The 57,671-nt window shown below is 45.1% G+C and carries 57 protein-coding genes and 7 pseudogenes (2 of these 64 cut by a window edge); 15 read left to right on the top strand and 49 right to left on the bottom strand.

Features of this window, described 5'->3' with window-relative positions:
- The 6 genes from JEU20_RS15335 to JEU20_RS11695 form a co-directional block, all read right to left on the bottom strand.
- Nucleotides 1-32: the start of a helix-turn-helix domain-containing protein gene (locus JEU20_RS15335; RefSeq protein WP_245395243.1), read on the bottom strand. Its footprint begins 445 nt before the window's first position; the window shows 32 of its 477 coding nt (coding positions 1-32); its start codon is at nt 30-32; its stop codon lies off the left edge, out of view.
- Between the two features lie 191 nt (nt 33-223).
- Entirely contained in the window at nt 224-835 is a 612-nt protein-coding gene (locus JEU20_RS11715; RefSeq protein WP_198246310.1) for an ABC-type transport auxiliary lipoprotein family protein, read from the bottom strand.
- Entirely contained in the window at nt 832-1,716 is an 885-nt protein-coding gene (locus tag JEU20_RS11710; protein WP_198246308.1) for an MlaD family protein, read from the bottom strand. The genes JEU20_RS11715 and JEU20_RS11710 overlap by 4 nt, the downstream gene beginning before the upstream one ends.
- On the bottom strand, nt 1,706-2,470 hold the full coding sequence (locus tag JEU20_RS11705) for an ABC transporter ATP-binding protein (RefSeq protein ID WP_198246306.1): 765 nt from the start codon (nt 2,468-2,470) through the stop codon (nt 1,706-1,708). The genes JEU20_RS11710 and JEU20_RS11705 overlap by 11 nt, the downstream gene beginning before the upstream one ends.
- Nucleotides 2,471-3,625, bottom strand: coding sequence for an ABC transporter permease (locus tag JEU20_RS11700; RefSeq protein ID WP_198246304.1), 1,155 nt, complete (start codon nt 3,623-3,625; stop codon nt 2,471-2,473).
- Nucleotides 3,626-4,081 (bottom strand): low affinity iron permease family protein, encoded by a 456-nt coding sequence (locus tag JEU20_RS11695; RefSeq protein WP_198246302.1) that lies wholly within the window; start codon nt 4,079-4,081, stop codon nt 3,626-3,628. It abuts the gene before it with no gap.
- 384 nt (nt 4,082-4,465) lie between these two features.
- On the opposite strand from JEU20_RS11695, the gene JEU20_RS11690 reads away from it, so the two are divergent.
- The 3 genes from JEU20_RS11690 (at nt 4,466) to JEU20_RS11680 (ending at nt 8,510) form a co-directional block, all read left to right on the top strand.
- Nucleotides 4,466-6,715 carry a spermidine synthase gene (locus tag JEU20_RS11690; RefSeq protein ID WP_198246300.1) on the top strand — a complete coding sequence of 750 codons (2,250 nt, stop codon included), beginning with the start codon at nt 4,466-4,468 and terminating at the stop codon, nt 6,713-6,715.
- Between the two features lie 187 nt (nt 6,716-6,902).
- Nucleotides 6,903-7,619, top strand: coding sequence for an MBL fold metallo-hydrolase (locus JEU20_RS11685; protein ID WP_198246298.1), 717 nt, complete (start codon nt 6,903-6,905; stop codon nt 7,617-7,619).
- A gap of 12 nt (nt 7,620-7,631) precedes the next feature.
- A complete protein-coding gene (locus JEU20_RS11680) occupies nt 7,632-8,510 on the top strand; it encodes a sulfite exporter TauE/SafE family protein (protein WP_198246296.1) in 879 nt (292 codons plus the stop codon).
- Nucleotides 8,511-8,550: 40 nt separating this feature from the next.
- On the opposite strand, the gene JEU20_RS11675 is transcribed toward JEU20_RS11680, so the two are convergent.
- The 3 genes from JEU20_RS11675 to cysZ all read right to left on the bottom strand — a co-directional run bounded on the left by JEU20_RS11675 (nt 8,551) and on the right by cysZ (nt 13,678).
- Nucleotides 8,551-10,581: a sodium-translocating pyrophosphatase gene (locus JEU20_RS11675; RefSeq protein ID WP_245395242.1), complete on the bottom strand. Its 2,031-nt coding sequence runs from the start codon at nt 10,579-10,581 to the stop codon at nt 8,551-8,553.
- A gap of 29 nt (nt 10,582-10,610) precedes the next feature.
- On the bottom strand, nt 10,611-12,749 hold the full coding sequence (locus tag JEU20_RS11670) for a cation:proton antiporter (protein WP_198246294.1): 2,139 nt from the start codon (nt 12,747-12,749) through the stop codon (nt 10,611-10,613).
- Nucleotides 12,750-12,931: 182 nt separating this feature from the next.
- Nucleotides 12,932-13,678 (bottom strand): sulfate transporter CysZ, encoded by a 747-nt coding sequence (gene cysZ, locus JEU20_RS11665; protein ID WP_198246292.1) that lies wholly within the window; start codon nt 13,676-13,678, stop codon nt 12,932-12,934.
- A 106-nt stretch (nt 13,679-13,784) separates the two neighbouring features.
- On the opposite strand from cysZ, the gene ubiG reads away from it, so the two are divergent.
- Genes ubiG through sufT form a run of 4 tightly spaced genes read left to right on the top strand, consistent with a single transcriptional unit; the run spans nt 13,785 to nt 16,446 of the window.
- On the top strand, nt 13,785-14,486 hold the full coding sequence (gene ubiG, locus JEU20_RS11660) for a bifunctional 2-polyprenyl-6-hydroxyphenol methylase/3-demethylubiquinol 3-O-methyltransferase UbiG (protein ID WP_198246290.1): 702 nt from the start codon (nt 13,785-13,787) through the stop codon (nt 14,484-14,486).
- Nucleotides 14,487-14,494: 8 nt separating this feature from the next.
- Nucleotides 14,495-15,169: an HAD family hydrolase gene (locus JEU20_RS11655; RefSeq protein ID WP_198246288.1), complete on the top strand. Its 675-nt coding sequence runs from the start codon at nt 14,495-14,497 to the stop codon at nt 15,167-15,169.
- The gene (locus JEU20_RS11650; RefSeq protein ID WP_198246286.1) at nt 15,160-15,891 is read left to right on the top strand and encodes an SDR family NAD(P)-dependent oxidoreductase; all 732 of its coding nucleotides are present in this window, start codon (nt 15,160-15,162) and stop codon (nt 15,889-15,891) included. The genes JEU20_RS11655 and JEU20_RS11650 overlap by 10 nt, the downstream gene beginning before the upstream one ends.
- Nucleotides 15,892-15,894: 3 nt before the next feature.
- Entirely contained in the window at nt 15,895-16,446 is a 552-nt protein-coding gene (gene sufT, locus JEU20_RS11645) for a putative Fe-S cluster assembly protein SufT (protein WP_198246284.1), read from the top strand.
- Nucleotides 16,447-16,568: 122 nt separating this feature from the next.
- Here sufT and JEU20_RS11640 read toward each other — a convergent pair whose 3' ends face one another.
- On the bottom strand, nt 16,569-18,776 hold the full coding sequence (locus JEU20_RS11640) for a copper-transporting P-type ATPase (protein WP_245395241.1): 2,208 nt from the start codon (nt 18,774-18,776) through the stop codon (nt 16,569-16,571).
- Nucleotides 18,777-19,036: 260 nt separating this feature from the next.
- Here JEU20_RS11640 and JEU20_RS11635 point away from each other — a divergent pair.
- A pseudogene (locus tag JEU20_RS11635) lies at nt 19,037-19,758 on the top strand (IS5 family transposase).
- Here the strand turns inward: JEU20_RS11635 and nqrF are convergent.
- The 15 genes and pseudogenes from nqrF to JEU20_RS15635 all read right to left on the bottom strand — a co-directional run bounded on the left by nqrF (nt 19,751) and on the right by JEU20_RS15635 (nt 29,279).
- Nucleotides 19,751-20,976 (bottom strand): annotated as a pseudogene (nqrF, locus tag JEU20_RS11630) (NADH:ubiquinone reductase (Na(+)-transporting) subunit F). The pseudogenes JEU20_RS11635 and nqrF sit on opposite strands and share 8 nt — an antisense overlap.
- 234 nt (nt 20,977-21,210) lie before the next feature.
- On the bottom strand, nt 21,211-21,411 hold the full coding sequence (locus JEU20_RS15330; protein WP_245395240.1) for a hypothetical protein: 201 nt from the start codon (nt 21,409-21,411) through the stop codon (nt 21,211-21,213).
- Complete coding sequence (locus tag JEU20_RS15325; protein ID WP_245395239.1) at nt 21,401-21,655, bottom strand: HD-GYP domain-containing protein; 255 nt, start codon at nt 21,653-21,655, stop codon at nt 21,401-21,403. Before JEU20_RS15325 ends, JEU20_RS15330 begins: the two co-directional genes overlap by 11 nt.
- Before the next feature lie 318 nt (nt 21,656-21,973).
- Nucleotides 21,974-22,411: a DUF2231 domain-containing protein gene (locus JEU20_RS11620; RefSeq protein WP_342590522.1), complete on the bottom strand. Its 438-nt coding sequence runs from the start codon at nt 22,409-22,411 to the stop codon at nt 21,974-21,976.
- Between the two features lie 44 nt (nt 22,412-22,455).
- The gene (locus JEU20_RS15320) at nt 22,456-23,061 is read right to left on the bottom strand and encodes a transposase (protein ID WP_245395238.1); all 606 of its coding nucleotides are present in this window, start codon (nt 23,059-23,061) and stop codon (nt 22,456-22,458) included.
- The gene (locus JEU20_RS15315) at nt 22,985-23,485 is read right to left on the bottom strand and encodes a hypothetical protein (protein WP_245395237.1); all 501 of its coding nucleotides are present in this window, start codon (nt 23,483-23,485) and stop codon (nt 22,985-22,987) included. The genes JEU20_RS15320 and JEU20_RS15315 overlap by 77 nt, the downstream gene beginning before the upstream one ends.
- 5 nt (nt 23,486-23,490) lie before the next feature.
- On the bottom strand, nt 23,491-23,757 hold the full coding sequence (locus JEU20_RS15310; RefSeq protein WP_245395171.1) for a hypothetical protein: 267 nt from the start codon (nt 23,755-23,757) through the stop codon (nt 23,491-23,493).
- 94 nt (nt 23,758-23,851) lie between these two features.
- Nucleotides 23,852-24,226, bottom strand: a complete 375-nt coding sequence (locus JEU20_RS11610; protein ID WP_198246278.1) for a hypothetical protein — start codon at nt 24,224-24,226, stop codon at nt 23,852-23,854.
- A 61-nt stretch (nt 24,227-24,287) separates the two neighbouring features.
- Nucleotides 24,288-24,542 (bottom strand): hypothetical protein, encoded by a 255-nt coding sequence (locus tag JEU20_RS11605; protein ID WP_198246276.1) that lies wholly within the window; start codon nt 24,540-24,542, stop codon nt 24,288-24,290.
- A 61-nt stretch (nt 24,543-24,603) separates the two neighbouring features.
- Entirely contained in the window at nt 24,604-24,876 is a 273-nt protein-coding gene (locus JEU20_RS11600; RefSeq protein WP_198246274.1) for a c-type cytochrome, read from the bottom strand.
- Nucleotides 24,877-25,075: 199 nt separating this feature from the next.
- Nucleotides 25,076-26,179, bottom strand: a pseudogene (locus JEU20_RS11595) (efflux RND transporter permease subunit); the annotation flags it as partial.
- A 51-nt stretch (nt 26,180-26,230) separates the two neighbouring features.
- Nucleotides 26,231-27,785, bottom strand: a protein-coding gene (locus JEU20_RS11590) for an IS3 family transposase (RefSeq protein ID WP_198246272.1) whose coding sequence is annotated in 2 segments (ribosomal slippage) — nt 26,231-26,615 and nt 26,614-27,785 — 1,557 coding nt in all. Because the reading frame shifts where the segments join, the coding sequence is not laid out codon by codon here.
- Between the two features lie 46 nt (nt 27,786-27,831).
- Nucleotides 27,832-28,754: pseudogene (locus tag JEU20_RS11585) on the bottom strand (efflux RND transporter periplasmic adaptor subunit); the annotation flags it as partial.
- Between the two features lie 103 nt (nt 28,755-28,857).
- Complete coding sequence (locus JEU20_RS15640; RefSeq protein ID WP_198246270.1) at nt 28,858-29,022, bottom strand: hypothetical protein; 165 nt, start codon at nt 29,020-29,022, stop codon at nt 28,858-28,860.
- Between the two features lie 5 nt (nt 29,023-29,027).
- Complete coding sequence (locus JEU20_RS15635) at nt 29,028-29,279, bottom strand: hypothetical protein (protein ID WP_198246268.1); 252 nt, start codon at nt 29,277-29,279, stop codon at nt 29,028-29,030.
- 74 nt (nt 29,280-29,353) lie between these two features.
- On the opposite strand from JEU20_RS15635, the pseudogene JEU20_RS11570 reads away from it, so the two are divergent.
- Nucleotides 29,354-30,908, top strand: a pseudogene (locus JEU20_RS11570) (IS3 family transposase).
- Nucleotides 30,909-31,051: 143 nt separating this feature from the next.
- Here the strand turns inward: JEU20_RS11570 and JEU20_RS11565 are convergent.
- The 13 genes and pseudogenes from JEU20_RS11565 to JEU20_RS11505 all read right to left on the bottom strand — a co-directional run bounded on the left by JEU20_RS11565 (nt 31,052) and on the right by JEU20_RS11505 (nt 41,180).
- Nucleotides 31,052-31,902, bottom strand: a pseudogene (locus JEU20_RS11565) (DNA-methyltransferase).
- Between the two features lie 316 nt (nt 31,903-32,218).
- Nucleotides 32,219-32,716 carry a phosphatidylglycerophosphatase A family protein gene (locus JEU20_RS11560; protein ID WP_198246266.1) on the bottom strand — a complete coding sequence of 166 codons (498 nt, stop codon included), beginning with the start codon at nt 32,714-32,716 and terminating at the stop codon, nt 32,219-32,221.
- On the bottom strand, nt 32,700-33,632 hold the full coding sequence (gene thiL / locus JEU20_RS11555) for a thiamine-phosphate kinase (protein WP_198246264.1): 933 nt from the start codon (nt 33,630-33,632) through the stop codon (nt 32,700-32,702). Before thiL ends, JEU20_RS11560 begins: the two co-directional genes overlap by 17 nt.
- A 2-nt stretch (nt 33,633-33,634) precedes the next feature.
- Nucleotides 33,635-34,075 (bottom strand): transcription antitermination factor NusB, encoded by a 441-nt coding sequence (gene nusB / locus JEU20_RS11550; protein WP_198246262.1) that lies wholly within the window; start codon nt 34,073-34,075, stop codon nt 33,635-33,637.
- The gene (gene ribH, locus JEU20_RS11545) at nt 34,075-34,542 is read right to left on the bottom strand and encodes a 6,7-dimethyl-8-ribityllumazine synthase (protein WP_198246260.1); all 468 of its coding nucleotides are present in this window, start codon (nt 34,540-34,542) and stop codon (nt 34,075-34,077) included. The genes nusB and ribH overlap by 1 nt, the downstream gene beginning before the upstream one ends.
- A gap of 22 nt (nt 34,543-34,564) precedes the next feature.
- Nucleotides 34,565-35,668 carry a bifunctional 3,4-dihydroxy-2-butanone-4-phosphate synthase/GTP cyclohydrolase II gene (gene ribBA, locus JEU20_RS11540; RefSeq protein WP_198246258.1) on the bottom strand — a complete coding sequence of 368 codons (1,104 nt, stop codon included), beginning with the start codon at nt 35,666-35,668 and terminating at the stop codon, nt 34,565-34,567.
- Nucleotides 35,668-36,324 (bottom strand): riboflavin synthase, encoded by a 657-nt coding sequence (locus JEU20_RS11535; RefSeq protein ID WP_198246256.1) that lies wholly within the window; start codon nt 36,322-36,324, stop codon nt 35,668-35,670. The genes ribBA and JEU20_RS11535 overlap by 1 nt, the downstream gene beginning before the upstream one ends.
- A gap of 5 nt (nt 36,325-36,329) precedes the next feature.
- Nucleotides 36,330-37,418 (bottom strand): bifunctional diaminohydroxyphosphoribosylaminopyrimidine deaminase/5-amino-6-(5-phosphoribosylamino)uracil reductase RibD, encoded by a 1,089-nt coding sequence (gene ribD, locus JEU20_RS11530; protein WP_198246254.1) that lies wholly within the window; start codon nt 37,416-37,418, stop codon nt 36,330-36,332.
- Nucleotides 37,415-37,867, bottom strand: a complete 453-nt coding sequence (nrdR, locus tag JEU20_RS11525; RefSeq protein ID WP_198246252.1) for a transcriptional regulator NrdR — start codon at nt 37,865-37,867, stop codon at nt 37,415-37,417. Before nrdR ends, ribD begins: the two co-directional genes overlap by 4 nt.
- A gap of 92 nt (nt 37,868-37,959) precedes the next feature.
- Complete coding sequence (locus JEU20_RS11520) at nt 37,960-39,135, bottom strand: NnrS family protein (protein ID WP_198246250.1); 1,176 nt, start codon at nt 39,133-39,135, stop codon at nt 37,960-37,962.
- Entirely contained in the window at nt 39,128-39,928 is an 801-nt protein-coding gene (locus JEU20_RS11515) for a ferritin-like domain-containing protein (RefSeq protein ID WP_198246249.1), read from the bottom strand. Before JEU20_RS11515 ends, JEU20_RS11520 begins: the two co-directional genes overlap by 8 nt.
- Nucleotides 39,929-39,933: 5 nt before the next feature.
- The gene (locus JEU20_RS11510) at nt 39,934-40,689 is read right to left on the bottom strand and encodes a PEP-CTERM/exosortase system-associated acyltransferase (protein ID WP_198246247.1); all 756 of its coding nucleotides are present in this window, start codon (nt 40,687-40,689) and stop codon (nt 39,934-39,936) included.
- Between the two features lie 17 nt (nt 40,690-40,706).
- Nucleotides 40,707-41,180: a cyclic nucleotide-binding domain-containing protein gene (locus tag JEU20_RS11505; RefSeq protein WP_198246245.1), complete on the bottom strand. Its 474-nt coding sequence runs from the start codon at nt 41,178-41,180 to the stop codon at nt 40,707-40,709.
- A 907-nt stretch (nt 41,181-42,087) separates the two neighbouring features.
- Here JEU20_RS11505 and JEU20_RS11500 point away from each other — a divergent pair.
- Nucleotides 42,088-42,835: pseudogene (locus JEU20_RS11500) on the top strand (IS5 family transposase); the annotation flags it as partial.
- 10 nt (nt 42,836-42,845) lie between these two features.
- Here JEU20_RS11500 and JEU20_RS11495 read toward each other — a convergent pair.
- Genes JEU20_RS11495 through trxB form a run of 4 tightly spaced genes read right to left on the bottom strand, consistent with a single transcriptional unit; the run spans nt 42,846 to nt 46,743 of the window.
- Entirely contained in the window at nt 42,846-44,378 is a 1,533-nt protein-coding gene (locus JEU20_RS11495) for a thymidine phosphorylase family protein (protein WP_198246243.1), read from the bottom strand.
- A 2-nt stretch (nt 44,379-44,380) separates the two neighbouring features.
- A complete protein-coding gene (locus JEU20_RS11490) occupies nt 44,381-45,082 on the bottom strand; it encodes an arginyltransferase (protein ID WP_198246241.1) in 702 nt (233 codons plus the stop codon).
- Nucleotides 45,079-45,774, bottom strand: a complete 696-nt coding sequence (aat, locus tag JEU20_RS11485; protein WP_198246239.1) for a leucyl/phenylalanyl-tRNA--protein transferase — start codon at nt 45,772-45,774, stop codon at nt 45,079-45,081. The genes JEU20_RS11490 and aat overlap by 4 nt, the downstream gene beginning before the upstream one ends.
- A 9-nt stretch (nt 45,775-45,783) precedes the next feature.
- Nucleotides 45,784-46,743, bottom strand: a complete 960-nt coding sequence (gene trxB, locus JEU20_RS11480) for a thioredoxin-disulfide reductase (protein WP_198246237.1) — start codon at nt 46,741-46,743, stop codon at nt 45,784-45,786.
- 199 nt (nt 46,744-46,942) lie between these two features.
- On the opposite strand from trxB, the gene JEU20_RS11475 reads away from it, so the two are divergent.
- From JEU20_RS11475 to JEU20_RS11460, 4 genes are all read left to right on the top strand, one after another.
- Nucleotides 46,943-49,219, top strand: coding sequence for a DNA translocase FtsK (locus tag JEU20_RS11475; protein WP_198246235.1), 2,277 nt, complete (start codon nt 46,943-46,945; stop codon nt 49,217-49,219).
- 1 nt (nt 49,220) lies between these two features.
- Nucleotides 49,221-49,406 carry a hypothetical protein gene (locus JEU20_RS11470; protein WP_198246233.1) on the top strand — a complete coding sequence of 62 codons (186 nt, stop codon included), beginning with the start codon at nt 49,221-49,223 and terminating at the stop codon, nt 49,404-49,406.
- 217 nt (nt 49,407-49,623) lie between these two features.
- Entirely contained in the window at nt 49,624-49,875 is a 252-nt protein-coding gene (locus tag JEU20_RS11465) for a ribbon-helix-helix domain-containing protein (protein WP_198246231.1), read from the top strand.
- On the top strand, nt 49,862-50,149 hold the full coding sequence (locus JEU20_RS11460; protein WP_198246229.1) for a type II toxin-antitoxin system RelE/ParE family toxin: 288 nt from the start codon (nt 49,862-49,864) through the stop codon (nt 50,147-50,149). The genes JEU20_RS11465 and JEU20_RS11460 overlap by 14 nt, the downstream gene beginning before the upstream one ends.
- A 150-nt stretch (nt 50,150-50,299) precedes the next feature.
- Here the strand turns inward: JEU20_RS11460 and JEU20_RS11455 are convergent, their stop codons facing one another.
- From JEU20_RS11455 to JEU20_RS11440, 4 genes are all read right to left on the bottom strand, one after another.
- Nucleotides 50,300-50,599 (bottom strand): type II toxin-antitoxin system RelE/ParE family toxin, encoded by a 300-nt coding sequence (locus JEU20_RS11455; protein WP_198246227.1) that lies wholly within the window; start codon nt 50,597-50,599, stop codon nt 50,300-50,302.
- Nucleotides 50,593-50,772 carry a hypothetical protein gene (locus JEU20_RS11450; RefSeq protein ID WP_198246225.1) on the bottom strand — a complete coding sequence of 60 codons (180 nt, stop codon included), beginning with the start codon at nt 50,770-50,772 and terminating at the stop codon, nt 50,593-50,595. Before JEU20_RS11450 ends, JEU20_RS11455 begins: the two co-directional genes overlap by 7 nt.
- A 114-nt stretch (nt 50,773-50,886) precedes the next feature.
- On the bottom strand, nt 50,887-51,480 hold the full coding sequence (locus tag JEU20_RS11445; RefSeq protein WP_245395236.1) for a hypothetical protein: 594 nt from the start codon (nt 51,478-51,480) through the stop codon (nt 50,887-50,889).
- A gap of 14 nt (nt 51,481-51,494) precedes the next feature.
- The gene (locus tag JEU20_RS11440) at nt 51,495-51,971 is read right to left on the bottom strand and encodes an FKBP-type peptidyl-prolyl cis-trans isomerase (protein ID WP_198246223.1); all 477 of its coding nucleotides are present in this window, start codon (nt 51,969-51,971) and stop codon (nt 51,495-51,497) included.
- 71 nt (nt 51,972-52,042) lie between these two features.
- On the opposite strand from JEU20_RS11440, the gene greB reads away from it, so the two are divergent.
- A complete protein-coding gene (gene greB / locus JEU20_RS11435; RefSeq protein WP_198246221.1) occupies nt 52,043-52,561 on the top strand; it encodes a transcription elongation factor GreB in 519 nt (172 codons plus the stop codon).
- Between the two features lie 4 nt (nt 52,562-52,565).
- On the opposite strand, the gene dnaE is transcribed toward greB, so the two are convergent.
- From dnaE to rfaE1, 3 genes are all read right to left on the bottom strand, one after another.
- Nucleotides 52,566-56,057, bottom strand: coding sequence for a DNA polymerase III subunit alpha (gene dnaE, locus JEU20_RS11430; protein WP_198246219.1), 3,492 nt, complete (start codon nt 56,055-56,057; stop codon nt 52,566-52,568).
- A 296-nt stretch (nt 56,058-56,353) separates the two neighbouring features.
- The gene (gene gmhA / locus JEU20_RS11425; protein ID WP_198246217.1) at nt 56,354-56,917 is read right to left on the bottom strand and encodes a D-sedoheptulose 7-phosphate isomerase; all 564 of its coding nucleotides are present in this window, start codon (nt 56,915-56,917) and stop codon (nt 56,354-56,356) included.
- 8 nt (nt 56,918-56,925) lie between these two features.
- Nucleotides 56,926-57,671 carry the 3' portion of a D-glycero-beta-D-manno-heptose-7-phosphate kinase gene (gene rfaE1, locus JEU20_RS11420; RefSeq protein WP_198246215.1) on the bottom strand. The gene runs 685 nt beyond the window's last position, so only the last 746 of its 1,431 coding nucleotides appear in the window; the start codon falls outside the window, past its right edge — the gene reads right to left on this strand; its stop codon occupies nt 56,926-56,928.

Raw genomic sequence — 57,671 nt, 5'->3', positions numbered from 1 at the left:
AATTCAGTCTCTGGAAGGGTGTAATTCGACATGGCCTTATTTTATATATTTCACTCCATTACGTCATCTTTTTATGCTAAATTCTCATTTGCGAAGAGTATATCTACGCGTCCTGAAAAATCAATACCCTACGCCCAGTGTTTCTAAAGGCGTGAGTAGCTACATTAAAAGTATAAAAAATGTAGCGCTTGCGTTTCATGCATTTGGCAGTACGCTTTATGGACTAACAAAGATTTTCCTGCAACCAGAGTACTAATTTGTCGGCGACGCTTTGTGAAGCTTGATTGAGGGCTTCAACGGCACCACGCGCATTCATGGTGGCAACGGAGTGATGCTCTTGGATATGTCTTACATCGATCACATGCCGCGTTTTGGTATCTAGCAGACGAAATTCCATATTGATACTGACTTCGGAATGGGATTTATCCAAAATAAGTTGCCTAAATTCCAGTAACTCACTTTCAAGTAAATAATCTGCTTTAGACACTGACGCACCACTAACAACGGCTTTAAACATCTCTGCGCTTTGTAGGGTTTGCTGAAATAGCTTACCCAATAATCTGACTGGCGCATCACTCCAGCGACTATACGCATAATGATTGAGTTGGTTTGGGCTATCCGAATAAATAATATCTTGGCTAGTATAGGGTAGTAATGCGTTGATTTGAGTTAGGCGAATAATTTTGGTTTTCGCCTGACAGTGTTTAACGGAAGAATGTACGCCGGTGCTCTGGTAATTAAGTGTATAGGTCTGAATGGGCGGTATTGATTCCACCATGCAAGCATTCAAAAACAACATCGTCACAAAAATACCTAGTATTCGTATCTGTCTCATTGTTCTTCACCCGGCCCTGGTTTGACTTGAGAGCGTTTAAAAAGCAAATCGCCCGGACTATCTTCAAATGACTTCAGCGTGCGCTGCAGGTCATTGGTCAAAAAGGTCATTTGTGTCACGAGCTGATTAAATCCTGTCAAACTGGTACTGAGTTCATTGGATAATTCCTGTCCTAAATCGCCATAACTGGTATTGAGTTTGTCTGACATCGCTTTGACGCTCGCAGCGGCAGTCGCCACTTTGTCAAAGGATACAGTGACGTGTTGCTCCATTTTAATGCCTTGTTTAATCAGTTTTTTGATCGCCGGCAGTTGCTGTCTGACTTCTTTGATCAATCCATTCGTTTCATCAAGCATTTGTTCAAGGTTTTTCAGGTTTTTATCGCTCAACAAATGTACAAATTTATCCATCGCCATCACCGCCTTCCCTGTCATGTCAGTAACCGATTCATCGATGCGGGCAAAAATGGATGGCCGTGCGGGAATCACGGCAATATGGTCTTCGTCGCTCAACAGTAACGGCGAATCTTTTTTACCGCCGCTGAGTTCGATATAGGCTAAGCCGGTCAATCCAAATAATTTGAGTGTGGCCGTCGTATCTTGTTTGATGGGTACACCTTGCTTGATTTTCAACAATAATTCGACTTGTTCGGGATTATCTTTACGCAAGTCGATTTTAGCGACGGTGCCAATATTGACACCGCGATATTTGACAGCCGCATCGGCGCTTAAACCGGCGACCGACTCGGTCATATAAACTTTGTAGTAGGTATAGTCTTGATCGGTACCGTATTTGGCTAACCAATATATAAAATAAATCAGCCCACTTGCCAGTAACACAACAAACAAACCCACGACGGTATAATTTATTCTAGTTTCCATGCCGACTCCGAATACGTCCCCGCTCACCTTTGAAAAAAGCGTCGATAATAGGGTGCGAGTTTTGCATCACCGTGTCTAAATCACCCTCCGCCACCACTTTTTTATCCCCTAATACCGCAAAGCGATCGACAATGGTCCAAATTGAATCCAGATCATGAGTCACCATAACCACCGTCAAACCCAATATGTCACGTAACTCCATGATCAATTGATCAAAGCCTTCTGCACTGACAGGGTCTAAACCCGAGGTAGGTTCATCGAGAAACAATAACTCAGGATCCATGGCCAAGGCCCTGGCCAATCCTGCCCGTTTTATCATGCCGCCGCTTAATTCAGCCGGATATAAGTCTGCGGCATGTTTAGGTAAGCCCACCATATTGAGTTTTATGTTGACAATATCTGCAATCACATCAGACGATAAGTTAGTGTATTCTTGTAGCATGACGGCAATATTTTCAGCCACGGTCAACGATGAATAGAGTGCACCTGATTGAAACAGAATACCCCATCGGCGGCGTAATTGTTCAGCCTGAAATGGATTTAACGCCATAACATCATAGCCGAGTACCGTAATTGACCCTGCCTGAGGACGCAATAATAAAATAAACTCGCGCAATAAGGTCGATTTACCTGAACCGCTCCCGCCCAGCAAACCATAAATTTCACCTGTATTGACGGTTAAAGACACGCCATCATGCACGACATTATCACCAAACCGGGTCACAATATTACGGGCTTTAATGATGACAGACATTCAAATACCTAACTCGGTCAAAATCACGGAAAAAACAGCATCGCAGGCAATCACTAGAAAAATGGCATTGACCACACTGATGGTGGTGTAACGGCCGATACTTTCGGTATCCCTAGCCACCTGAAAACCATTAAAACAGCCAACCACCGCAATCAACCAAGCAAAAAACGGACCTTTGCCAATACCAATCCAGACATGCTTAACCGCCAATACATTCTGCAAACGGTGAAGGAATTCATTAAATGATAAGTTTAAATGCAGGTTCGAAATCAGCATCCCCCCCGCAATACCAATGATATCGGCAAAAAAAATCAGCAAGGGTAAGGCCAGCATCAAGGCAATCATGCGTGGTAAAACCAAAAAACGATGTGGCTCAAACCCCATAGTCCGCATGGCATCAATTTCTTCGGTCAGTTTCATGACACCTAATTGTGCGGTATAAGACGATCCGGTTCGGCCGGCGACAACAATTGCCGTAATCAACGGCGCTAATTCGCGGGTGATAGAAATGCCAATCATATCGACGATAAAAATATTGGCGCCAAATTTTTCCAATTGCACTGCGCCTTGGTAAGCGATGACAACACCAATCAGGAAGCTGGTCAATGCAATAATCGGTAACGCCTTAAAGCCGGCATCATCGATATTTTTGATAATGGCTTTAATTCGGAATGCGCTAGGATGACGCAGAGAATAGAGAAAATGAATAAAACTCTCACCGATAAAGGCTAAAAAATTTGCTAACGTGTACCACACGCCAACACAGCGTTTGCCAATATCATCCAAAACAGAAACAATCGCTGAGGGTTGAGCGGGGCTTTCTGATGCGGCCTCAACCGTTCTGTGTTTTTGCAGCAAATCGTACAAGCGTACAAAATCCTGGCTTTGGCCTCTGAACTCAACCGTGCAACCTTGTTTTTTTAGCTGTTCAAGTGCCTGTATATGAAGCAACATTCCTGCCGTATCAATTCGTCCAATCTCAGAAACATCCCACTGCAAAGTAACGTTATGCAAGGATCTAATGCATTTCTGTAATAATGGCTTCAGTTCCCCAAGTAAATCGGCATGCCAATCGCCACGACTCGTCCAAACTGCCGTCTCTGAAGAGGTTTTGGTACAAGCTAAATGGGGTAATAACGTCCTTGTTTCTGTCATTTAATCGGCAGATGTCTCTTTGCGGGCGTCCTTCGCCAGTTTTAAGTAATAATCATGTAACAATTTCAATTCTTTTTCTTCTAATATTTCAAGGTCGATAAGATCATTTTTTGCCCCTTCCTGCGCACGAATGAGCTCATCCAGTTTAATATGCAGGGCTTTACTGTCTCTGTTTTGCGTATGCTGGATCAAAAAAACCATCAAAAAAGTAACAATGGTTGTCGCCGTGTTGATAATCAATTGCCAGGTATCTGAAAAACCAAATACGGGACCACTCAACATCCACAGTAAAATAACCCCCAATGCACTGTTGAAAGCAATGGGCTTACCTGTCATGTCTGATGCAAGCCGGCAAAAATGATCAAATCGATCATTCCATTTTTCGTGATTACCAAAAAAGAAATCCAAAATAATCGGGTAAACCTCAGGCTGTAATATTTTATTTTTTTCTGCCATTTCAACCCCTCTTGAGCATATTAAAAACCTCTTAACTGTATACCGCTCAAATAAAATTTACAATTATACTTTTCGTGTAACTACTCACCCCTTCAGACACATTGGCCGTAGGGTATTGATTTTTCAGGCTTGTGCAACAAGGATGTTGCACAGAGCTACATGGATGTATCTACGCGTCCTTAAAAATCAATACCCTACGGCCTCTAAATGATTACCGTGCGATTAGTTACCTTTTCGTATAGGCATTCGACACCATCAATACTTGATTTTGAATAATTTGCCCATAAAAATATTTTGTAAACGCAAACGATTCCGGTTAATATTTCTCCTACAGAAAATGGTTTTGACTCCATACAATTAAACTCAAAATCAATGGTGAAGACGATGGATATAGCTCATTCGAGCGAAACCCGCCGAGATTTCGCTTCTGTTGTATTTTTTGCACTGACACTCTTTATGAGTGCGTCTTTAATGTTTATTTTGCAGCCCATGTTCGGCAAGCTGCTATTACCCGCGCTAGGTGGCGCCGCATCAGTCTGGAACACCTGTATGGTGTTTTACCAAACATTGCTTTTTGTGGGCTATTTATATGCCCATTACCTGACGCGCCATTTCCCCCCGAAACAACAAATCCGCGTACACAGTGGGTTATTACTGTTGAGTTTGCTCTTTATACCCATCGGCATTGTGCAAACTGAAGCACCACCCACAGACAACACCCCTGTATTTTGGCTATTATCCGTCTTATTTGGCAGCATCGGATTACCCTTTTTCATTTTATCGACCACCTCGCCGCTGATTCAAAAGTGGTTTTCCTGTCTCGGCCACGCCCATAGCAGCGACCCTTATTTTCTGTCTATCGCCAGCAACAGTGGCAGTTTACTGGCTTTACTCAGTTATCCGCTCATCTTTGAATCGCAGCTAGGTCTCTCCGATCAACAACGTTTCTGGAGCATGGGATTTGTGTTGCTATTGGCTTTAGTGTTGCTTTGTATGGCTTTTTATAAGCAGAGCCGGCAAGATATTGCTCTAATATTCAAACCAGCCGCTCACCTTCTCTCAAAACCGAACCTGGCCCAACAACTGTATTGGTTGATTTTAGCGCTGGCACCTTCCAGCTTGCTGATCGGAACAACACATTATCTCAGTACAGACATCGCGTCCGTTCCTCTGTTGTGGATTATTCCACTTGCACTTTATCTGCTGTCATTTATTCTGGTATTTTCCCGCTATAATGACAGCCTCCACCCCTGGATTTCGCGGTTGCAACCGTGGATAGTTGTTCCCTTCCTAATTTATTTTTTGTCTGACGAAAAACTGGCTGATTACAGCCTGGAGCTGATATTACACCTGCTCATCTTTTTTATCTGCATCATGTTCTGTCATGGCGAATTAGCACGCCGCAGACCCCAACCTGAATATTTGACCCAATATTATTTAATCATGTCCTTAGGTGGGATGTTAGGCGGTGTTTTTAATAATTTTGTAGTGCCTTTTGTGTTTGACGATTTATATGAATATCCATTGATGATTATCACAGCACTGATGCTAAATACCGTAACAAAAAAACGCCATGCCCCTATTCCTAAAAAAATATTCCTGGTATCGCTACTGCTTTATTTGATGTTTTTTGGCTTGATTGTTTATCAATACCATCAAGATATTGCCAACAACGCACTCATTGCCCTCATTGTCATCGCGATTCTCAGCAACTATTTCATGTTTCATAAAAACATGCTGTACCTCTTTTTATACAGCAGCCTGTTGGTCTCCTGTACCACGTCATTCACCCAACAAAACGAACAAACCTTAATGAAAACACGTAATTTTTATGGCGTGTTGAGTGTGACGCAAACGACACTGCCTAACAACGATAGCGGGCTGGAGAATGATATTCTGCACGCCATGTATAGCGGAACCACGCAACATGGCGCGCAACTGGTCAATAATAATAATCAATGTACCCCGATCAGTTACTATAGTGTCCAAGGGCCGATTGGCCAGGTATTTCAGGCTTATCAAGATAGCAGTACAGACTGGAATATCGGCATCGTAGGACTGGGCAGTGGTGCATTAGGCAGCTATGCGACACCGAATCAACATTGGCATTTTTATGAATTAAACCCCGCCGTTATCCGCATGGCGACCACGCCTGCCTATTTCAGTTATCTGCAGGATTGTATGTCGCAGTATGCGATCTATCCTGGTGATGCCCGGTTGACGTTGGACAAACAAGCTAACCAGCATTTTGACCTACTGGTCATTGACGCCTTTACCTCAGATGCCATTCCCACTCATTTGTTGACCCGGGAAGCCATTGAGCTTTACCTGGCACGTTTAACTAAAAACGGTATCCTCGCTTTCCATATTTCCAACCATTATCTTGATCTTGAACCGGTTTTAGCTGACCATGCCCACCAGTTAGGGCTTTATGGTCTGATTCAAAAACACCGCCCGCAAAGCAAATCGCAGATTTTTGCCTCTGACTGGGTTTTATTGTCAAAAAATATGACTATCTTCAGTCCCTTGTTGACTCAAACACAACACCAGTGGCGCCAATTAGCGACAAATACAACGTTCAAGCAGAGTTGGACAGATGACTTCACCAGCCTGATCAGTGTTTGGAAGCATTAGCGGAGTACCCATTGATAGCATTTTACTACCACCTTGCCGCTGTTCGTGTTGTCAAATTTCAGAAAATGCTTCGTTATCCAGCATGATCCCGTGTATCCCTTTTGCGATAGCGATCGCTATAGGGATAATTGGACATTTTACGTATATTAGTGTTTAATAATGTTCTGTTCTATTTACGGAAAAGATCATGATTTTCAGACAATTTTTTGAACCAGTTAGTAGCACCTATACTTATTTACTCGGTTGCGAATACAGCGGTAACGCTATCTTGATTGATACGGTCGCAAGTCAAACAGATTTTTATATTCAACAATTGGATGAGCTGGATCTGGACTTGATCTATACCGCAGAAACGCATGTCCATGCCGATCATATTACGGCGGCGGCTATCTTGCGCGAACGTATAGGCAGTAAAAGCATCGTCCACCGCGATGCAGGGGCCTTATGCGCCGATTTATTGGTCACCGATGGCGTCATCTTGCAGGTAGGTGAAATTATCATCAAAGTACTGCATACGCCGGGACACACGAATGGTTGTGTCAGCTATTTGCTGGATGATCGTGTATTTACCGGTGATTGTCTGTTGATTAACGGCTGCGGCCGCACCGATTTTCAGCAAGGCGATGCCAAAACCATGTATGAAAGCATCACCCAAAAACTGTTTACCTTGCCTGATGATACGCTGGTTTATCCCGGCCACGATTATAAAGGCATGACGGTTTCGACGATAAAACAGGAAAAAGCGTTAAATTCGCGCCTGGGCAATCAAAAAAGCCGTGAAGAATTTATCGAAATCATGAACAACCTCAACCTGCCCTACCCTAAATTTATCAACGAAGCCTTACCGGCCAATCAATCTTGTGGACAAGTTGAGGCTGACGACGGCCAGATTGTTCAAGGCTAAGGGCGCCCAAACATGACGCTTATTGCGCTATTATCGATTGTTATCGGCATTTTGCTGGGTTTACTCGGTGGCGGCGGCTCAATTCTGACCGTGCCTGTTCTAGTCTATCTAGCCGAGCTTTCGGCCCAGAAAGCCATCGTCACCTCATTGATTGTAGTATGCCTCACCAGCCTGATTGCGGTGGTTCAACATGCCCGTCATCGCCGTGTCTGTTGGAAGACGGGGCTTACCTTTGGTATCGCCGGCATGCTGGGTGCATTTTTTGGTGGCCAATTATCCGCTTATATCCCCGATCCTATCTTGCTGGTGCTGTTTGCACTGATCATGATCATAGCTTCGATCTCGATGATTCGGAAACCCAAAAATGCACAAGCACCGGTACAAAATTGCGAAGAAAACTTCTGCCCAAAAAATCTTCCTGTTTCGGCGATTTTGTTGGATGGTGTCCTGGTGGGCCTAATTACCGGGTTAATCGGTGTCGGCGGCGGCTTTTTACTGGTTCCGGCATTGACATTGTTGGCAGGCCTTCCGATTCAGGCTGCGATTGGCACATCCTTGTTTATCATCGTATTGCAGTCAATTTCAGCATTAGCCGGTCATGCAGGTCATATTGATTTAAATATTCCACTCACAGCGACAGTTACACTCTGTGCCATTCTAGGCAGTTTTGTCGGCAGCTATTTATCCCGCATCATCCACACGCATTATCTAAAACCGGGCTTTGGTGTATTTGTATTATTGCTAGGCAGTTTTTTGCTTTATCAAGAAATGTCACAACAATTGATCACACAAATCCATGATTTAATCATCCAGCATCAGGAATTTCTGCTCGGCGGTCTGAGCATTTTATTCATCCTGGCATTTTACCGTTTTTGGGCTTGGTTACATTAACTTCGATCTACACGCCTAATCAGCGAATATTGATAGCCTCTCAAGTCAATAATGGTGCAATAACTAAGGATACAATCGACATCAGTTTAACCACGATATTAAGCGAAGGTCCTGAGGTATCTTTGAAAGGATCTCCCACAGTATCACCACAAACAGCAGCCTTATGTACATCACTGCCTTTACCACCATAAGCACCGCCTTCAATCAGTTTTTTAGCATTGTCCCAGGCACCACCGGCATTTGCCATAAACAAGGCCATCAAGACCCCCGCTAGCAGGGATCCTGCCAGCAAGCCGCCTAATGCTTCTTTATTCAACAAAAAACCCACCAACACCGGCGTTGAAATCGTGACTAAACCTGGCAAAATCATTTCCCGCAACGAGGCTTTAGTTGAAATTTCGATACAGCGGGCCGAATCGGGTTTAACATCACCTTCCATCAGGCCTTTGATTTCACGAAATTGACGACGCACCTCTTCCACCATCGCCTGCGCTGCTTTGCCTACCGAATCCATCGTCATCGACGCAACCAGAAAAGGCACTGAACCACCAATAAATAAACCAATCACAACGAGCGGATTCAATAAATCGATTTTGTCCAGATGAGCTGCCTGGGCATAGGCGGAAAACAGTGCTAACGCCGTCAATGCCGCCGAACCAATCGCAAACCCCTTCCCCACCGCTGCAGTCGTGTTGCCAATCGCATCAAGCGAATCGGTTATTTTTCGCGTTTCAGGGCCTAATTCAGCCATTTCACTGATACCGCCGGCATTATCGGCAATCGGCCCATAAGCATCCACCGACATCGTGACACCTGTCGTCGCCAACATGCCCACGGCGGCAATGCCGATACCATATAACCCGGCTGAATAATAAGACACAAATATCGCCACACAAATCCCCAAAATAGGCAATACAACCGAACGCATACCAATACCCAATCCTGCAATAATATTAGTAGCGGGCCCAAACTTAGAGGCTTCAGCAATTTTTTCAATCGGGCTTTTTGCGGTGTAATAATCGGTTACACGACCGATAAACACGCCAGCCAATGTGCCACCAAACAGGGCCCAGAATGGCCCATCCACCGATGTTATCCGTTCGTCGTGATAAAACTGAATGCCAGTTTGATGAATCAAAACATAAGCCATGCCAAGAAATAACAGCGCCGCAATCCAGGTTACAGCTTCTAAGGCATGTGCCGGATGACGATTTTTTAAAACCTGCATCGCCAACACGCCGATGATCGAAGAAAAAAGTCCTAATACAATCAACGCAATAGGTAAAATCAATGCTTTTGTCTGCATGACGTCGCTATCGACAAAATTTGTCGCAGCCGATGCGATCACGATAGAAGCCACCACCGAACCAACATAAGACTCAAAAATATCGGCCCCCATCCCTGCCGTATCGCCGACATTATCGCCGACATTATCGGCTATCGTTGCAGGATTTCGGGGGTCATCTTCAGGGATGCCGGCTTCGACCTTACCGACCAAATCCGCACCCACATCGGCTGCTTTGGTGTAAATGCCCCCGCCAATACGCGCAAACAAAGCAATCGATGACGCCCCCATAGCAAATCCGCTCATGATGGAATAATTCGCCACTTTAGAAGGATCAATCAATAGAAAAACGATCGCCAAGCCGGTCAGCCCCAAAGAGGCAACCGAAAGCCCCATCACCGAACCACCACCGAAAGCGATCATCAGCGCCGCACCCATACCTTGCTGATTGGCCGCCGCAGAGGTTCTGACATTGGTCTTTGTGGCCGCCTTCATACCAAAAAAACCGGCCAGCATAGAGCAGGTCGCACCGCCTAAAAAGGCAAAAGCAGTCGCCGGATTGATTTTAAAGTAAATCAAACTCGCCACAATCAACACAAAAATAACCAGAATCCGGTATTCTGCTTTTAAAAACACCATGGCGCCTTCGTGAATCAAGTCGGCAATCTGTTGCATTTTTTCACTGCCTGCATCGACTTTTAGAATCAACCTATAAATAATAAATGCCAATAACAAGCCACCTGCTCCGGCAATCGGCGCGGCTGCTGTAAAAATTTCGATATTCAAAGGAATTCTCCTGTTGTCAATACACGTAACTAATGCGTAAATTGTTCAAAACGGGTTTCTTTTTCCAGCAATTCCTTTTGCAACATAATGCTCAATTTAGGGGTGATGATTTCGTTTTTTGTTAAATAATTTAATGTTTCCTGTTCTTTCAGCAAGATCGTTTTTTCGCCTTGTTGCAGATTATAAGCGGTAACGAGTTCATAATTTTCTTCAATCATCAAATCGAGATTTCGTTTCGTATTCTCTGCAATTTTTTGATACAACTTAATCGTTTTCTGCAACGCTTCAGCGTCATCAAATATTTCTTTGAGACTAGGGGCTGTTGCCGTTTTGAAAATCCCCCTAGTGTTCGGCAGGTTTTGAAGGTGGGCAATGGCATCCTTTAACAATTTATACTGGACGCGGTAATACACATACAATTCCTGAGGCGTCAATAACGGCGAAGGTAAAAACAAAATACGCCGGATAAAATTGATCAGTGCCTCAATCATATCGACCGGAAAGCGTTCGTTGATGGATTTTAATTGTGGCTGCCCTTTCTCTACCCGCTTCATTTGAATATCCAAAAGATTCAGTATTTTTTTGTAGATTTTTTCATTAATTTCGCCACGTCGATAAATTTCCTGCAATTTGGCTTTTTCGGTACCCAAAACAAAAACGCGCAACAATCTTTCAGACTGTTTCCTATCATCACCAATTTTTTGGCGGAACTCTTGCATGACTTCATCATGTTTTTGCTGATAGATTTTAATCAGCTGGCTATACAGGCGTTGGGTTATTTTTTTCTCCAACAACAAGCGATCTAGTGTTTTTATTACCTCATCGAAAATCAATGCCTTACTTTTAAAATACCCTACCTCTTCAAATTCAGTCAAAGCATCGATCTTCAAGCTGTGAATGACTTTTTCAATACTCAACGCTTTAACTAATAGCGTAAAATAAATGCAGCCAATGACAATCGCAGTCAAAAATTCCTTGATAGTAAACGCATACTGCCATTGCGGCAGAGTTAAATCATCCGGAATCAACAACACCATGATGACCGCTAAAGAGCCGCGCAAACTTCCCCAAGACAATAAATGCATCCACCGTAATGGAATCGGCTCTTCTTTTTTGATCAGATTGAGAAACCCCAATGCCGGATAAATAGCCACCGCACGACCAATCATGACGATCACAATCGCAATCGCAATTGGCATCACTGCAATATGCAAGGAAATAGATTGTTCAACGAACAACAGCCCCATCAAAATAAACACCAATGAATTGGCGATAAAGGCGAAATATTCCCAAAACTTCTCCATATATTCTTCAACACCCGATGACATTTTATAACGCCCAAAATTACCAATGACCATCGATGCCACCATGGTCGCGATAATGGGTGAAAAGTGCATAAAATGCCCTGCAATCACGATATGCTCGGAAATCACTTCCGTCAAAATAAACGTAAAGTGGGCAACCAGCAGCGTCAATGTAATTTCCAGATGTTCATGCCCTCTTACCCATTCGATCATCTTGGAAAACAAAAAACCCATGAAAAGACCGAATAAAACCCCGCCAAACAGCATAATACAAAAATCCAGTCCCCCGTCGACCAATGCGCTCCAGCTGGTTGCTCCGGTAGACATAACACCCAGGATAACCAAAAAAGCAGCGAATGCTGTTCCGTCATTGAGCAGACTTTCCCCTTCGAAGATTAAGGTTAAACGCCTTGGTGCGCCATATTGTTTAAACAATGCCAAAACGGCAACCGGGTCAGTCGCTGAAATAATGGCGCCAAACAACAACATGACCATAAGCGGTACATGAAAGCCGAGATAATTAAAGATATAGTAGCCAGCCACGCCAATAAATGCCGTCGATAACAATAAACCGACGATGGCTAACAGACTGATAGCCCGGATATTGGCCAGCATGTCATCAATCTTGATGTTGTAGGCCGACTCAAAAATCAGGATGGGAAGAAAAACAAAAAACAGTAATTCCGGCGTTAAATCAAGGCTGGTGATAAAAGAAAAGCTTTCGATACTGGCCAATGGCACCAATAAAGACCCCACAATCACCAACAAAACGGTGTACGGAAGTTTTATCTTTTCAGCAATGACATAAACAGCCAATGAAATCAGTATCAAACTGAATAACGACAGGAACACATCAAGATTCATTAATTCACCATTCCTTCAACGAGATGAAAAATAGACGCTTTGCACATGTGTTGTATTTACCCATAGTTGACTTTTTGTCGAAAACAGATGAAAAAGCGGCGACTAGGCGATGAAAATGCATATGCGAAGCGTTTATATGCCAAAAGCACCATTTTACTGTGAAACGCCCCCCCGGATAAAACTTATTTAGATTCCTGTTTTCCGCTTACAGCGTTGTTTGTACCATAAAAAAACACCGTCGCAGCAATCACCGCCGCTGGCGCCATCAGCAAGTTGACAACAGGAATAGTAATGCCCAGCACCACAATCCCACCAAAGATCAGAGCAGATAAACGATTTTTTTGTAAAACCTGACGCTGTTCACTGAACAACAAACCTTTATTTTCCAATGGATAGGCCATATATTCGAGCGCACAGCCCCACGCACCAAATAACGCCCACAACAGCGGCGCAATCAAGTTGACCACCGGTATCACAAATAACAGCAACAAAGGCAGCATTCGACTCAATAAATAGCCGATACGCTTTATCTCGGCCAAGAGTACTTTAATCATCGGCTGCTCTTCAATATCGACCTTGTCGCCACTTAACAATTCTTCCGTTCTGGCCGCAAGGTGACTATAAAAGGGTGACGCGATCAAATTGGCTACCAAGGTAAAGGTAAAAAAGCCGGTCATCAAAAAACTGATGAAAAACAACGGCCACAGCAACCATTCCAGCCAGGAGAGCCAGTCAGGTATCGCAGAGTTGATCAGATCAGTCAGGTAAAAATATCCTAATACAAACAAGCCACTGTACAGTAAAATATTGATCAGCAAAGGTAATAAAAAGTATTTTCTAAGCTCTTTACGCATTAACCATTGAAACCCTTTTAACAAGCATTGAATGGCAAAAAGCGGATTTTTCTGTTGTGCTGTCAATTCAAACATTGAAGACTCCTCTGAAAATGCACCTTTGAAATAAAAACCGATGACAAATCGACGTAAAACCAAGCAATATAGTAAACTATTGGCCTGATTATCTTAAAAATACATTATGACCGAAAACGTACACGCACACGAAATTGAAAAATTTGGCGCCCAGGCGGAACGCTGGTGGGATCCTGATGGTGAATTTAAAACCTTGCATCAAGTCAACCCGTTGCGATTGCAATTTATCCAAAAATACGCTGATATTGCAGGCAAGCGCATCGTCGATGTCGGTTGTGGCGGCGGTATTCTGACCGAAGGATTAGCTCGCGCCGGCGCCGATGCATTAGGTATTGACTTAAGTGAGGATTTAATCGATATCGCCGAATTACACAGCCTGGAGTCGGGGGTTCAGGCAAAATATCAGAAAATAAGCGCCGAACAATTGGCCGCAGAACAACCGGAAAGTTTTAATCATGTTACCTGCATGGAAATGCTGGAACATGTTCCAGATCCGGGCGCCATCATTAAAGCATGTAGCCAATTAGTCAAACCGGGTGGCATGGTATTTTTCTCGACCCTGAACCGAGTACCTAAAGCCTGGTTGCTGGCCATCGTCGCGGCAGAACATTTGCTAAAAATGGTTCCAAAAGGCACCCATGAGTATAAAACCTTCATCAAGCCTTCCGAACTCAGCCAATCGGCCCGCGACGCCGGCCTGGAGTTACGCGGCATGACCGGAATTGAATACAATCCCATCAGTAAACGCTTTCGCTTAGGCCGTGACATCAGTGTTAATTATATTGCTGCCTACCAAAAGCCCGAATAGCTAAAGACATGCAATCATTACAACCGGCTTGCATCTTATTTGACCTAGATGGCACTTTAATCGATACTGCGCCGGATTTACTCACCTGTTTAAATCTAGCGCTTAAGCAGCATCAAGCCACAACCATCGATGAAAATAGTCTGCGTCCCTATATTTCCTATGGCGCATTGGCAATGATCGAACGTGCACTGCCAAATTGTAATGACGATAGCAAACAGACAATCTTGCACACCATGTTAGATTTATACCAACACAACATCGCCGTCCATAGTCGCTATTTTGATGGTATGGAGCAAGTTCTCGATGAACTCGACAGCCACAACATAAAATGGGGTATTGTCACTAACAAGCGGGAACGCTTTACCTTGCCTCTAATGTCGGCATTCGGCTTAGATCGGCGCGCTGCCTGCATTATCAGTGGCGATACCACAACTAACAGCAAGCCGCATCCTGAGCCAATGCTAAAAGCCTGCGCTAAAGCCAATACACCGCCAGAGGCTTGTATTTATATTGGTGATGCCAAACATGATATAGAAGCCGGAAAAAACAGTGGCATGATGACAATGGCAGCGCTCTATGGCTATTTAAAGCCCGATGACAAACCTGAGTACTGGGGAGCGGATATCCTAATTGAATCTCCCCAACATCTTTCAGACTGGATACAAACACACTTATGCAATTAACCGATCACGTTATCTTAATCACCGGTGCCGGCGGCGGTCTCGGGGGCACTGCGGCTCTCGCCCTGGCAAAACAAGGCGCGCATATTATTTTGCTGGATAAAATCATCCCTAAAATAGAACAGGTTTATGACCGGATTGTCGCGGCCGGCGGCGTTGAACCGACCTTGTATCCATTTGACTTAGCCGGTGCCAATGAACAACAGTATCAAGAATTAGCTGATACGCTGGAAACTCAATATGGCAGCCTGCAAGGATTACTGCATTCGGCCAACGACTTGAGCGCCTTCAGCCCAGTTGAAACGATTCGCCCGCACGAATGGGCACAAACCTTAAGCGTCAACCTGAATGCACCCTTTTTGCTGACCCAGAAACTATTGCCGCTACTCAAAAAAAGCGCACAGGCCAGCATCGTTTTCACATCCGATGACTCGATTCAATCCTATCCAGCCTATAAAGGCGCTTATGGCGTTTCCAAACTAGCACTGGAAGGCTTTGCCAAAACCCTGGCGGCCGAACTGGAAAGTCGTAATCAGGTGCGAGTCAATATTTTATATCCTGGCTTGGTCGATTCACCAATGCGCAAAAAAGTTTATCCGGCCGAAAACAAATCCCGTCTGGCACCGATGAACTCGCTGGATCGATTGTATGTCTATCTGTTCAGCAATCAAAGTCTCGGCATGACCGGACAGACCTTTTCAGCACAAACCTTTAATCCATCTTAAATTATGTCAGAAAGAGAAGTTGTTACCTTAACCCGTGATGTCAACGTCATTACCATCCCCGATGGCAATCATGGCACTTTAAGTAAAGGCCATGAAGTGACCATTCATCAATCTTTAGGCTCCAGTTATACCGTCATTACCGAGCACGGCCATATGGTACGCATTGCTGGCAGTGATGCCGATGCATTGGGCAAAGAACCCCATGAATTACATACTCTGGTCGAAGACACCTCGCCGGAAGCTGTAGAAAAGAACTGCTGGGAAGTCATGAAAACAGTTTATGACCCGGAAATCCCCGTCAACATCGTCGATCTTGGCCTGGTCTATGACTGCAAGGTCACGCCAGCCGAAAATGGTGAAGGCAATGATGTTCATGTCACGATGACCTTAACGGCCCCCGGTTGCGGCATGGGTCCTGTTATCCAAGGCGATGTTGAAAAAGCGATTCGAGCATTGCCAGGCGTCAACTCGGTCAATGTCGAAGTGGTTCTAGACCCACCCTGGTCTCGGGAAATGATGTCTGAAGTCGCACAGGTTCAATTGGGACTGTTTTAACTTATTGACTGATGTTACGCAGACGTAACTTGTATGATGAATTTACAAGAAGAATTAACCTTAACCATGTAGGGGCAATTCATGAATTGCCCCTACGGATCAGAAGCTGGGTTTAAGTCTCATCATAACGATAAATTCCGTAACCGCAACGCATTAAAAATCACTGAGACCGAACTAAAACTCATCGCCGCTGCCGCAATCATAGGCGACAGCAGAATACCAAAAAACGGATACAATATTCCAGCAGCAACCGGTACACCCAAACTATTATAAAAGAATGCAAAGAACAAATTCTGGCGAATATTACGCATAGTGGACACACTCAAGCGACGCGCTTTCACGATACCCATTAAATCACCTTTTACCAATGTCACATCCGCACTTTCCATAGCCACATCCGTCCCCGTTCCCATCGCGATTCCCACATCAGCCTGTGCTAGTGCCGGCGCATCATTGATTCCATCTCCTGCCATGGCGACCACTTTCCCTTGACTCTGTAATTGTTTAATCACCTGGGCTTTTTGTTCGGGCAAAACCTCTGCAACAACATCATCGATGCCCAGACGCGCAGCCACCGCATTTGCACTGGTCAGGTTATCCCCCGTCAACATAACGACTTTGATATTCAAATCATGCAACGCTTTTAATGCCTTAGCGGTTGTCGCTTTGATTGGATCAGAAACTGCAATTAAACCAGCTGCCTTGCCATCAATACCGACAAACATGACCGTTTCGCCATTTTTACGCAAATTTTCTGCATCCCGGGTCAGAGCTTCGATATTGATTCCCATTTCCTGCATTAACCGGGAATTGCCTAATGTCACTGTATGGCCATTGACCTGCCCTTGCACACCTCGGCCCGTCAGCGCTTGAAATGCCATAACGTCTGATAAATCGACCCCTCTCGATAAAACATCTTGAACAATAGCCTCAGCTAATGGGTGCTCACTCGCACGCTCTAAACTGCCAATCAGCTGTAAAAACGTCTTTTCATCAATATCGGCTACTGGTTTCACCTGGGTTAATTTAGGCTTTCCTTCCGTCAATGTTCCGGTCTTATCCACCACTAAGGTGTCAACTTTTTCCATCAATTCCAATACTTGTGCATTTTTAATCAAGACCCCAGCAGTCGCTCCGCGGCCAGTGCCTACCATGATAGACACGGGTGTGGCCAAACCTAAAGCACAAGGACAGGCAATAATCAGCACAGCCACGGCATTCACCACGGCATGCGCCAGACGTGGTTCCGGCCCAAACCACCACCAAATAAACAATGTCAATAAAGCAATTAAAATGACTAAAGGCACAAAATACCCTGCGACAGTATCCGCCAGTTTCTGAATCGGCGCCCGACTACGTTGCGCTTCACTCACCATCTGAACGATCTGAGCTAGTAGTGTTTCGCGCCCCACTTTTTCCGCTTCAATCAGCAAACTGCCAGTACCATTAACTGTCGCCCCTATAACATGGTCGCCCGGTTTTTTACTGACTGAAAGTGGCTCACCCGTCACCATCGACTCATCGACAGTCGAATGCCCTTCCAATACAATTCCGTCCACTGGGATTTTTTCACCCGGTTTAACTCTTAATCGATCGCCGACCTGCACCTGCGCCAGTGGAACACGCTCTTCATCGCCTTGTGCATTAACTCGTGTCGCCGTTTTTGGCGCCATTCCCAACAATAACTTAATCGCCGCACTGGTTTGGCTGCGCGCTTTTAATTCCAAAACCTGGCCTAATAAGACCAACGTTGTAATAACGGCGGCAGCTTCAAAATAAACACCGACCGCGCCACTTTCATCACGCATAATAGCGGGAAAAACATTAGGCCAAAACGTGGCGACCAGACTATATCCCCATGCCACACTGATACCGAGTGAAATCAAGGTAAACATATTTAAATGACGATTAATGATGGATGCCCAGCCTTTTTGAAAAAAAGGCCATCCACACCACCACACGACCGGTGTCGCCAAAACAAATTCAATCCATTGAATGGTTTGAGTTGTCAGTTTGCCAGCTAATAACCCAGGCATTAAATCATGACCCATCGCCAGAATAAATAGCGGTAAAGTCAACCCTAGCGCAATCCAAAATCGCCGCATCATGTGCATAAGTTCGGCATTGTCTTCATCATCGGCCTGAATTTCTCTAGCCTCCAACGTCATACCACAAATAGGACAATCACCGGGAGCATCACGCACGATTTCAGGATGCATGGGACAAATGTATTGAATCGTCGATGCCTCATCAGTGATATTGACAGGTTCTAGTGTCATGCCACAAATAGGACAATCTCCCGGATGATCTTGTCGGACTTGTGGATGCATGGGACACACATATTGCCCACTCGGGCTTGCTAAATGATGAGTTTTTTCTTGTGTGTCCTTGTGTTGACAACAAGAAGAGTTATTTTTCCGCTCATGCTGATGTGCCATATTTAAATGTCCTGTTTTTTAGTTAACTCGATATTTATTCGCCAAATTTATCAAATAGAATATTAGGGGCTGTTGCCGTTTTGAAAATCCCCCTTGAAATTCAATAACTCCGCCACATAGATTGTTTATTTTGACTCAAAAACAAGCAAACTATGCCGCGACAACTGCTTACGGATGAACTTTGGGAGAAACTGAAGATAATTATGTTGAAAATGGGAATTTATGACAAACCTTGTCTTCGAAAAACAGTCGAAGGTATTTTTATCGCTTGCGAGTAGGTTGTCCCTGGAGAGATTTACCCACGGCTTTTGGTAATTGGAATGCGGTATATAAACGATTCAATGACTGGTCTCGTAAAGAAAAACTGATGGGTATTTTTAACGCCTTGGTTGTTGATCCAGACCTGGAATGGGAATTTATTGATGGGAGTATTGTGAAAGCACATCAGCATAGTAGTGGTGCGGCCTGTGAACAAGAAACAGCGATAGGAAATCTGTCGCCGGGAACACCAGTAAAATTCATATGGCCGTTGATGCCTGTGGTCTTCCTATTCATTTCTCAGTGACAGGCGGCGAAGTTCATGACTGTAAAGAAGCACCGAAATTAGTTGCAGAGCTCCCAAAAGGTGACTATATAGTTGCTGACAGAGGCTATGACTAAAGACAAAGGGCTGTTCCTGTTATCCCAAGAAAAAGAATTCAACTCGGGAAATGATGAAATGGATTGGTGTCTCTACAAATATCGCCATCTCGTTGAAAATGTGTTTGCAAGACTTAAGCATTTCAGAGCGATCGCCACGCGATATGACAAACTCAAACGAAATTTTGAAGGCTCTATCGCTCTGGCTTGCGCCTTTTTATGGTTACCTATGTGAAATGGCAACAGCCCCTATTTTCATCGACACCCAAATCATTCAGCATGTCTTGTACGGCGTTGATCATCGGCGGTGGGCCACAAAGATAATATTCACAATCTTCCGGTGCCGGATGCGACTTTAAATAATGCTCATACAATATTTGATGGATAAATCCAGTCGGCCCTTGCCACGCATCTTCCGGTTGGGGATCTGACAGACCTATCGTCCAACTGAAATTCTCATGCTCTTTCGCCAAACGATCGAAATCTTCCCGGTAAAAGACTTCGGCCAAACTACGCGCGCCATACCAATATGAAATCTTACGCTGTGTCTTAAGCCGTTTCAGTTGATCAAAAATATGTGAACGCATTGGCGCCATACCAGAACCACCGCCCACAAAGATCATTTCATTATCAGTATCACGCGCATAAAACTCACCAAAAGGCCCCGAAACTTTAACCTTATCACCTGGTTTCAGACTAAACACATAAGACGACACTTTACCGGGTGGAAGTTCTGGATTTTCTGCCGGCGGTAAGCTAATTCTGACATTCAACATGATAATGCCCTTTTCGTCTGGATAATTGGCCATCGAATAAGCCCGCCGAGTTGATTCGCCTAATGTTACCTGATAACGCCAGAGATTTAATTTATCCCAGACTGGACGAAATTTCTCTGCAATATCAAAATCTTTAAAATTTACCGAACAAGCCGGAGCCTCCAGCAAGATATAGCCCCCTGCTCTAAAATTAAAGGGCCGTCCTGGCGGTAATTCTAAAACAAGTTCTTTAATAAACGTCGCAACGCTACGATTAGATGCTACGACACAAGTCCATTCATTTTTAAGTAACAATTCTGGTGGTATTTCTATTTCAAGATCATTTTTAACTGTAATCTGACACGCCAAACGATAATTCTTTTTATTTGTTCGGGGGTTAACTTAGCCTGTTCTGGCGGCAATACTGATCCTCCGCCGCGCTTGACAATTAATTTGCACTGTCCACACGTACCATTACCGCCACAAGCTGTAGGCAGATAAATCTCCTTTTCGGCCAATGCCTGTAATAGTTTTTCTCCCGTATTCAGCGTAATCACATTATTTTGATTGATGATAATCTTTACCCGGCGTTTTCGCCTAAGCCACAACCGCACGGCTAAAACCATGCTCACCAATACCATTGTGACTACCACAAATACAATGACACCATCAATAAAATCAGGTTGTTCAATTAACATTAAAACCTACCATCACTATGATATTAACGTCTTCTATAAGTAGTCTTTATACATCAAAATAAGTGGTCAGAAACAAATGTGATTGTCTTAGGCAATTTCTTATCTGGTACAGATTAAGCAGCGCAAAAGTGTAGTTTACAATTAACACAATACGACTTTCGCCTAATCACTTACATCAAAATATTACATCTAATTCTCACATCAAATAACATAAAATAAAAATATTAGACAAACTTACATTTCTGGAAATGGTAAGTGACATTTATTGTTTACCATATCTCTTATCACTTTCTCTTCAGATAAAAAAACATCAACCGCTAATGGATCAAATTGAGTCCCTGCCATTTTAATTATTTCTTGTTTAGCAATATCAAATGATTGAGCTTTACGATAAGGCCTATCAGAAGTTATTGCATCTAAAGTATCAATTATCATAAATAACCTTGCACCTAGAGGAATATCGTCTCTTTTTTAAGTTTCTTGGATAACCTGATCCATCATATCTTTCCTCGTGACAATAAATAATTTGTGCTGCACTTTCCATATTAGGAATCTGAGAAATCAGTTCAAAGCCTTTCTCCGGGTGCATTTTCATCTTTTTCCATTGTTCATCAGTTAATGGTCCAGGCTTTAATAAGATATCATCAGAAACACCTATTTTACCTATATCATGTAACAACGCCCCCAATATATTTGCTGCAATTCCATTTTATTGCTAATTAACTGACGCGCTAATACTAATGTGTGGCAAGCCACCCTCTTAGAATGCATACCTGTTTCATGTTCGCGTAAATCTAAAGCACTAACTAGAACTTCAGCAAAAACAGTATTAGTATTACTCTGTTCAATATACATTTTTGCGCTTCAAAAGAACAATTTTCACAACAAAATGTTTTATTCCCTACAATATAAGGCTGGTGAAGTATTTTATTACCGCATTTAAAGCAAATCATTAAACTAAATCATATAAAAATATTAACTCAATATATTATTAATCTCAATGCTGATGAGGAACATTATCGTGTCCATGAGAATGCACCGATTTTGTATGAGAATGACTAGTATCGCTTAAATTATTTTTCTTTTTATCAGATGTACCTGTATGTGAATGAATAGCCTCTGAAGAATGATTGTGTTTATTCATAGGTGTCGGCTGCATAGATTCCGTCCTAGAGGAATGTATATGATCATGCTCACTTTCATTTTGAATATCACCGATCTTATCATTATTAACCGAATTGGCTTCATCAAAATTATGACTATGATTATGTCCATCAGCTCCTTCTGACACGACCGGTAATGACTTAACTCCCAAGCCATAACGATAAACAGCTTCGGCACCTAACCAACCCGTAAACATTAACATCCCGGCAGCAACCAGAGAAAACAACATAAAAAATGCCGTCGGATAAGTTTTCCTCTTGGATAAAACGATAGCCCATACCCCATAAGCGCCAACTTAAGCCCCCAACCACTTGATTAAACACGACTTACGCCCAGCTCTCTGCATTGTCGAATCATTCCCAAAATCGGTTCAGGTAGACTCTGCAACGAACGTTTTCTCGGGCGTTCGCTAACGCTTTTCAAATAATCACGCTGAAAGCGTTCTTGCTTCGGAAAACAGGCGTTCAATCCTGATTTAATGTCCTCAGCAATCGTTTTATACAAACGCCAGGGTGTCAATGCACGCGGCCCATCCATTTTCGTCAAGGCCTTGGTAAAACACCGCTGCGCGATCTTTTCCGTAACCACCGCATACAGAAGTTTGCCCTGTAAATACAATTCGGCCAATTGACTGTCTTTACGGGCACGTAATTGATTGATCGCCAACAGGCTTTTCAGCCGTTTGATCACCAATTCCACCTGCCAGCGTACACGATAGAGCGCGGCAGCCGTTTCGGTGCTGAGCAACTCGACCGGCACGGACGTTAAAATTAAGACCCATTCACTGAGATAGAGCGTTTTTTCCTGGGCTGTACGTCCTTTGTTCTGCGCTCTGAGTTTCGCTTTACGCCAGGCTTGCGCCGCTTTTTTCGGCAGGTAACGGAACCGCATGTACCGTGCAGGCGATTCGTTTAGTATCATGGCACAAATAAACCGGAATAGCCCCCGCTTGTTTCCCGAGACGTTGTAATTTCGTTTCCCAGTCAATTTTTATCATTTTGCCGTGCTCGTCAAGCTCGTATAAATTCATGCTGTGTGCGTTATAGCGCAGCACAATATCGCCACCTCGGTCAATAAAAGGCACCAACGACTTCGGTTGATTGTAGCCACGATCAATCAACACGACATCGCCCGATTCCAGCACATAATGGTCAAGGCTTTCGCCAATCTTGTCCGTACTGACTTCAACCTGGCGCAATGTCAGTGAAATCAAATCTATCGCGATATGTAGCCGATACGTGGTTTCTGTCGCACCGGGTTCCTGCACGGTCGAGCCATCAATAATAACGAAGCTTAATGAACCACTGTCAACCACCTGATGCAACCCAAATACGCCCGATAGCAAGGATTTTACCCAAGGAACGCAGGCCGCCAGTCTTTTTTTACCGCCGTATCACTCAGGTAGCCCTGTAAGTGAGCCACCTCGCCGGCGCAACTCCGCAAGGAGAAATCCAGACCACAGTAGAGCATCACCAACTGTAACAGTTGTAAGGGCGAACGGATCTTGCGCGCACGCGTGAAGGCTTTAAATTCATAGGCTTGTTGTTGATAATCTTCTGGAAGTTCTTGCACAAATTGTTCAAAACGAGTATCTATGTGAGGTGGCTGCTTTTTCATAGGGTTTTCACTTTTGTCGGCAAAAGACTCTATGTGGTGGCCACACCTTTATTTTTCAACACGTAATCAATGATTTAATGGCTTAAGTTGGCGCTTATGTCCTATCGGCACCCCCTCTTATCTGAATACCTAATTGGGAATTAGCTTGTAAAGGGTTAGTCTCGATCATTGTGATCGGTCTATCCGGTAGTTTATTAATCCATGCCGGATGCAATCTTTCCATAAAAAAATTGCTCGGATTAAGAAACTTCCCTACTCCTATTGTCAGGTAATCATTTAATAGATAGGATAACTGAGCAAACTCTAATGATACTTCTGTTACGTTATCTTCAAATTCAAACTCAATTTCCGCTTCAAATAACAAATCTTCCCTTAATCGCCAAAGAAATATTGGGTTAAATCCTGCATTAAAAGAAGAATTAGTTCGTTGAGAATCGTTGTAACCTGCAAAGCCATACCCTGTTAACAAAAAGCCAGTAGTCCCATCTTTCTGTTTTTTACTTTCTTCTTTTAAGTCATTAACAGTCTTTTTAGCTGGGCAATTTCTGATGCTGTATTCTGCTGTTCTTTATCTTTAAACGTTTTCGCCTGTTGACGCTTTTGTCCTCCTTTTTCATTAGAAACTGAACTTGTTTTCTTAACTCTTCCATTTCCCTTTTTAATTGATCATATTGCTCTCTAGAAACATATTGATCTTTATTTTTAACTTCATCTGCATAAGCTACTCTCCCAGTCATTGGGAAAACAATACTGATGCAGGTGAGTACAGATAATAGTCTTTTCATCACTCACCTCGCGTTAGCCAACATAAATATTGAATATCGAAGAAAACAAGAAATTATTGACTTATTCATTAGTGAATTTTTCACGCATATATTTCAATACTTCAATGATCTCTTGTTCTGTTAGGTTTGGATTACCTCCTTTCGCTGGCATGGCTAATGGACTTTTTGGTGTTTTTAGTCCATTTTTGACATGTTTAATATGACGAAATAATTCACTATCCGAGTCACGCCCCCTTTTGAAACCCGCAACTTGAGTTAAATCAGGAATACCGGATATAGACCCAGTTCCATCACTGCCATGGCATGCTGCACAATTGGCCTCATAAATCTCCATCCCTTTTATATTTTTAATATCTAATGTTGACGATGTACTTACAGATGTTTTTTATTTTCTGTACATGCGGCCAATATCAGCATTGATAAAATAAATACTTTATACATTTCTTACCCCTTAAATTACATTTTGTCGGTGATGACTGTGCCACACCAGTTTGTATCAACTAAACGTAGACACAGTCATCTATTTCAAGCCCTTAATGGGTGGAATGGCTTGTATTCAGCGCCTGCCTTTTCCGCCATTCCTGGAGCTGTAACACCAAACTGTAAATGACAGGGAAAACCAGCAAGGTCAACAATAACACCGTAAACATACCCCCTAGCACAGGTGCAGCAATCCGTTGCGTTACATCCGCACCGGTACCGGTACTCCACATAATGGGTACCAATCCAATCATGGTGGAAAAGGCGGTAATGGCAACGGGCCGAACGCGCAAAGCGGTTGCTGATTCAACAGCCTCTTTAATTTCTAACGAGGATAAAAGCCGTTGTTTGCGCTCTCGTAATTTAGCAATTTCTATATCAATAAAATTGAGCACCATAACGCCTGTTTCCGCCGCCGTACCTGCCAGGGCGATAAAGCCGACATAAACAGCTACGGATAAATTAAAGCCATAGACATAAACTATCCAGATTCCTCCAATCAATCCAAAAGGTACGCTTAACATCACAATAACGGGCTCTGTCATGTTGCCAAAGGTCAGATAGAGTAAAAAGAAAATGACCATCAAGGTAATCGGCACGACTATTTTCAAACGCTTGGCGGCTCGTTCCATGTACTCAAACTGACCTGACCAAGTAACGGTATAACCCACCGGAATATCAACTTGTTCTTCCAATACCTGTTTGGCTTTGGCCACAAATCCACCAATATCGGATGTACTGATATCTACATAAATCCAGGCATTGGGTCTGGCGTCTTCACTTTTAATCGACGGTGGTCCTCTTCGTAATTCCAGCTTGGCGACCATCGTAATCGGAATCTGCGCACCCAGCGGCGTGGGAATCAAAACCCGGCTCAGGCTTTCCATGTCATCACGCAGTTCACGCGGATAGCGCAGATTAACCGGGTAACGTTCCAATCCTTCTACCGTTTCGGTGATATTCATGCCGCCTATAGCGCTTTGTATCACATCCTGCACATCACCGACTGTCAAACCGTATCGAGAAGCTTTTTCCCGGTCGATATCAAAATCCAGATAATAACCGCCGACAGTACGATCCCCAAAGGCTGATATTGTTTCCGGCAGGGTTTTCATCGCCATTTCAATTTGTTTTGAAACACGTTGTAAAACCGCTAAATGTCAACCAACCTGTCGCATTTTTTGCAATAATTTACGAAATGAATTTTATTAAGCTGCTTGACATTCTGTTGTGTTGAAATTTTCCTTATCCGGATTAAGATAAACATGGCCAATGGGCGTTAAATTTCGTGTTTGTCGTCCATTCCATCGCTCTGGATTGTCTCTTTTTGCTTGCTCGATGACTCGTTTTCTTTTTTCGAGTACGGCGCTGTCTAAGCCGTTATGGCGTTGGTTGGGTGTTACAAACTTGAGCGCACTGTGTTGATGTTCATTGTTGAACCAACAAACGAAAGCTTCAACCCAGTTCCTGGCTTCGCTTAATGTTTTAAAAGGGTTTTCTGGAAAGGTATGATGATATTTGACTGTTTTAAATAACGATTCTGAATAAGGATTATCATTACTGACACGAGGTGCTGAACGACGTGGCAATGTCTAAATCGACCAATTTGGCCCTTAATGTTGCGCCTTTCATCGGACTGCCGTTGTCAGAATGTATCACCAATTGCTTTTTGTCGATGTTTTCCCGGCGAGCGATATCTTCGATCAAATCAGCAGCGTGTGCGCTTGATTCGGCATCATGAACTTGCCAGCCTACGATTTTCCGACTATAGATGTCCATCACCATGTAGAGGTAAAAATACTGCCCTTTGACGGGGCTTAATAAATACGTAATATCCCACGAGTAGATTTGATTGGCCTGTGTGGCTTTGAGTGACTGCGGTTTATTATGCTGACCTGCGGCTCCTTTAGCTCTGTGCTTAAGCTGGTTGTGGGCTTTCATGACACGATAAAAGGTTGATTCTGATGCGAGATAGCAGCCCAAATCCAATAACCTCGGAACGATTTGATGCGGCGTTAAAGCGCTGTATTCCGGTTTATTAATCACGGTGATGATTTCTTGCTTGATGGCCTCGGATAATTGATTGTGCACAGGCGCTGTATTGTGCAGTCGTAGGTCTTCTGAGAGTCCTTCTCCCCGGTTCCAACGCTGATAGGTTCGAGCTGATATACCCACCAGTTCACAGGCTAATTTCTGCCGCGCTCCATTGTCAACGGCTTCATCAATGAGTGCGCTGTAGTGTTGGCGATCTGAGTAGGCGATTAATCGGCCGCCTTTTCCCCCAGATCGCTTGGCACTTTTTGATAACACCAGTAAAGCCGCTGTTTCTGATAACGCTTTCTCTTTGCGGTTTAGCTCCTTATGCAAACGCTTGTTTTCTTGTTTGAGTTTTGTTTGCGCCTGTTTATATACGGATTCTGTTGATTTAGATTCTGACAAAAATTCCGCTTTCCAGGTATTTAGATGATGTAAGTAGATGCCTTGTTCACGACAATAGGCGCTAGCCTGATCATCGGTGAGATGATGACAATGAACAATGGCTTCAAAACGTTCTACTGTATTCCAATCTTGAGGGCTTTTTTCTTTTGACATGTTTGACTCTGTTTTTTCGAGTTGATTTTTCTTAGCTAACCGAATCCATTTTTGAAGTGTGGAGTAACCCACACCTAAAGTAACTGCAATTTGCTTTAGCGATTGTTCTGGTCTTCTGGATAATGCTTTTTCTACTGATTGTACTTTAAATTCTTGGCTAAATACGCTCATTTTTGTCTCCTGATTTAAAATTTCCTAGGCGACAGGTATGTTGACATAGGGGGCCTTTGAATGTCTTCCCGGGCACCCCGGCCAGTTGCATTTCAACCGGATCATTCGGCCTGACCCAAGGAAGTTCATATTCATAAATATCGGCATACACCCAAACCTTATGCAGATCAGCAATCATATAAAGTTCGGTCGCAGGCGTGACATATTGCCCTTCCCGCACACCGATATTCATGACAATGCCACTGGCAGGCGTATGAATATGCAAGCTTTTCTTGATTTTACGGGTACGTTCCAATTCTCTGATTTGATGCAAGGGGACATCGAGCAACAGCAATCTTTCCCGAGAACTTTTCACCAATTCTTCAGCCCCTCGCCGAATATCGGCAACCGGACTTTTTCCAAAGCTTTCAAATTATTAAGTGCCAATAAATATTCCTGCTGACTGGTCACCAGTTGAGGCGAATAAATACTCAACAATTCGGTATTTTCCTTGACCCACTGACCAGTTTTATCGACAAACAGTTTTTCCACCCAGCCTTCGATTTTAGGATGCAAGCGAACCAGCATCTCCTCATCATAATCTACCCGACCGACAGCGCGAACCGTCCGGGACAATACATCTCGCACCGCTTTGGTGGTTCTGACAGCAATTTGCTGCTGAACAGTGCCATCAATCTTGACAGTGCCGGAAGGCTCATCAGCCGATTGATCGTCATCAGCATAAACCGGCACATAATCCATACCCATCGCATCTTTTGCTGGGACGGGTGAGGTCACAGAAGGATTCATTGGACTGCGATAGAACAGAATTTTGCGCTGTTTTGGTTTTTTCTCTTCGGCATAAACCGGCACATAGTCCATGCCCATAGAATCTTTAGCTGGCACCGGCGAAGTCACTGAGGGATTCATCGGGTTGCGGTAAAACAAAATTTTACGTTCTGTTGCCTTCTCCTTAGTATCTTCAGGCATATTCTTATGCCCAATGGGATAAGGTTCATTCTGAAGTATGCCATCCAGCCAGCTCCCTAAACCAAATCCCACCAACAGCATCACAACAGCAATGACTATCGACTTATTCATAAATATCTTCCTTGCCAATCATGGCGGTCAATTGAGCCAATGCCTGATTGGCTTCCGTTAAAACTTTCCAGTATTGGATTTCATAGTTGTACAAAGTGATCTGGCTTCGAACCAGATTCAGAAAATCGACCTTATCCACTTGATAGCCTGACAGCATTGACGCTACCGTTTGTCTAGCTTGTGGAATGATGCCGCTATTGAACAGTACGGTTTGGTTTTTGAACGCCGAAAATCACTGACGGCTCTGGAAATGTCTTCACGTACTTGGTTCCACTCATCCTGCAAGGCATATTTGCGCTGAATCAGTTCCTGTCTTCGCTGCGACAACGCTTTATCTTGCTTGGTGGAAAAATACAGTGGTACCGTCATGCTTAGTCGCATCGACATAAAATCTGCCCGTTCTTGTCCAGTCACGGTATTGTCCCGACCGCCGTAACCCCTATGTCAACATACCTGTCGCCTAGGAAATTTTAAATCAGGAGACAAAAATGAGCGTATTTAGCCAAGAATTTAAAGTACAATCAGTAGAAAAGCATTATCCAGAAGACCAGAACAATCGCTAAAGCAAATTGCAGTTACTTTAGGTGTGGGTTACTCCACACTTCAAAAATGGATTCGGTTAGCTAAGAAAAATCAACTCGAAAAACAGAGTCAAACATGTCAAAAGAAAAAAGCCCTCAAGATTGGAATACAGTAGAACGTTTTGAAGCCATTGTTCATTGTCATCATCTCACCGATGATCAGGCTAGCGCCTATTGTCGTGAACAAGGCATCTACTTACATCATCTAAATACCTGGAAAGCGGAATTTTTGTCAGAATCTAAATCAACAGAATCCGTATATAAACAGGCGCAAACAAAACTCAAACAAGAAAACAAGCGTTTGCATAAGGAGCTAAACCGCAAAGAGAAAGCGTTATCAGAAACAGCGGCTTTACTGGTGTTATCAAAAAAGTGCCAAGCGATCTGGGGGAAAAGGCGGCCGATTAATCGCCTACTCAGATCGCCAACACTACAGCGCACTCATTGATGAAGCCGTTGACAATGGAGCGCGGCAGAAATTAGCCTGTGAACTGGTGGGTATATCAGCTCGAACCTATCAGCGTTGGAACCGGGGAGAAGGACTCTCAGAAGACCTACGACTGCACAATACAGCGCCTGTGCACAATCAATTATCCGAGGCCATCAAGCAAGAAATCATCACCGTGATTAATAAACCGGAATACAGCGCTTTAACGCCGCATCAAATCGTTCCGAGGTTATTGGATTTGGGCTGCTATCTCGCATCAGAATCAACCTTTATCGTGTCATGAAAGCCCACAACCAGCTTAAGCACAGAGCTAAAGGAGCCGCAGGTCAGCATAATAAACCGCAGTCACTCAAAGCCACACAGGCCAATCAAATCTACTCGTGGGATATTACGTATTTATTAAGCCCCGTCAAAGGGCAGTATTTTTACCTCTACATGGTGATGGACATCTATAGTCGGAAAATCGTAGGCTGGCAAGTTCATGATGCCGAATCAAGCGCACACGCTGCTGATTTGATCGAAGATATCGCTCGCCGGGAAAACATCGACAAAAAGCAATTGGTGATACATTCTGACAACGGCAGTCCGATGAAAGGCGCAACATTAAGGGCCAAATTGGTCGATTTAGACATTGCCACGTCGTTCAGCAGACCTCGTGTCAGTAATGATAATCCTTATTCAGAATCGTTATTTAAAACAGTCAAATATCATCATACCTTTCCAGAAAACCCTTTTAAAACATTAAGCGAAGCCAGGAACTGGGTTGAAGCTTTCGTTTGTTGGTTCAACAATGAACATCAACACAGTGCGCTCAAGTTTGTAACACCCAACCAACGCCATAACGGCTTAGACAGCGCCGTACTCGAAAAAAGAAAACGAGTCATCGAGCAAGCAAAAAGAGACAATCCAGAGCGATGGAATGGACGACAAACACGAAATTTAACGCCCATTGGCCATGTTTATCTTAATCCGGATAAGGAAAATTTCAACACAACAGAATGTCAAGCAGCTTAATAAAATTCATTTCGTAAATTATTGCAAAAAATGCGACAGGTTGGTTGACATTTAGCGCTCCATACTCATTTGCCAATTGATGAAGTTCTTTACCCACTAATTGCTGTAATTTTTGTACTGCCTCTGTTCGTTCCATGTTTATCCTACGGTAATATGTCGTAATAAGCGTTATTTTCACTCACCTGTAAAACTTTTACATTTGATTTATTTTTTTCTAATACATCTGAAAGTCTTGGAATAGCAAGTTTATCTAAATATTCTTTCTCAGAATCAATACCTATAAATTTACGCTGATATTTTAAAGCAGAAACACCCGTGGTTGCACTTCCACAAAATGGGTCAAGAATAATATCACCCTCATTAGATGACGCGATAATTATTCTATCTAATAATGACTCTGGTTTTTGTGTAGGATGTTTACCGTATTTTTTTTCTCTCCATTTTTGGTGTTCCTATTGCCCAGATACTACGCATTTGTTTCTCTGGTTTTTTATTACATCATTAGGAAAGTCACCAAACTTCATAGCTTCGTAGTTAAAAGTATGTTTGGCTTTTTAGTTTTTTTTACCCAAAGCAAGGTTTCATGACTCGCTGTAAACATGCGGCATGATAAATTAGGAGCAGCATTTGGTTTATACCAACAAATATCATTTATAATATGCCAACCTTGCTTCTGCAAAGCATAACCACAAACATAAATAGAATGATATGTACCAGAAATCCATAATGAACCATTTGGTTTTAAAACGCGATTGCAAGCCTCTATCCAAGAATAATGAAACTTTAAATCTGAATCAATTCCTTGACTTTTATCCCACTTTCCTTTATTTACGCTTACCCTTTTTCCTGCATGGCAAGTAAAACCATCATTTGATAGGTTATAAGGTGGATCAGCGAAAATAAGATCAATACTCTCATCTGGCAGTTGGTTTAGGGCTTTGATTGCATCGCCGAGATACAATCTAACCTTGTTTTTTTTAAAGTATGCTTCCAATGTAACAGTTCCTCATTGTTAGGTAGTAAGACTTTCCTATTTTAACACTTAAAACAATTTGATCATGTCAGGAAAAAATCTAACATAATTATTATCAAGCAACCATTCCTGCATATTCGACGGTATTCACAGTACATTCAGGAAAAATTGCCCGGTTAAAAAATTATCCTGTCTATAATCCCTGATATTCGATATTATCTGTCGCGGAATCAAATCCGACTCTAGTTAGCACCTTAAATTATCTTTTTCATCCATGTTAACTCAGATGTTTAAAACAACATTACCTGGCAAAACACATGGCCCCGTGCGGCTTCGGTCAGAAAAATATCATTAACAACATACCCGCCAAAACTCCAGCCAACACATCGTCGAGCATAATACCCAAGCCACCCTGAACTTTGCGGTCAATCCATTTAATCGGCCACGGCTTAAGAATATCCAGTATCCGAAACAAAACAAATCCGATAACGATATTCTGCCCGCTGAAAGGTATCCACCACAGGGTGATCAATAGACCAGCCACTTCATCCCAAACGATACCGCCAAAATCATGGCAGTCTAGTTTTTGCGCGGCCTGCTCACAAATCCAGATACCAGACAAGATGACTATTACAGTCAAGATGCTGTAGGCGACAAAGCCGGCCTGATAAAACACCCAATAGAGCGGAATGGCAGCCAGGGTTCCCAGAGTCCCGGGCATATATTTTGACAAGCCGGAACCAAAGCCAAAAGCCAGAAACAAAACCGGATCAGTCATAATTTGCTTGGCCGAGAGCCGGGCCTGGCCGTAATTCTTTTTAAGAAAAATGTTCATAACCTTTTGCCTGAATCGTTTGAGCTTTGCCTTGCCTGTTAATCCGAAGACCGGGTTGCGCTTCGATCACACCAATCCGCGTGTAATCTGTGGTTAATTGATGCTGTTTTTCTGGAGGAACGGTAAAACAAAGCTGATAATCATCACCACCTGAAATAGGTAGTTGCCAATCACCCGTTTGTTCAATATAGTCCCGAACCGAGGCACTCAAGGGGATTTGTTCCCAATCAAGACAGGCGCCGACATTACTTTTAGCCAGAATATGGCCGAGATCCTGGGCCAGGCCATCGGAAATATCAATACAGGCACTGGCAATTCCGCGTAAGGCTAGGCCGTGTTTCAGCTGCGGTTCTGGACAATGAAAACGCTGCAGTGCCATTTCTGGCAGAATGCTTTGATAGCCTTGGGCAATTTTCAGCCCCAATCCGCCACCCCCCAATGTGCCGGTCACATAAATCAGGTCACCCGGCTGCGCACCATCGCGCCGCAAGGCCAAACCTTCCGGCACAATACCCATGGCCTGGAGGGTCAGTGTCAATGGGCCGGATGTGGTATCGCCACCGATTAAATCTACTGAGTAGCGTTCCGCCAACTGGCGCAAGCCTGCACTAAAATCAGCCAGCCAGTCTTCATCGACACGGGGCAAGGTCAGTGCCAATGTGACGGCAAAAGGCTCCGCCCCCATGCTAGCCAGGTCGCTTAAATTAACTGCCAGTAATTTATGACCCAAAAATGCGGGTTTAACGGTTTCAAAAAAATGCACGCCCGCAACCATCGTGTCGGTTGTGACCGCCAGTTCATGACCTGCCGGCACACAACACAAGGCACAATCATCACCGACGCTAAGTCGATTGAGCTTGTGCTTTGCAGGCCAATCAAAAAAACGCGCTATCAGATCGAATTCCGCCGCGCTCAAGACTATTTCCGCTTTTGTTGCCGAGCTTTAATTTCAGCCGCCCGCGTTTTCTGGCTAACTTTATCCAAAATGCCATTGACATATTTATGGCTGCCTTCTGCACCAAAGGCTTTAGCCAGTTCTACGCCTTCGTTGATGATCACGCGGTATGGCGTATCCAGCCGCTTAATCAGCTCGTAAGTGCCGAGACGTAAAATGGCCCGCTCCACAGGGTCAAGCTTTTCCACCGGCCGATCGACAAACTCTGCCAAGGTTTTATCAATGACATCTAGCTCTGCTGGTATGCCATGAAATAAATCATAAAAATAACTTTTTTGCGCACCTTTTAAAAATTCCTGCTCGATAAAATAGTCATGAATCCGGCTTAAACTATCCCCCGAGACCTGCCATTGATACAGGGCTTGCACAGCACATTCCCGCGCTTTACTTTTTGAAGAACTCATCAGGCACTCAGGTTGTTAAACAAGCTGACCATCTCAACCGCTGACAATGCCGCTTCTGCGCCTTTATTGCCCGCCTTAGTCCCCGCGCGTTCGATCGCCTGCTCGATGCTATCAACGGTTAATACACCAAATGACACCGGCACATCATATTTCAAAGAGACATTGGCAATACCTTTGACGCATTCGCCGGCGACATATTCGAAATGTGGCGTTCCGCCCCGAATGACGGCACCGAGTGCGATAATCGCATCAAATTGTTTTTGTGCGGCGATTCGTTGAACCACCATCGGTAATTCAAATGCACCCGGCGCCTTAACTAAAGTAATATCATCCCGACTTGCGCCATGTCGAACTAATGCATCGATCGCTCCTGATTCCAGTTGCTCCACGATAAAGCTATTAAAGCGTGAAGAAACCAAACAAAATTTGCCGCCTGCGGCGGATAAATTGCCTTCTATTATGTTCATAGTGTTCTCTTTAAGTTATATGTTATTCAGTATGCTCAACCACTTCCAGGTCGAAGCCTGCCAGACCTTTGTATTTTTTATGTGCGCCCATGACTTTAAGGCGCCGAACGCCTAAATCTGCCAGAATCCGGGAGCCGGTGCCGGTCGTGCGCCAGTGCCCTTCTTCGCTGTTCTCATGCGGAATTTGTACGCCATTATCTTCCATTTGATAACGGTGAATTTGTTCCACCAATACTTTATTGGTTTCACTCGGCCGGATTACTACCAAAACGCCCTTGCCTTCTTCAGAAATTTTCCGCATCGCTTCCCGAATAGGCAAATGACTGCTCGAACGTTTGGAAAAAAACACATCATCTAATACATTACGCGCATGAACACGCACCAATACCGGCTCATCGCCGGCGACATCGCCCATCACCAGAGCCAAATGAACATTGTTGTCATTTCTGTCCTGATAGGCATAAAGGGTGAAATCACCAAATTCAGTGGGGTAGCGGCATTGACTGATACGCTCTAGCGTATTTTCGTGCTGAATCCGGTATTGAATCAAATCGGCGATGGTGCCAATTTTGAGCTGATGCCGTTTGGCAAAGACTTCCAGCTCAGGCCGCCTTGCCATACTGCCATCTTCATTCAGAATTTCAACAATCACCGCCGCAGGCTCTTGACCGGCCAAGCGCGCTAAATCGCAACCGGCTTCGGTGTGGCCTGCGCGATGCAAAACACCACCGGGCTGCGCCATCAACGGAAAAATATGTCCCGGTTGAACCAAGTCATCCGGTTTAGCATCTTTAGCCACGGCCTTTTGAATGGTCAATGCTCTGTCCGCCGCCGAAATTCCGGTCGTAACACCTTCGGCGGCCTCTATGGAAACGGTAAAATTTGTTGAATGTACGGCCTGATTGTCATTGACCATCAGCGGCAATCGCAATTGCTGGCAGCGTTCGGGCGTCAATGTCAGGCAAATCAGGCCACGCCCATAGCGTGCCATAAAGTTGATATCTTCAGGCCGCACAAACGAGGCCGCCATAACCAAATCACCTTCATTTTCCCGGTCTTCATCGTCCATGATAATGACCATGCGGCCATGACGCAGGTCTTCAATAATTTCTTCAGTACTGTTCATTAACGATAAAATCCAGAGTTTTGTAAAAGTTCTTCGGTAATGCCACCATTCGGTTTAGCCGCCGCCTCACCCTGCATCAATCGCTCCATATAACGCGCCAGCAAATCGACTTCTAAGTTGACGACATCACCAACTTCAGTCGTACCTAGCGTTGTTTTCTGCAAGGTATGCGGAACGATATTGACATCAAATACAGCACCATCAACCGTATTGACGGTCAGACTGATACCATTGATGCAAATCGAACCTTTTTCGGCAATATAACGAGCCAGATTATCCGGTGCTTTAAAACGAAATCGAATCGAACGTCCGTCCGGCTTTTTATCGATCACCTTGCCAAGTCCATCAACATGACCGCTGACAATATGTCCACCTAAGCGAGTCGTCGGTGTCAAGGCCAATTCCAGATTGACGGCCATGCCGATACCGGCATCTTTTAGCGTTGTTCGGGCCAGGGTTTCATTGGATACATCGGCACAAAAATAATCTGCGCCAAGTTCTATGGCTGTCAAACACACGCCATTGACAGCAATACTGTCGCCAAGATTTGCGTCCTGCAGCGGTAGTGTGCCGGTGTTGAGGGTTAAACGACAATCGCCACCTTTCGTTTGAATGGCGGCAATATGTCCAACCGCCTGAATGATTCCAGTAAACATGCTATTTATTTTTGAGTTAAGGTGAGTCGTAAATCCGGACCAATTTTCCGGACATCATTAAACACAAGTTGATGGCGCTGAGCCATTGTTTCAAGCTGAGGCAAATGAAAAAGTCCGCGCGCCTGGTCGCCCATCACGCAAGGTGCCATATACACCAACCACTCATCGATCAGCCCGCTTTCCAGCAAGGCCGCATTCAAAATTGCCCCCGCTTCCAGCCAGACCTGGTTAATGTGCTGTTGCGCCAACCATTTGAAAACCGAGTGTAAATCCAACGTGTTATCCTTTGAAGACAGCTTAAAAACTTCGGCACCGGCCTGCTCCAACACCTGTTTTTTATCGGTATCCGGGCTTGTTGTAATAATCCAGACGGGGGAGTCGAGGTGTTTGAGCATTCGCGCGCCGGGCGGCATTTTCAAGTGGGAGTCGAGCACAATACGAATCGGCTGCTTAATCTCAAAATCGACCCGCGCGTTCAGCAATGGATCATCGGCCAGGACTGTGTTGATGCCGGTTACAATGGCACTGCTTTCGGCGCGCAGACGGTGTACATCGGCACGCGATGCAGCCGAGGTTATCCATTGACTTTCGCCGGACGCCATTGCTGTTCGTCCATCCAAGCTCATCGCCAGCTTGCTACACAGCCACGGCAGACCGTGTCGCATACGTTTGATAAAACCGGGATTTAAGGCTTCGGCATCTTTTTGCAACACACCGACTTCGACAGCTATCCCTGCCTCACGCATTTTTTGCAGGCCACGTCCGGCCACTTGTGGATTAGGATCTTGCATGGCAACAACCGCCCGAGCAATGCCCGCCTTTATCAAGGCTTCGCAACAAGGCCCGGTGCGACCATGATGGCTGCAAGGTTCGAGCGTCACATAACAGGTTGCACCCTCCGCATCACTCACCTGATTGAGGGCAACGATTTCCGCATGGGGACCGCCGGCATACTGGTGCCAACCTTCGGCAATCACCCGGCCATCTTTAACCAATACACAGCCTACGCGAGGGTTGGGGTCTGTGGTGTACCAGCCGCGTTTGGCTAAGGCGATGGCCCTGGCCATAAATTCATAATCGGTGAATGCGTTCATTTGGCTTTGAGTTTGGCAATCATGTCGGTAAATTCGCTGACATCTTCAAAACTGCGATAAACCGAGGCAAAACGGATAAAGGCAACCGGGTCAAGCTGACTGAGTTCTTTCATCACCACCTCGCCTAACTCCCTGGCCTTAAATTCCCGTTCACCAGTACGGGTCAATGTTTTTTTAATACGACTGATGGCCGCTTCCACCTCATCAGCCTTAACCGGTCTTTTTTCCAGCGCGCGCTGAATGCCCGCACGAAGTTTGGCTTCATTGAAGGCTTCACGCTCACCATTTCGCTTGACGATTTGTGGCAGCGATAACTCCGCCACTTCATAGGTGGTAAAACGTTCCTTGCAGGCAACGCATTCCCGGCGTCGTCTAACCTGGTCGCCTTCACCGGCAAGGCGGGAATCAATAACCCGAGTATCTTGAACACCACAAAACGGACAACGCATGATTTCAATCAGTTATTTAAAGAACAACAACGCCCAAGCGTTGAAAAACAAATATTTATTATAGGCTGCGGCGAGCTTTAAGCAAAGGATTATCAGCCAGGCTGCCCATCAACTCGAGGTGATGTCAAAATTGGGCTGTAAACCAGAAAAAACAAGGCAAAGGCGGCTAGCCAGATATAACTGGAAATCAACAGCCATGTATCATACCCTGCCGGAAAAACGGAAGGCAGTAAAACACGGAACAGCGCAGCTAAATTGATCAACACAAAGCCCACAGCAATCGCATTCGATGCCCTCAAGACACGACCTGTATGACCTAAGGCAACGCGCGCCATCATGCCTAAGGTAATCACACCGATACCGCCCACGGTAAAAGCATGTAAGGCGACAGAATAAGACACGACGCCATACGCCGACAGCGCCAGCATGGCAAATCCTAATAAAATCCAGGCATACCCTAAATAAAGTACCCATAACAGGGGGACATACCATATTTTTGGATTATACCAGCCCCAAACCCGTGCTAGATTGACGATCAACGCTAATACGGCGACGGTTGCCAGCAACGCACCTTTAACACCGACCAAAACCAGTCCGAAACTGACGACGGCGAAAGCGACACCAGCGATATCCAACGCCGGATTCCGAATAGCCATCACGCCCTTGAGACCGCGCTCGGTAAAAAAAGGAAATACGCGGCCCGCCAGCACCAAAATCATGCTTAAAATAACCATCACGACCAGGGTGATTCCTTGCCAACCTGTATTGTCTGTGACGCCTAAAATTTCCAGATGCAACAATCCATTACCTGTCGCCATCAACGCCAGCATCAAAATAAATATCAGATTCCGGTAATTTGCAGCCGCCAATAACGGACGGCTGATGAGCCAGGCCAACCACGGCAGAAAAGCAAAATCAACCGCAGCAATCAAAACATCGGGAATCAACTCGGAATAAAACGGCATAATCCGCCCATAAAGCCAAAGCAACCCTAAGCCCGCCAGTTGATCTGGCGTGGTTGTCTCCCGCCCGGTCCAGTTTTTAACCGCCGTCAACAAAAATCCGGCAATAACTGCCGTGGAATAACCCAGCAACATTTCATGGGCATGCCAGTAAACGGTCGGAAAATACAAATCGGTATGCAGTCGGCCATCGTAAATATTATTCCACAAGCTTATCAGTAACAACGCCGACAAGCCTGCCAACAGGAAAAAGGTTCGGAAGCCAAGAGCAAACAACGGATAATTAAAGATGGGCTTTTTATTCATGCAGCTGTTCCAACCAGTCAATTTCATCAGGAGTGAAGCCTGCAATTATACGCATTTCCCGATTAAAAGGCCCCTTTGGTTTGCCAATATAATAATCATTCAATAATTCCCGATAAGTTTGTTCAAAATCTTTTTGTTGCTGGCGGCAAAAAAACTTGAACCAGAAAGAACCTGTTTTGACATGCCCAATTTCATCGTGAAGTATTTTAGAAAGAATATCGACACTGGTCTTATCGCCGATGTTTTGAAATTTTTCGATCATCGCTGGCGTAACATCGAGACCACGCGCCTCCATGCAGCGCGGCACAATAGCCAGCCGTGCCAGCAGATCATCGGCACTGTCGATCGCATGGTTCCATAACCCACGATGTGCAGGCAAATCACCATAATCGACGCCAAATTGCCGAAGGTGGTGTCTGAGCATCTGAAAATGTTCCGCTTCTTCTATCGCCACCTGCAACCAATCCCGATAAAAGGCTTCTGGCAATGGTCTAAACCGATAAATAATATCCCAAGCCAGATAAATGGCGACAAATTCAATATGTGCCAGGGCATGAAAAAACGCCGCTTTACCTTCCAGACTATTGAGACTCCGCCTTGGCATTTCCCGCGGCGGTAACAAAACTGGGCGGGCGGGAAAACAAACTTCGGTTACAGCACGAACGGGACAATCAAACTCCAGGTTTAAAGCGGTTTGGTCGAGTATCTTTTGAGCGGCTTGGGTTCGTTCAATTACCTGTTCCCGGGTTGACTGGTATAAAATAGATTCGGCTAGATTAAAAAGAGTATCCATTCAGCTCATAACTCGGCGTCACTGTATTGTTGCGCCAATTGTCGATAAATCCAGTCATATAAATCCCGTAAATCCGGCTGCATATGGGTCAATGCCGACTCGGTCTGAATAAAATACGGCGCTCTAATCCCGCGATAATCCATATCAAACCCCACTTTTTCAAAAATAATGCCCGAACGCTTCATCATGCGCGGCAAAAAAGGTTCCATCATCGCAAATACATTGGTTTTGCGGCTCAAATCAGTCATCGCCGTCGCTGCTAAAAAAGCTGCAATCGCAATCAAGGAAAAGGTGCGCCGTTCTTGATGCGTAACATCTAAGCCATCAACTTCACCGAATCGCGTCAGTTCTTCTCCACTCCTGCGGCGGAAAACGCGATCGACAGCCAGTCTGGAAATTTCACACACTGTTTTACGATCCAGATTCATCTGTTCAATCTGTTGTTGATCCAGACTCTCTGCACAATGTTTTTCCAAAGGCAGCAACCTGAATTCACCCTGAGCATAGGCTGGCACTAGCCGCACACAACCTGCTGGCAAACCACTATCCTTATGCATAATCAAACAATGCAGAGACGTATCATCATACTCATCCTTTTCTTCCTGATCAGGATACAATTCAACCGGCTCATAGCCAAATTCATCACAATAAACGCGATAACGCACATGATAGACTTTGCTTTTCAGCTCAGCAGTTGTCGCTAATTGCACTGCAAAATAATGCTGAAAGCTGGTGGTTAGTTTAATTTTAGTATCGCTCATTCTGACATCTCCACCCCTCACCCTAAGTGCTTTTCAATATCATGTACTTTTAATCCCCAGGCCATCAGGTTTTCTATGCGTTGATTGGCAAGATCCAGACGCGAACTAATCACCTCAAACATTCCTTTGTAGAACAAATAGCCCTCGACAGGATGGTCATCCAGAAAAACGCTGAGTTTTTGTCCGTCAATTTCCAAGGCATCCACTTCGGTTATTGCCGTCACCGTCGCCATCCGCACCTGCTCTTGATGCAAACACATTTCGCCAAATACAGCACCAGGGCCAAACTCACAAAACCCCGTCTTGATTTTTTTGTTTTCCAACGCCACACTTCCGGTTACTTGCACTTTCCCAGACTCGATAATAAACAGGGTTTTTCCGGTCTCGCCTTGTCGAATAATTTCGCTATTCGGTAAAAAATGCTTTCGAGACCAGGCAATATTTTGTTTAAATTGTGGTGACTGTAAAATTTTTTTTAAAACATGTTCCAAAACAGATACCTTATTCCAAACTTAAAATGTAACTACTCACCCCCCTCTAAAAAGCAGGTGTAGGTTGTTGATTTATCAGGCTTGCATAACAGGGATGTTATGCAGAACTACATGGATGTATTCACGTGTCCTGATAAATCAATGGCCTACTCCGGCTAAAACACAACCGGGTGAGCAGTTACCTTAAAATAACCTTAAGAAAGTATAGCGCAATACCCTCAAAACTACCTGCCTTAAATTACCGGAAGAATCGACCATGGCCAAAACATCCTCAACCTTTTGCTTTCAACAGCTGCATATTGATGTCTCTCGCAATGCGACCGATGATTTCAATCTGTTCCATGATCCACACAAATGGCATGAAATTCGCCAAAATCCTTTTCAAGGCCCTATTGTTTTAGGCTTCCAGCTTGAATCATTGATTGAAGGTCAACTTGCAGAACACCGAAAAAACAACGAGGATTTAAAATGCATCATCGAACACAATTTATCCTACAGCAATTACCAGTTTAACTTCGCCAATGCTGTCAAACCCGGCCAACACGTCAATGTGGAAATAAGACCCGCTCAATTTAAAAACAATATCCTGAGCAATCGCGTTATCGTAAAAGCCGATGGCAAACTCGCACTCACGGGCTTCAAAAAAGAATCAGCCCAGCCTTTGTTTTTACCTGCACAGGATTTTTCAGCATTTCCAGATTTAAAACAGCATCCCGACCGCAGCTATATTAGCGACACTGGCTTTTTCCTGAAACGTAAATTCATGAATACCAGTAACGCCAAAAACTTTTTATGTGGATCATTTATCGATCAATCACAATATTTTGACGAATTAAATGATAAAGCCAACTTCCCGGAAATATTTCCCAGCAGTCTGATTTCTTGTGCCTTGCTAGGGGCTGTTGACTGGTCTCGTAAAGAAAAACTGATGGGTATTTTTAACGCCTTGGTTGTTGATCCAGACCTGGAATGGGAATTTATTGATGGGAGTATTGTGAAAGCACATCAGCATAGTAGTGGTGCGGCCTGTGAACAAGAAACAGCGATAGGGAAATCTGTCGCCGGGAACACCAGTAAAATTCATATGGCCGTTGATGCCTGTGGTCTTCCTATTCATTTCTCAGTGACAGGCGGCGAAGTTCATGACTGTAAAGAAGCACCGAAATTAGTTGCAGAGCTCCCAAAAGGTGACTATATAGTTGCTGACAGAGGCTATGACAGTGAAGCATTACGTCTTCAAATTAAAGACAAAGGGGCTGTTCCTGTTATCCCAAGAAAAAAAGAATTCAACTCGGGGAAATGATGAAATGGATTGGTGTCTCTACAAATATCGCCATCTCGTTGAAAATGTGTTTGCAAGACTTAAGCATTTCAGAGCGATCGCCACGCGATATGACAAACTCCAACAGCCCCTAGAACAAGCCATGAAAAAACACCATGATTTTAAAAACAACCCAATGGTCTATACCCAGCATAAAATCAGTATCGATAAAAAACTACTTGCCCAGCTCAAAAGCAATATGGCCTTGCATATCCTAGTACGAGAGTGCAGCGACCAGAACGATAGCTATGAATGCTATGGTTTGATTCAGCAGAATTTAATTTTATTCCGCGGCTTAATAGGCCTAGCTTCGCTAGAAAGTATTGTTAAATAACGCTGAAACATTATTCAATCAAAGGCTCAAGCACAGAAGTCGCTTCACCCATGCGATAGCCATTGTTTTGCTGTGCTAATTTTTTCGCGAATTCAAAATCAGCCGGAAACTCAGCATAGATGTAATAGAGTGTTTCGCCTTTTGTCACGGCATCGCCCAGTTTTTTGACCAGATCGACGCCTGCTTTTTTATCCATTGGCGCACCGGCCAAACGAGCGATTTTGGCCATTTGAAAATTGTCAATATGAGTGACAATACCATTGTCCTCTGCTACTACCGGATAACATAAATGCCCGGGTGTCAGATCAATTTCTTTAGCGCCTTGAGCCTTGATCAACTGTTTCATTTTGGCACAAGCCCGGCCAGATTCCAGGATATCTCTTGCAATCGCATAACCTTGTCCGCCACGCACATCGGGATCAAACTCGATGATACGCCCTGCCAGTTGCAATGATTTCTGACGCAAATCTTGAGGCAAATCGGCACTATTATTCAACACCTGCATCACATCACGCGCTTCCAAAACAGGCCCGATACCGCGCCCGACCGGCTGCCGGCCATCAGTAATCATAACCTCTAAATGAATATTCAAGCGATCGCCAACGAATTCGAACAATTTACGCAATGCCAAAGCTTGACGCATTTGCCTGACTTTAGCCGTTGGACCCACAGGAATATCAATCAATAAATGAGTGGATCCGGCTGCTAATTTCTTGGATAAGATTGAAGCGACCATTTGACCTTGCGAATCGATCCCTAACGGCCGCTCAACTGAAATCAGCAAATCATCAACAGGTGCCAGCCGAGCCGTACCGCCCCAAGCTAAACAACCACGCTCTAAATGCACAATTTCCTGCAGCTGCTCCGGCGTTAGATTGACATTTGCCAACACTTCCATGGTATCGGCGGTTCCAGCTGGCGAGGTGATGGCGCGACTGGAGGTTTTTGGAATCAACATACCATGTGCGGCGACAATCGGCACCACCAACATAGACGTCCGATTCCCTGGAATACCACCGATACAATGCTTGTCAGCGACTAACGGCTCATGCCAGTCCACCCGGTCCCCCGACTCCAGCATGGCCTGCGTTAAATACAATAATTCATCCCGATCCAGATTATTTTGTCCGGTAGCCACCAAAAATGCCGCCATTTCCATTTTGGAATAACGCATTTCAACAATATCGCAGGCAATATCCGAAAAATCCTGCTTGCTTAAGCGCTCACCATTAATTTTACGCCGCACCGCATCCATCGAACGTGGTGGCTCAGCATGATTGACAGCAACTTCCGTACCTTCGTCAGCCCGCATGTTCTCGAAAGCCTGTTCCGACAATCCTAACTCACCTGGCTGAACAATGGCATCATCATCGACCACATTCAGAACTGCCATCACGCGCTTACCATCGGTTCTGATCTCAATTTTTGATAACGCCTGAAAGCCTTCGGCTCGATAAACAGGGCATTGCCGATTCAAATAAGCGACATTTTCGTGATAAGTGTCGATATCGACCCGACGCAATTTTAATGTTTCAGCAACCATCGTCATTCTCCTGCCATGCGCCAATGTTGGCCAATTAATACTTCCAGCGGCTTATACTGGCTTTTATAACTCATTTTCGGGCACTGTTCGATCCAGTATCCCAGATAGACATATTCCATACCGTGCTTTTTGGCATAGTCTATTTGCCACAATACCCCATAGGTGCCCGGGCTGAAATGGGCTAAGTCGGGTTCAAAAAAGGTGTACACGGCGGACAATGCGTCGCCTAAAAAGTCAACGACGGCAACAGCCATCAGCTGATCTTGTCGCCAAAACTCAACAAAACGTGTATCACACCATGAGCTGCTTAAAAAACGGTTATATTCTGCTTCATCCACCTCGGCCATAGAACCACCGGGATGTTTGAAGTTTTGATATTTGAGATATAAATCAAAATGCCGCGGATCAAACTGAGCATTTTTTATGATTGTGTGCGTATCATGATTCTTACGCCAGCAGCGCCGCTGCCGTCGGTCGGGTTTAAACCTGGATACAGGAATCCGTGCAGAAAGACATGCTGTACAGGCTGGGCACTTCGTCGCATAGACATCATCACCACTGCGCCGGAAACCTTTTTCTATCAAAAGTGAATAGACAGGCGTATTGACAGGATAACTTGGATGCACAAACACGGTCTGCGCCGCTTGGTCATCAAGATAACTGCATTCATGCGGTTCGGTCAGAAACAAAGGTACCGAAATCATCTCTCTTTCCAGGCTTGCTCAGACACGTTGGCAGAACAATAGTGCTGTAACAAGGCGTTAAATTGCGAACGCGGTATCTCTTTAGCGCCTAAGCTCAACAAATGCTCGCTGCGAACCTGACAATCAACCAACTGATACCCCCATTGCCGTAGCTGCGCCATCAAGGTAACAAATGCAACCTTCGAGGCATCAGTTTGGCGATGAAACATGGATTCACCAAAAAACACCTGTCCTATTGCCACACCGTACAACCCACCGACTAGCACATCCCCTTTCCAGACCTCCACTGAATGCGCGAAATGATGCTGATGTAATCGTTGGTAAGCCTCCAGTATCTCTTCGGTAATCCAAGTTCCAGTCGTATTTTGCCTCGGCGCAGCACAAGCCTTCATGACATCTACAAAACACCTATCATAGGTCACCTTATAAATGCCTCTACGCAGCGTTTTTTTTAGGCTACGGGAAATTTTTTCTTGCCCCGGCACAATCACCAGCCGCGGATCGGGTGACCACCATAAAATAGGTTCGTTAGAATTGAACCAGGGAAAAATGCCGTGTTGATAAGCATTCAACAAACGTTGCATAGACAAACAACCACCAACCGCCAACAGTCCATTCGGTTCAATTAATGCCGTCTCCGGGTCTGGAAATGGCTGTTGCGGATCAAACGGGTTGAGCATCTGTAACGGCATCTCCACGACTTATTGTTCGTCCAGAGCATCCAGATATTTTTCCGCATCCAGCGCTGCCATACAGCCGGCACCGGCTGAGGTTATGGCTTGTTTATACACCTGATCCATCACATCACCGGCCGCAAACACACCTTCCACACTGGTCGCTGTAGCATTTCCCTTCAAACCACTGTTCACCACAATATAGCCATTTTCCATAGCCAACTGGCCTTCGAACATGGCCGTGTTGGGTTGATGACCAATGGCAATAAAGACACCATGCACATCCACATCCTGAGTTGAAGCATCCTGGACATTTTTGACCCGAATACCGGTTACCCCCATATCATCACCAAGCACTTCATCGAGCACATGATTCCACAAAATTTCGACATTGCCGGTTTTAGATTTCTCAATCAGTTTATCGGCCAGAATTTTTTCTGAACGAAACTTATCACGTCGATGTACCACCGTGACCTTTGAGGCGATATTGGATAAATACAACGCTTCTTCCACGGCTGTATTTCCGCCGCCGATTACCGCAACGGGTTTATTTTTATAGAAAAAACCATCACAGGTTGCACATGCTGAAACGCCTTTCCCTTTAAAGGCTTCTTCAGAGGGCAAACCCAAATATTTGGCTGATGCCCCAGTCGCAATAATCAACGCATCACAGCTATAACTGCCCGCATCGCCTTGCAACATAAACGGACGCTGTTTTAAGTCAACGCTATGGATATGGTCGAAAATGATTTCTGTTTCAAATCGTTCGGCATGGCGCTGCATTCTCGCCATCAGTTCTGGCCCTTGAACACCATCGGCATCTCCCGGCCAATTATCGACATCGGTTGTCGTCGTCAACTGCCCGCCTTGCTCCATACCGGTAATCAAAACCGGTTTCAGATTAGCCCGCGCAGCATAAATCGCGGCGGTATAGCCGGCCGGCCCAGAACCTAAAATCAATAATTTGCAGTGCTTTGTTTCAGCCATTTCCTTATACTCCATTTAAACAGTCAATTTCTCATTATACGGCGTATAAGTAGCGCATTAAACCCTGCCAATCATCCACAGTAGTCTTTTTCAACCCAACGTAGCTATCATCACCGTCACAAGCTAAGAATCTCTTAAGGTGAAATATTCGATAAATAATCTATAATGATGTTTTATTAAACATTTCTTGTAGCAAATCATGGTTGCAGTCATCGAAAAAGAAACCACCATACGCGGTTTGCGTGAAGTCGCTTTTTTATTTTTTGCCAGTCTAGCGCTATTTTTTTTAATTTCCCTGGTCACATTCAGTCATGAAGATGCCGGCTGGACCCATAGCGGCACCTCTCCTGTTATCAAAAACGCCGGTGGTGTCATCGGTGCTTGGTTATCAGACTTTAGCCTCAGTTTTTTTGGCCTGATGGCTTTTTTATTTCCAGTTATGTTGTTCTGGCATGGTTATCTGACCTACACCCAAGCTAAACGGGAAAACAACCGTTGGATACTAGCCATCCGCTGGAGCGGCTTTATTGCCACCATCCTATCGGGTGCCGCACTGTTCTATTTACATCTATTGCGGGTTCCATTGGAACTCCCGACCACGACCGGCGGTATCATCGGCCAGGAAATCGGCGATTACCTGATTATCCTACTTGGCGATTCCGGCGCCACCCTGCTGTTATTAGCCATATTTTTAGCGGGCATTACCCTATTCACCGGCTTATCCTGGTTTGGCGTAATGGACAATGTAGGCAAATTAACCTTGATCATCTGTCGTTTTCTAGCCAAAAGAGGACAGGATTTTTGGCAAAACCGGCGGCAAAAACCGACTATCGCCCCCAAAAAAGTGCAAAAATCTGCCTCTGCCGCAAAAGAAAAACCGACAAAAAAATCAAAACTCAAGATTGCACCCAGTCTGAATACAGTTGAAGTCAGTAAACGCAGCATCAAAGAAAAACAGATCGATTTGTTCGATGAAAAAAACCTGGCAGGTGCGCTGCCCCCCTTGTCTTTACTGGAGAAACGAGAAACCAAGGTCAAACGCTATTCCCAGGCCGAACTGGAAGATTTGTCCCGCATGGTCGAAGATGTTTTACAGGATTACAACATCGTCGCCGAAGTCGTCGCCGTATTGCCGGGGCCTGTTATTACCCGTTTTGAATTGCAACTGGCGGCCGGCGTCAAAGTCAGCCGTATAACCTCGCTGGCCAAAGATTTAGCGCGAGGTTTGTCGGTGACCAGCGTCCGGGTGGTGGAAGTGATTGAAGGAAAATCAGTCATCGGTCTGGAAATTCCCAATCAGGAACGTGAAATTGTACCGCTCCAGGATTTATTGGGTTCTAAAGCCTTCGAAAAAGCCCGCTCCAACCTGACCCTGGCGATGGGCAAAGACATTTCCGGCAACCCGGTGATGGCAGACCTTGGCAAAATGCCGCACGCGCTGGTGGCCGGCACCACAGGTTCCGGTAAATCGGTGGCGATCAATACCATGATTTTAAGCCTGCTGTACAAATCCACACCGGAACAAATCCGGCTGATCATGATTGACCCTAAAATGCTGGAACTGTCGGTTTATGAAGGTATCCCGCATTTACTGACACCGGTGGTCACCGACATGAAAGATGCGCAAAATGCCTTGCGTTGGTCGGTAGCGGAGATGGAACGACGTTACAAGCTGATGTCGAAACTCGGCGTCAGAAATATCGCCGGTTACAATCAATTGATCAAAGAAGCCAACGCCAAAGGTGAGCCCATTGCCGACCCTTTATTTCAAAACACCGACCCATTAGCGGACGAGATTGAAATCCCCACCCTGGAAACGCTGCCCAGTATTATCATCGTAATCGACGAATTAGCCGATATGATGATGATTGTCGGTAAAAAAGTCGAGGAATTGATCGCCCGTCTGGCACAAAAAGCCCGGGCTGCCGGTATCCATCTAATTCTGGCCACACAGCGCCCCTCGGTTGATGTGTTGACCGGCCTGATCAAAGCCAATATCCCGACGCGGATTTCCTTTCAGGTTTCATCACGAATTGATTCACGCACGGTGCTGGATCAATCGGGCGCCGAAGCATTGCTGGGTAATGGTGATATGCTGTTTCTGCCCTCCGGCACCAGTATTCCGATTCGTGCCCATGGCGCATTTGTCGATGACCATGAAGTTCACCGCGTGGTCGAATTTCTGAAAAAAACCGGCCCGGCCAATTATCTGGACGAAATCACCCAGGAGCGCAGCGACAGTGGCGACATCAGCACCGGGAGCGACAGCAGTGACCTGGACAGCCTTTATGATGAAGCCGTGGCGTTTGTCACCGAATCCCGAAAAGCCTCGATTTCCAGCGTGCAACGCCGCTTTAAGGTCGGTTACAACCGAGCTGCCCGAATGATCGAGGAAATGGAAGCCCAGGGCGTGGTCAGCTCACCTCAGGCTGGCGGCAGCCGTGAAGTCATCGCCCCTCCTCCTCCGAAGGATTGATATGAATCCCTATATCACTGGCTTGGTCCTGTTATTATCGCTTGCCGCCCTGATCAGCCTGCTACTATGCAGAAAAAAACCCGTCGAACCCGGCGTTAAGCTGATGTTGTTTGTTCTCTATTTTTGGGGCATCGCGTTTATCGAAACTGGGTTGTTTGCGTTGGGGTATTTTCTGTTTTACCGCTAAAAAATCGTAGGTCGGGTTAGGTGTCAGCCGTAACCCGGCATTCCAGCATCCGTTTCGTTCGTTGGGTTACGCTACGCTAACCCAACCTACGAGTTGCGTTGACATGAAACTAATAAAGAAGTGCATGGATGGAAAATACTGTTTTTTGTTTAATGTAGTTCTTATGTGGTGTAATATTGATTTTAATGTGGTGTAATTATTTATGGGGGGTGACGTTATGGTCAGACAAAGCATTTCGATAACAACACCGAATGATAAGTGGCTTAAAGCGCAAGTTGAAAGCGAAGAATATAGCAGTAAAAGCGAAGTCATAAACGACCTCATACGAAAAGCGCGTGCGCAACAAAACGAGATTGACTATATCCGTGCCAGACTCTTAAGAGCTGAAAATAATGGCTTTACAGACAAAACAGCCGGAGATATTCTCGCGGAGCTCAAGGAAGAAGCGCGTCGTAATGGGGACTTATAGACTTTCAGCCGAAGCCGAAGCGGATTTACGCAGAATTTGGTTATATGGCTTTCATGAATATGGTGAGACACACGCTGATAAATATTATAACGGTCTCATAGAACACTTTGAGAAAATCGCGGATCAGCCTTATCTTTATCAAGCCGTTGATTATATTCGTGAAGGTTATCGGCGTAGTGTTTATGGCGCAGATAGTATTTATTATCGTATTAACAGCGATGTTGTTGAAATCATGGCGATAATAGGTCGACAGGACATAGAAGAAAGATTTTAATGTAACCGTTTATGAATTTTTTTGGGCTAGCACACCACACTCCAGCAACATTAGCCCGTAGGTCGGGTTAGGCATCAGCCATAATCCGACATTTCGGCATCGGTTGCGTTCCGTTGGGTTACGCTACGCTAACCAAACCTACAAGCTATTTTATTGCTCTCTCGAAACATCCGCCACCTTCAAATCCCGCCGCTTATGCGCCACGGCCAACACAAAAATGCCCTGGCTTTTGATCTCGTAGATGACTCGGTAGGAATACAGCGATAGTTCCCTGATAGCTTCATCATTCACTTCCGGTACTTTCTTGCCCATCTTTGGCAAATCATCCAGCACATCCGTTTTCTCCCGAATATCCTGCGTAACCTTCTTGGCATAGTGCTTCGAGTCGTGGGCAATAAAATCATGGATCGAACGTAAATCAGCCTTGGCCACTTCCGACCAAATCACCATGAATCAATTTCCCGCTTGAGTTCCTCGCTGGTGATGACTTTTCCTTGTTCCACCACTTCCTGACCCTTCCTGATCTTATCCAGCACATAAAGCCGGTACATGATCTCATCCATATCGGTATTTTCCGGCAGTTGCTTAATGGTGTTGAGTGCTTCCTGTTTAGCTGTTTGCATAATAGATTTCTCACTGTAATAAATTAGTCAGTTCAGACAGACGCATGCCGTAACCCGACACTTCGGCGTCAGTTGCGTTCCGTTGGGTTACGCTACGCTAACCCAAGCTACAAGCTATTCGGTTTGGCTTATTTTAAGCGCCATCGACTCATCGGAATTTCGCAAGATCAGTTTTTTGATGTGTTCCTGCGAGTAATTCCCCATGTCATCCATTTCGCCGATCAAATCCTGCCGAATCCGTATGGTCAGACTGGCCAAGGCCATCGAGATTTCGGTGCCGTTATCCTGAATCGTGCCATTGGCGACACAATCGGTTAACACTGCCAGAAAATTATGAAATTCGTTCAAGACTTCGGGCGATGAAAAAATCGCCAGCCGATGCATGATAAAACGCAGTCGAATCAAGTCCTGGCAATCAATTTGCTCTACCAAGGACATCGCTTCGATACGGTCGATCAACTCTTCATAGGTTTTGGTTTTCAGCTCGATGAATTTGATGCTTTGTTCTTTTTCGATTTCAACCGCTGTTTGTTGATTCAGCAATAATGCGGTAATCAAAACCGTCGCCACCGTCCCCAGAATAATCAGAACGATTTCCTGGGTAAATGGCATTGAATCGGTTACTCCATAGGCGTAACGTAAAAAAGCATAGCCGCCGACAACGGTGACCGCTGTCAGCAGCAGTAATACCAGCTTTTTATTCGTCAAAGCCTCCTTTCTCATCAATGCTGACAGCCTTCTCCATGCACATGCCCATGTGCCAGTTCATCCTCGGTCGCTTCTCTGACATCGGTCACTTCCACATCAAAGGTCAACGCTTCACCGGCTAACGGGTGATTGCCATCAATGGTGACTTCATCGCCATTGATGGCAATCACGGTAATAATGCCAGGGCCGTTACTGACCTGGGCCTGAAACTGCATGCCCACTTCCACTGGCATGCCATCAAACATACTTTTAGGCACAACCTGAATCATTTCGGCCTGTTTTTCACCATACGCTTCTTCAGCCGGAATGGTCACGGTAAATTTGTCACCGACATCTTTGCCTTCCAATGCATTTTCCAGGCCCGGAATAATATTGCCTGAGCCGTGCAAATAAGTTAAAGGTTCTGCACCAATGGAACTGTCGAGTTTATCCCCCGCATCATTGGTTAAGGTATAATGAATGGAAACTGCTTTTTTATCTGAAATTTGCATAATATCTATTGGGAAAGAGCATTGCTCTGTAAAAAAACCTACTATCATAAAGCGTTTTAAAGCAAAAGAACATGGCCCGCTGGAAACCACCCTGCCCAAAATCATCGCCCTATATCACAGCACAAGGCTATCAGCGTCTGGAAAGCGAACTGAATGAACTGTGGGAAAAACGCAAGGCAGTCACCGCCGCATTATCTGCCGCCGCCGCGGAAGGTGATCGCTCGGAAAATGCCGAATATATTTATCGAAAAAAAGAATTACGCGGCATCGACCGGCGCATCCATTATCTGCAAAAACGCCTGCCTTCCCTGACTGTCGTCAGAGATATTCCCGCCAATCAAGATCAGGTTTTTTTTGGCGCGTGGGTGACACTGGAAAAAGAAGATGGGGAAAAGGTTTATTATCGCATCGTCGGTGCTGACGAGATTGATGGCCAAAAAGGCTATATCAGTCTGGATTCCCCGTTAGCACGCGCCTTATTGAAAAAAACTTTTGATGATGAAGTGCGCATTAAAAGCGGTGATCATGCCGCCGTGTTGTATACCATTATCGATATTGATTACAGCGCATCGTCAATTCCAGATGAATAAAACCTTAGCGATACGCTATGGTTGCCGCCGTCTCACCAAACAGATGACATAAACGCTTCAGTAGTTCGTCTTCTGGTCTGACGCGCCAGGCATCGCCTAATTTGATCGTCGCCCTGGCCTGACTGGATTGATATTGAATCACGATCGGCGTCTGTCCGCCACAGAAGGGGCTGAGTGTCTGTTTCAAGTTTTCAAGCTGCTCCCTGCCCTTTTGTTGTTCTGAAACATTCCATTTAAGCAGAAGATGGCGGGCAAACGCTTCGCGCGCTTGCTCAATGGTATAGACTTTTTCTGCTGTGACACGCAACATGCCAGAAAAATCATCCATCGCCATGCCACCTTCAACCACTAAAATGGCGTCGTTTTTCATCACTTCGCGATATTCCTCATAGACTTTACTGAAAGCCGCCACTTCCAGCCTGGCGGTGCGATCGTCCAGCGTGGCAAACCCCATCATTCTGCCTTGTTTGGTTTGTCGAGTACGCATTTCGACCACTAGCCCCGCCACCCGGCCTTCCAGTTTTCCTTTACTGCGTTCTGCATCAGCCAGTAAATCGGCAATACGGCCATGGGTGATCGCTTTGAGTTCTTGCTCATATTCGCCAATCGGGTGTCCGGTTAAATACAATCCCAGCGTTAGTTTTTCATGTTGCAGACGTTGTTTTTCTGTCCAGGGCACGGTTTTGTCGGCATAGTTTTCCTGATGGGTTTCCTCGCTATCGGCTTCCACCACCAAGCCAAACAAATCGGTTTGCCCCGCCTGTCGCATTTTATCGTGCTGTTCGGCCACTCTGATTGCAGTACCCAGTTCCGCCAGGTGTGCGGCGCGATTGGGGTTGATCGAATCCAATGCGCCGGCTTTGATCAACGCCTCCAGAACCCGACGATTGACTTTACGCAATTCGACCCGCTTGCATAAATCATAGAGCCCGGCAAACTTGCCGTTTTGTTTGCGCTCTTCCAGCAAATCTTCAATTGCCGCCTCGCCCACGCCTTTTATCGCGCCAATGCCATAAACAATCTCTCCTTGTTCATTGACCGTGAAACGATATTCGGAAACATTGATATCGGGCGGACAAACCGGCAAGCCCATTTGTCGGCATTCTTCAATCAACACCACTACTTTGTCGGTGTTATCCATATCCGAGGACATTACCGCCGCCATAAACTCGGCTGGATAATGCGCCTTCAGCCAGGCGGTCTGATAGGCGACCAGTGCATAGGCGGCGGAGTGGGATTTATTGAATCCGTAGCCTGCAAATTTTTCCATCAGGTCAAAAATATAGGTGGCAATGCCTTCATCAATCCCGTTATTGACCGCACCTTCGGTAAAAATAGCCCGCTGTTTGGCCATTTCTTCCGGCTTTTTCTTCCCCATCGCCCGCCGGAGCATATCCGCACCGCCTAAGGTGTAGCCCGCCATTTCACGGGCGATCTGCATCACTTGCTCCTGATACAAAATAACGCCATTGGTCGGGTTTAAAATAGGCTCCAGCAAAGGGTGAGCATATTCGGCTTTGGCACCATGTTTGACCTTGATGTAATCATCGACCATACCCGATTCCAGCGGTCCCGGACGAAACAATGCCACCAGGGCGATAATGTCGTTGAAACAATCGGGTTTGAGTTTTTTGATCAGATCCTTCATGCCACGCGATTCCAACTGGAATACTGCCGTGGTCTGGCATTTTTCAAACAAGGCGTAGGTTTTGGGATCATCCCGCGGAATCTGGCTGATATCGACCAAAGACTCACCGAGCTGTTGTTTTTTACGATTGATGGTTTCCAATGCCCAATCAATAATGGTCAACGTTCTCAAGCCTAAAAAGTCGAATTTGACCAGGCCAACCGCTTCCACATCATTTTTATCAAATTGGGTGACCAAATTGCCGCCACCCTCCTCACAATACAATGGGGTAAAATCGGTCAACTTGCTGGGGGCAATCACCACGCCACCGGCATGTTTCCCTGCATTACGGGAAATGCCTTCCAGCGATAAAGCCATATCGATCAGAGTTTTGACATCTTCTTCTGCGTCATACAGTTCTTTCAGTTCAGCGCTTTCTTGCAGCGCCCGGGTCAACGTCATGCCGATTTCAAATGGAATCAGCTTGGCCAGCCGGTCGACAAAACCATAGGACAAGCCTAATACCCGGCCAACATCGCGTACCACTGCCTTGGCCGCCATCGATCCATAGGTGATGATTTGCGACACCTTTTCCCGGCCATAATGGCGCGCGACATAATCAATTACTTCATCACGCCGCTCCATGCAGAAATCGATATCGAAATCAGGCATCGATACCCGTTCGGGGTTAAGGAATCGCTCAAATAGTAAGTCAAATTCAATCGGATCAAGATCGGTGATTTTCAAAGCGTAAGCAACCAGTGATCCAGCACCAGAGCCTCGGCCTGGCCCGACCGGAATATCATGATTTTTGGCCCACTGGATAAAATCGGCCACGATCATGAAGTAACCGGGGAAGCCCATCTGGATAATTACATCCAACTCAAACTGTAACCGTTCCTCGTAAACCTTACGGTTTTCATCTTCTGAGCCCTTGCCAAAAGGTGGATGTTGTTGCAAACGCTGTTCCAGGCCTTTACGCGCCTGTTCGGCAAAAAACGTGTCTAATGTCATCCCTTCCGGTACAGGAAAATCCGGTAAAAAGTTTTTCCCCAGCGTCAGTTCGACATTACATCGTTTGGCAATTTCCACGCTGTTTGCCAACGCTTCAGGAATATCGGCAAACAAGGCTTGCATCTCTTCACTGCTGCGCAAATATTGTTGCTCGGTATAATTTCTTGGCCGCCGGCTATCATCTAGTACACGCCCTTGGTGAATACACACTCTGACTTCGTGAGCGGCAAAATCCTCTCGCTTCAAAAAACGGACATCATTGGTGGCAACCACCGGCAAATCCATCTGAGCCGCCAAATCGACTGCTGCGGCAATATACTGTGCCTCATTTTGTTTGCCAATGCGCTGTAATTCCAGATAAAAACAATCGGCAAACAATTCTGACCAAAAAGCTGCCCGCTGGCGCGCCAGATCCTGTTTATCTTGCAACAGGGCGCGGCCTACGTCCCCTTCCATCGCGCCAGAAAGCGCAATCAGTCCATCATGGTTCTGCTCCAGCCATTCTGTTCTCAGCATTGGAACGCCTAAATACTGGCCTTCCTGATAACCTTTTGAAATCAATTCGGTCAAGGCAATATAACCCTGTTGATTTTTTGCCAACAGGGTTAATCGGTAAGGCAAATCTGGATCTTCAGGATTGAACAAATAAATATCGCTGCCGACAATCGGCTTGATGCCGGCGGCACGACTGGCGGTATAAAACTTGACTAGGGAGAACAGATTGAATTGCTCGGTCAATGCCGCCGCCGGCATATTCATATCGCCTAAGGCCTTAACCAGCGGTTTTAAACGGACAATCCCATCAACCAGGGAAAATTCGGAATGGATGCGAAGATGTACAAATGCGGGTTTCATAGGCGGGCTATTATACTTGCAATCAGCACACCTGGCCGTGAAAGCTTATAGATTTTTTTTATAACACTCTCAATATTACATCAGGATATGGATGCAGAAAAAGCTTTCTCTGAGCTCTATTATTTATCGACACTTCAGACCACAGAGCGCACAGAGAATAGAAAATCTGTGCGCTCTGTGTCTATTTTCATTAGCCCCATTCATCACCACTGACCGAAAATTTTCGGCCTATTATCGTCACGACGTAACATCAGTTATATTGTTTTCTGGATGCAGGAGATACATTTGCCCGACCCTCAAAAATGCTGTTCAATCAAGTGACATAAGGTATGCCCTAACAAAATATGCATTTCCTGAATTCTGGGCGTATCGTTGCTTGGCACAATTAACGTCACATCGCATAAACCATTCATTGCACCGCCCGTGTTGCCACTAAAACCAATGGTTTTACAGCCCATTTCTCGCCCTAAGGCCAATGCGTTAATGACATTGGTGCTGTTGCCGCTGGTGCTGATACCTAACAGGATATCCGCAGGCTGTGCTAAGGCTTCAACCTGGCGAGAAAATAAATGGTTAAATCCAAAATCATTTCCAATTGACGTCAAAGCAGAACTATCGGTTGTCAAGGCAATTGCCGCAAGTCCCTTGCGCTCCTTTTTATAGCGGCCCACCAATTCAGCGGCGATATGCTGCGCATCAGCCGCCGAACCGCCGTTACCAAAAATCAGTAGTTTCCCACCGTTTTCTAACGAGGCTAAGCAAAGCCGAGTAGCCATTTCCAATTTATCGGCAAGTTGTGACAGGCTGTTCTCGGCCACCTTAAGATGGTCGGTAAATTCGTGCTGAATCGTTTTTATCATGGTGTGGATTATGAAAGTGAGGTGCGGATTTTTTCAATGGTGCGCGTGGTACTTTTTCCATCGACAAATTGAACCAGTTTGAGTTCACCGGCAATGTCCTGGCCGACGACAGGCTTGCCTTCGTAATCCCCTCCTTTAACCAGAATGTCCGGCTGCACCATGCGAATCAACTCCAGTGGCGTATCTTCTTCAAAAATAACGACATAATCAACGGCTTCTAAAGCGGCCAGTAAATAAGCCCGGTCCATTTCCGGATTGATCGGGCGAAGCTCACCTTTCAAGCGTTTAACCGAAGCATCGGCGTTCAATCCGACAATCAAGACATCACCAAAGCTTTTCGCCGTTTCCAGATAACGCACATGGCCTGCATGCAAAATATCAAAACAGCCATTGGTAAACACAATTTTTTTATCGCGACTTTTCAATTCAGTTATCAATCGCTGTATTTCATCGCGTGTTTTGATGTGGGATTCGCTCGTGGAGTGATTCAAGCTGGATTGATATTCGATAATTTCACTCAAAGACACGGTGGCACTGCCCATTTTTCCAACCACAACGCCAGCGGCTAGATTGGCGAAATTAACGGCATCATCGATAGGACTGTTACACGCCAAAGCAAAACCTAACGATGCCAAAACGGTATCACCTGCGCCTGTAACATCAAACACTTCACGTGCCTGGGTGGGATGTACCTTAAGTTTGTCTGTATAGACAGCAATCCCCTGTTCGCTAAGCGTAATCAAGGAAACAGCCA

It is taken from the genome of methane-oxidizing endosymbiont of Gigantopelta aegis, from assembly GCF_016097405.1.
Classification (GTDB): Bacteria; Pseudomonadota; Gammaproteobacteria; order Methylococcales; family Methylomonadaceae; genus Methylomarinum.
This window is presented reverse-complemented; position numbering and strand designations above follow the sequence as displayed.

Bases quoted from the DNA above. Each gene is read 5' to 3' on its own strand.
- JEU20_RS11715 (WP_198246310.1), bottom strand. From the start codon at position 835: ATGAGACAGATACGAATACTAGGTATTTTTGTGACGATGTTGTTTTTG.
- JEU20_RS11710 (WP_198246308.1), bottom strand. From the start codon at position 1,716: ATGGAAACTAGAATAAATTATACCGTCGTGGGTTTGTTTGTTGTGTTA.
- JEU20_RS11705 (WP_198246306.1), bottom strand. From the start codon at position 2,470: ATGTCTGTCATCATTAAAGCCCGTAATATTGTGACCCGGTTTGGTGAT.
- JEU20_RS11700 (WP_198246304.1), bottom strand. From the start codon at position 3,625: ATGACAGAAACAAGGACGTTATTACCCCATTTAGCTTGTACCAAAACC.
- JEU20_RS11695 (WP_198246302.1), bottom strand. From the start codon at position 4,081: ATGGCAGAAAAAAATAAAATATTACAGCCTGAGGTTTACCCGATTATT.
- JEU20_RS11690 (WP_198246300.1), top strand. From the start codon at position 4,466: ATGGATATAGCTCATTCGAGCGAAACCCGCCGAGATTTCGCTTCTGTT.
- JEU20_RS11685 (WP_198246298.1), top strand. From the start codon at position 6,903: ATGATTTTCAGACAATTTTTTGAACCAGTTAGTAGCACCTATACTTAT.
- JEU20_RS11680 (WP_198246296.1), top strand. From the start codon at position 7,632: ATGACGCTTATTGCGCTATTATCGATTGTTATCGGCATTTTGCTGGGT.
- JEU20_RS11670 (WP_198246294.1), bottom strand. From the start codon at position 12,749: ATGAATCTTGATGTGTTCCTGTCGTTATTCAGTTTGATACTGATTTCA.
- cysZ (WP_198246292.1), bottom strand. From the start codon at position 13,678: ATGTTTGAATTGACAGCACAACAGAAAAATCCGCTTTTTGCCATTCAA.
- ubiG (WP_198246290.1), top strand. From the start codon at position 13,785: ATGACCGAAAACGTACACGCACACGAAATTGAAAAATTTGGCGCCCAG.
- JEU20_RS11655 (WP_198246288.1), top strand. From the start codon at position 14,495: ATGCAATCATTACAACCGGCTTGCATCTTATTTGACCTAGATGGCACT.
- JEU20_RS11650 (WP_198246286.1), top strand. From the start codon at position 15,160: ATGCAATTAACCGATCACGTTATCTTAATCACCGGTGCCGGCGGCGGT.
- sufT (WP_198246284.1), top strand. From the start codon at position 15,895: ATGTCAGAAAGAGAAGTTGTTACCTTAACCCGTGATGTCAACGTCATT.
- JEU20_RS11640 (WP_245395241.1), bottom strand. From the start codon at position 18,776: ATGCATCCACAAGTCCGACAAGATCATCCGGGAGATTGTCCTATTTGT.
- JEU20_RS15330 (WP_245395240.1), bottom strand. From the start codon at position 21,411: ATGATAATTGATACTTTAGATGCAATAACTTCTGATAGGCCTTATCGT.
- JEU20_RS15320 (WP_245395238.1), bottom strand. From the start codon at position 23,061: ATGATACTAAACGAATCGCCTGCACGGTACATGCGGTTCCGTTACCTG.
- JEU20_RS15310 (WP_245395171.1), bottom strand. From the start codon at position 23,757: ATGAAAAAGCAGCCACCTCACATAGATACTCGTTTTGAACAATTTGTG.
- JEU20_RS11605 (WP_198246276.1), bottom strand. From the start codon at position 24,542: ATGAAAAGACTATTATCTGTACTCACCTGCATCAGTATTGTTTTCCCA.
- JEU20_RS11600 (WP_198246274.1), bottom strand. From the start codon at position 24,876: ATGGAGATTTATGAGGCCAATTGTGCAGCATGCCATGGCAGTGATGGA.
- JEU20_RS15640 (WP_198246270.1), bottom strand. From the start codon at position 29,022: ATGCTGTCAGGCTATCAAGTGGATAAGGTCGATTTTCTGAATCTGGTT.
- JEU20_RS11560 (WP_198246266.1), bottom strand. From the start codon at position 32,716: ATGAACATTTTTCTTAAAAAGAATTACGGCCAGGCCCGGCTCTCGGCC.
- nusB (WP_198246262.1), bottom strand. From the start codon at position 34,075: ATGAGTTCTTCAAAAAGTAAAGCGCGGGAATGTGCTGTGCAAGCCCTG.
- ribH (WP_198246260.1), bottom strand. From the start codon at position 34,542: ATGAACATAATAGAAGGCAATTTATCCGCCGCAGGCGGCAAATTTTGT.
- ribBA (WP_198246258.1), bottom strand. From the start codon at position 35,668: ATGAACAGTACTGAAGAAATTATTGAAGACCTGCGTCATGGCCGCATG.
- JEU20_RS11535 (WP_198246256.1), bottom strand. From the start codon at position 36,324: ATGTTTACTGGAATCATTCAGGCGGTTGGACATATTGCCGCCATTCAA.
- ribD (WP_198246254.1), bottom strand. From the start codon at position 37,418: ATGAACGCATTCACCGATTATGAATTTATGGCCAGGGCCATCGCCTTA.
- nrdR (WP_198246252.1), bottom strand. From the start codon at position 37,867: ATGCGTTGTCCGTTTTGTGGTGTTCAAGATACTCGGGTTATTGATTCC.
- JEU20_RS11520 (WP_198246250.1), bottom strand. From the start codon at position 39,135: ATGAATAAAAAGCCCATCTTTAATTATCCGTTGTTTGCTCTTGGCTTC.
- JEU20_RS11515 (WP_198246249.1), bottom strand. From the start codon at position 39,928: ATGGATACTCTTTTTAATCTAGCCGAATCTATTTTATACCAGTCAACC.
- JEU20_RS11510 (WP_198246247.1), bottom strand. From the start codon at position 40,689: ATGAGCGATACTAAAATTAAACTAACCACCAGCTTTCAGCATTATTTT.
- JEU20_RS11495 (WP_198246243.1), bottom strand. From the start codon at position 44,378: ATGGTTGCTGAAACATTAAAATTGCGTCGGGTCGATATCGACACTTAT.
- JEU20_RS11490 (WP_198246241.1), bottom strand. From the start codon at position 45,082: ATGATTTCGGTACCTTTGTTTCTGACCGAACCGCATGAATGCAGTTAT.
- aat (WP_198246239.1), bottom strand. From the start codon at position 45,774: ATGCCGTTACAGATGCTCAACCCGTTTGATCCGCAACAGCCATTTCCA.
- trxB (WP_198246237.1), bottom strand. From the start codon at position 46,743: ATGGCTGAAACAAAGCACTGCAAATTATTGATTTTAGGTTCTGGGCCG.
- JEU20_RS11475 (WP_198246235.1), top strand. From the start codon at position 46,943: ATGGTTGCAGTCATCGAAAAAGAAACCACCATACGCGGTTTGCGTGAA.
- JEU20_RS11470 (WP_198246233.1), top strand. From the start codon at position 49,221: ATGAATCCCTATATCACTGGCTTGGTCCTGTTATTATCGCTTGCCGCC.
- JEU20_RS11465 (WP_198246231.1), top strand. From the start codon at position 49,624: ATGGTCAGACAAAGCATTTCGATAACAACACCGAATGATAAGTGGCTT.
- JEU20_RS11460 (WP_198246229.1), top strand. From the start codon at position 49,862: ATGGGGACTTATAGACTTTCAGCCGAAGCCGAAGCGGATTTACGCAGA.
- JEU20_RS11455 (WP_198246227.1), bottom strand. From the start codon at position 50,599: ATGGTGATTTGGTCGGAAGTGGCCAAGGCTGATTTACGTTCGATCCAT.
- JEU20_RS11450 (WP_198246225.1), bottom strand. From the start codon at position 50,772: ATGCAAACAGCTAAACAGGAAGCACTCAACACCATTAAGCAACTGCCG.
- JEU20_RS11440 (WP_198246223.1), bottom strand. From the start codon at position 51,971: ATGCAAATTTCAGATAAAAAAGCAGTTTCCATTCATTATACCTTAACC.
- greB (WP_198246221.1), top strand. From the start codon at position 52,043: ATGGCCCGCTGGAAACCACCCTGCCCAAAATCATCGCCCTATATCACA.
- dnaE (WP_198246219.1), bottom strand. From the start codon at position 56,057: ATGAAACCCGCATTTGTACATCTTCGCATCCATTCCGAATTTTCCCTG.
- gmhA (WP_198246217.1), bottom strand. From the start codon at position 56,917: ATGATAAAAACGATTCAGCACGAATTTACCGACCATCTTAAGGTGGCC.